We start from the raw sequence: 56377 nt of genomic DNA, 5'->3' as shown, positions 1-56377 counted from the left end.
ACGAGCGTGTCCCAGCCTTCCCGGGAGTCCTGCCACACCACCTCCCCGGTCCGCAGGTCCACGGCCACGGAGAAGACGAGGACGGAGGTCTCGTCCGGCACGCCGCGCATCGTGACGAGCGCGTGCCGCCCGTCGGTGAACGCCTGCTCGATGGTGGGCGCCCAGGCGGTGAGGTCCAGCCCGGCGACCGCCTCGAGCCGGGTGCTGGCCCACAGCTCCTCCCCGGTGCCGACGTCGAGCGCGGTGACGTTGCCGGCGCCGTCGTCCACGAGCACGACGCCGCCCGCGAGCGCCGGGACCCGGTCCACGACCATCTCGGTGCTCCAGAGCTCCTCGCCGTCGTCGTCCTCGGCGCGCACCTCGCTCCCGAGGTCCAGGAACCGCACGCCCGTCACGGAGCCGTCGGACGCCAGCGGCACCATGAGACGGCCCGGCAGCTCCCGTCGCGACCCGTCCGGCCCCACGACGACGTCGCGCAGGACGCCGCGCACCAGGTACCCCTCGCCCAGCGGCTCCACGCCGCGCCACTCGTCGGTGTCGAGGCGTTCTCCGTCGGCGGTGAACGCGGCGCGGACGCCGCACCCGACGATCGTCAGGGCAGCCCCCTCCGCCCACGCGGACACGATCCCCGGATCGGCTTCCATCCCGGTCTCCGTGAGCTCGAGACAGGCGCCCAGGTCGGTCTCGGCCGGGTCGAACGGGACCACCTCCGTCCAGCGCGGCTCGCCGGTCACCGAGTCCTCCGCACGGACCTCGAGGTCGCGGCCCCTGACGACCAGGTCGGCGTCCACGCACCCGTCCTCGGCGCAGCCCGGCCCGGCAGGCACGGAGCCGACGCGGGCGAGCCGCACGACAGTGCCCTCCGGGCCGACGGCGACCCGCTCGTCCGCGGCCACCTCGGACGTCCCGAGCACCTCGCCGTGGGACGTCACGGTCGAGAGAGCCGCCGGGCCCACCCCGCCGCCGAACCCACCCTCCGCCGCGTCCCGCTCCGGCGTGAGGCAGACGAGCACCTCCACGGCCGCGGACTGCTCGTACGCGGACGGCCCGCACCATGAGCCGGCCCCCAGGGGCACCGACCACACGGACGCGCCCGTCAGGGGATCGACCGCGACCAGGTCGCCGTCGTCCACCACCGCGACGGTCTGCGCCAGGCGCACCACCTCGCCCGGCGCCACGTCGCGCGACCAGGTCTCGGCCAGAGGCGCGGCGAGGCTCAGGACGCCACCGGCGGCGGCCCGGAGCCGGGCCTCGTGGGCCCGGTCGCGCAGGGCGTCGACACCGAGTGCCGCCGCGACGACGAGGACCAGCCCACCGGCCGCGACAGCCAGCCGGCGCGGCGACAGCCAGGCTCGGGTGCCCGACGCCGGGCCCTCGCCCGGGCGCACCGGCCCTCCCTCACCTGGGGCCGGGCCGGGCAGGGGAGGGGTCCCGTCACCGGGGTCGGCGTCGAGATCGATCCGGAGCGGCTCGTCGCCGGGTGCCGGTCTCATCCCAACCCGACAAGTCCCAGCGTCTCGACCCCGACGAGCCGCCCGGCCACCGCCCGGAGCTCGCGCAGGTCCGGGTAGACCTGGGACCAGAGGAGGTCGCCGGTGCGGAGGTCGAGACCGTGGGCCACCACGCCGAGCCCGCCCGTCCCGCCCGCGTCCAGGCTGTTGACCACCATCAGGACCCGGCCGTCGGTGAACACCGACGAGACGTACGGTTCGCCGAGGTAGCGCGTGGACCCGTCGGGGTGGTCCACCTCCCGGGGCGCCACCCAGCGCCACAGGTCTTCGCCCGTCTCGAGGTCCAGCGCGGTGAGGGCCTCCTGCTGCCCGTGGACCACCGCCACGCCGCCTGCTTGGGCGAGCACCTGCCAGACCTGGACCGGCGACGACCACAGCTCCTCCCAGCCCGGCCCGAACGCCCGCACGTCCGACCCGTCACCGCCGCCGGTCAGGGTGACCTCCGGCGCGGCGCTGTCGGACGCGGCCGGGACCAGGGGGAAGCCGTCCACCTCGGCGAGGACCGTCCCGTCGGGCGACCGGACCGTGCTCGTCACGGACACCGGGCCGTCCACGTCTGTCTGGTCCACCGCGACGTCGGCCATCTCCCCGCCGGGCAGAGGGACGACGTGTGAGCTCAGCCCTGGAGCGGCCTGCTGGAGCGCGCCGTCGGCCGTGATCAGCCCGTTGACGCCGCAGCCCTGGACCTGCACGGACTCGGCGATGGGAGAGACCCAGAACCCGTCGGGGCTGTACTCCGCCTCGTCGGACGAGAAGTAGGAGAAGCAGCTCGAGTCAGCGATGCCGGGGTCGTCGCTCAGCTCGAAGGGGATGGTGACCTCCCACACCTGCTCGCCCGTCGGGCCGGTCAGGCCGACTACGAGGTCTCGGCCCTCCAGCGCCGTCCCCGGCTGCACCGTGCAGGCCCCGGTCCCGGTCGTGTCGCAGTCGAGCTCGACGTCGACAGGCTCGAGGTCGGGCCCCACCCGCTGCGCCCGGACCACACCGTGCTCCTGCCACAGCTGCGGCTCGGGCCCGCCGCCCGGGCCGAACCGGGAGTCCGACTCGGTATCTGGATCGACGGCGCCGAGCGGTGCCCGGGAGGTGATGTCACCGTCAGGACCCACGACCACGAGCTCGCGCTCGTCGGACCTGCCGGCCAGGCACAGCAGCTCGTCCACCTCGGGGAGGAGGACCTCACCGAACACGCCCCAGGCCTGCGAGCTGCCACACTCCGCATACTGGAGCTCCGTACGCCACCGCACCTCGCCGGTACCCGGCTCGACCGCCACGAGCTCGTCGTAGCCCTGCAGCACGAGGGCGCCGTCCAGGACCGCCGCGGCGGTACGCGTCTCGTCCAGCTCCCAGACCTGCTCGGGCGCCTCGAGCAGCGACACCACCCCACCGGCCGCGGCAGCCAGCCGCTCGACCCGTGAACGCTCCTGAGCTGCGCCGATGCCGCCGCCCACCAGTGCGGCCACGGCCACGGCGGCGGCGACGGGAACCACGACACGACGGTTCCGGCCGGCCCAGGAACCGAGGTCACGGGCCGCGAGGCGCACCGGCTCGGTCAGGGTGCCCCACCGGGTCGCCCGCGCGCTGCCTGGTCCCTCCGGTGCCGGCGCTCCCGCGACGACCTCGCCCTCGCCGTCCGCGTCGAAGACCAGATCGAAGGTGAGCACGCCGCCGTCACGGCCAGGCTCGGCCTGCCCCGCCCGCTCCACCGGCGGAGCGGCCGGCGTGGTGCTCGCGGGCGGGTCGACGTCGTCGGGCGCTGCGCCCTCCGGGAGGGCGTCACGGACCGCCGCCGGCGCGAGGGCCTGCGGGGCCGCGACGGAGTCCGCGTCGTCGTCGACCAGCTCGAACGTGTACGCGGCGTCGTCGCTCCGCTTGCGGCCCATGCGGGGAGCCTAACCACGGGAACCCGCGGGGAGAACAGGGAGACGCGAAGCGGGTCAGCGTAGGCCGACGAGGTCGAGGCCGAGCCGGTCGAACGAGGAGCCGGCGTCGTCCACCAGCCGCAGCCCGGCCGGGCACACCCGGCCGGGCGCACTCCGCCCGGCTCACTCCGCCGGCGGCGCGAGCCCGGCGACGCCCTGCTGCGTGACCTGCACCAGGTTTCCGTCCACCGCCAGCAGCTGGGTGTACGGCGTCTCCTGCTCCAGCTCCCAGCGGACGTCGCCCGAGTCGAGGTCGAGAGCGATCAGGCGCAGACCCGAGTCCCCCGCGGCGGGCGGCGTGGCCAGGAGGAGGGTGCCGCCGTCCGTGAACGCCTCCGTGACGACCTGCTCCACGGCCGTCCACTCGCCCTTGGCGAGCAGCTCGGGCTCGGTGGCCCAGAGCTCTTCACCGGATCTCAGGTCCACGCCGACGAGCCGCCCGTGGAAGTCAACGACGACCGCGAGGTCCTCGGTCCGCGCGAGGAGGTGGTTCCCGGGGAGCTCGGTGGACCAGCGCACGGCGCCGTCGTCGTCCACCGCCACGAGACCGCTGGGCCGGTCGAGCAGCCTGACCCGCGGCTCGGAACCGTCTGTGGTGAAGGGGTCGAGGAGCATGCCGTCCGGCGTGCTGACCACGCCGTCCTCGTCGACGACGGTGCCGTCGACCCGCAGGAAGCCGCCGTCCACGAGCGGCATGCGCGTCCCCGCAAGGCTCGCCCCGGCGGCCGACAGGTACGGGAGACCCCCCTCCGAGTAGAGGCTCCAGCCCGCTGGCAGCCGGGTCCCGGAGGCGGCGTGGTCCGGGACAGGCTCGCCCTCGGGCGTGAAGACCCCCACGGTGCCGCACCCGGCGACGGCCACGACGGTGGGCGACGAGAAGGTCGCGAGCGGAGCGTCGGGGGCGTAGGCGGGCGCGCCTGTCGTGCCGTCGTACTGGACGCACGCTCCACCGGCGCCGAGACTGACCGGCGAGAACGGCACGTCATGCTCCCAGCGGACCTCTCCGCTCGCCGCGTCCTCCAGGCGCACGGACAGGTCCCAGCCGTCCTCGACGGTGCCGGCCAGGCTCACAACCTTGCCCTCGGCGTCCGTCACGCTCTCGACGGTCGCCGCGTCCGGGTCGGGCGGCGAGCCGGTGCGCTCGGCCACGAGCAGCCCGCCGTCGGCCGACGGGACGACGGCGGTGGCCGCCGCGACCTCTCGCGTGTCCTCGACGCCGTCCGGGCCGATCACGGTGACGGTCCGAGGGCCGCCCGCGTCTTCCGTGCTCACGCAGACCAGGCGCTCCGCCTCCGCCGCGCGCTCGGCCCGAGCGACCGGCAGGGGGCCACACTCGCCGGACGCGCGGTCCACGGTCCACAGCGTGGTGCCGGTGGCGGCGTCCAGCCCCAGCACCACGTCCCGGCCGACGGCGGCCACGACGCCCCCCGGCATCCGGACGAGCCGGGTCTCGATCGCGCCCTCGACGGGCACCGACCACGTCTCCCGCAGCTCACGGTCCAGAGCCGCCACCCCGCCTGGGGCGGCGGCCAGGTGCTGCCGGTCGATCGCGGCCTCCAGAGCCACGCCGCCCGCGACGGCCGCGGCAACCACCACCGCGGTCCCGCCCGCGAGCAGCGCGCGGCCCCTGCGCGACGTCGGGATCCGGGACCGGACGGCGGCGACGCCGGTGCGCGCGGCGCCTGCTGTGGCTCGGGCCGCGGCTCGGGCCGTCCGCGACGTGGCGGCGGCCGTGGCTGAACCGGCACGGCGGAACGGGGTGGTGGCCTTGCCGATCGAGCCTGCGACCTTGCGGCGCATCGCGGCAGCACGGCCGACTGGTTCCGGCGCCGCGTCAGCCGTCCGGGCTCGTTCGAGCGTGTCCGGGTCGGTCAGCGACGTCGGTACGCCGGTGATCATCTCCGGGCTCGCGGGGGCCTTCGCCGGGGACGGGGCGTCATCCTGCGGAGGCGCCGCAGGGGGGTCCGGCACCAGGTCGAAGGTGTGGGATTCGTCGTCACCGCGCCGCGAGCTCACGAGGAGAGGCTAGCGGCGACCCTCCGTCCGGTGTCGTATCGACGGTGGTGTGAGGGTGGGAGGCCGACCACAGGTCGTGGTTTCGGGGTTCTGTGCACAGATTGGCTGGTCAGCGGGCCGTCAGAACGCGTGTTCGATAGGATGGGGAGGGTCAGGAACGGCCGGATCATGCGGGTTTCGAGGAGGTGCGGGGATGGTGATCGAAGCGATCGATACGCGTGTCTCTGTGCCCGGGACAGGCCTGGCAGGGACTGACGCTGGGTCCGGCACGGACGCCACGGTGCCCCGTGCGACGCCCGCACCCGCGGGACTGTCCTCTGCCGGGCCTGCCGCCCGCCGCCCGTTGGAGGTCGTGCTCGCGGACCTGGAAGCGGTCGCGGATGAGCTGGTCGCGGTGGCCGGGCCGGGGGCGCTGGACGCCCTGGAGGTGGCGGGCGGGTTGGTGGTCGCGCGGCTGGTCGAGGCCGGGACCCGGGTCCGGACCCTGACGAGCCGGTTGGACGCGTTGCGCCTGTCGTTCCTGCCCCGGGTCGAGGCCGACGGCCGGTGGGGCACCGGGTCGGGGGCCGGGGCGAGGTCGTTCGCGACCTGGCACGCCGCGACGAGCAACATCTCCGTGCCCAGCGCCCGGCGTGAGGTCCGTGCCGCCCGGGTCCTGGACCAGGACCTGCCCGCGACCAGGGCCGCGGCCCTGGCCGGGACCCTCGGCCCCGACCACCTGACCATCCTGGTCAACACCGCCCCCACCAGCCCGGCCCGCAAGGCGGCACTGGCAGCCCCCCTGCCCGGCACCGGGCCCGTGCCCGGCCCCGACGGCCCCTTCGGCCCGGACGGTCCGGCGGACGGCCCCGACGGCCCGGCGGGCGGTCCGGCGGGCGGTCCGGGCGCGGACGGTGTGGAGGCGGTCTCGGGTGAGGTGTTCCTCCTGGCCCAGGCCCGCGCGCACCGCCCGGCAGCGTTCCGGCGGCTGGTGGCCCGGTTCGCGACCGTGGCCGACCCGGACGCGGACGAACGCGGTCACACCCACGCGCGCGACCGTGAGCACCTGGAGCTGTCCAAGACGTTCGGCGGGTACCACCTGAACGGGTTCCTGACCGACGAGCACGGCCTGACCCTGACAACAGCCCTGAACTCCGTCATCCGACCCCCGACCCCCGACACCGCACGCACCACGACCCAGCGACGCGCCCAAGCCCTGGCCGACCTGGCCCGCATCGTCCTGGACAACGGCCACACCGGCACCGGCGCCGCAGTCCGCCCCCACCTGACCGTCACCGTCTCCTGGACCGAGCTGCAGACCCTGGCCGCCCGCACCGGCGTCACCCTCACCACAACCACACCCACCACAACCGGGACCACAGCAACCGGGACCCCCGCCACCACAGCGACCGGGACCACAGCGACCGGGACCGCCGCCACCCCGGGCGGGCTCACCCCCACGGGCGGGGCGGTGTTCACCGAGACCGGCACCCCCGTCCCCCCAGCCCTGCTCGCCAAGATCGCCTGCGACAGTCAGGTCACCCGGGTCGTGTTCGGCCCCGAGTCACAGGTCCTGGACGTGGGCCGCACCCGCAGAACCATCACCGGCGAGCTCCGCCGCGCCGTCATCGCCCGCGACCGGCACTGCACCTGGCCCGGCTGTGACGAACCACCCTCCCGCTGCGAAGTCCACCACGCCACCCACCACTGGGCCGCCGGCGGCCACACCAGCGTCCCCAACAGCGCCCTGCTCTGCTGGCACCACCACAACCACGTCGACACCAACCACATCACCATGACCCACACCAACGGCACCTGGACCTTCACCGACCATCACGGCAAACCCATCACCGAGCCCCGACCCTCGCAGTAGCGGTGGCACGCCCGCCCACGCAGTCGCGCGCGCTTCCCGGGCTCCCACCCGGCGCTCCCACCCACGTGGCCGCCGCGAGCGCCGTCCGTCGGGGGCCGTCCGTCGGGGACCGTCCGTCGGGGGACGAGGGTTCCGCAGTGCCGTGGGGCCGGAGCTTGTGTCAGCCGGCGCCCGTGTCAGTGCACGTGCTTGCTCGCCAGGTCGCGCAGCGTGGCGATCTCGGCGGGGATGTCTTCTGCCCCGTACACGGCGGAGCCGGCGACGAAGACGTTGGCGCCCGCGTCGGCGGCGCGCTCGATCGTGTCGCGGGATACTCCCCCGTCCACCTGGATCCAGACGTCCAGCCCGGACTCGCTGACCGCCTCGCGCGCGCGGCGGATCTTGGGCAGCGTGCCCTCGATGAAGGACTGGCCGCCGAACCCGGGCTCGACCGTCATGACGAGGATCATGTCCACCTCGGTCAGGAGGTCGAGGAACGGCTCGACGGGGGTGGCGGGCCGCAGTGCGACGCCCGCCCGCGACCCGAGGCGGCGCAGCTCGCGAGCCAGGCGGACGGGTGCGGTGGCGGCCTCGGCGTGGAAGGTGACCGACGCCGCCCCGGCCTCCGCGTAGGCGGGCGCCCACCGGTCGGGGTCGGCGATCATGAGGTGCGCGTCGAGCGGGATCGGGGACACCTTGGCAAGTCGCTCGAACACCGGCAGGCCGAGCGTCAGGTTCGGGACGAAGTGATAGTCCATGACGTCGACGTGCGCGTAGTCCGCGTCGGAGATCGCGTTGAGGTCGCGCTCGAGGTTCGCGAAGTCTGCCGACAGGATGCTCGGGGCGATGAGGGCTGCCATGCTGCCAGCGTAGAGCCACCTTCCGCCGTCCCGACGCTCGAGGAGCACTGATGGTCCCCGACATCAACTACTGGGCAGTGATCGTCGCGACCCTCTCCACGATGGTGGTGGGGTCGGTCTGGTACACGCCGAAGGTGTTCGGCGGCCGCTGGATGCGGCTCGCGAAGGTCGACCCGGACAAGGCTGCCGCGGCGGGCCCGTGGCCCATCGTGGTCACGGTGCTCGTCAGCTTCGTCTCGGCCTGGGTGCTCGCCGGTGCCACCTACATCGCCTGGACGTTCTACGACGACGGCTTCCTGACCGCCGCCGTCGTGACCGGCCTCCTCCTGTGGGCAGGTTTCACCGCCGCGCGGATGATCACCCACGACGCGTTCGAGGGACGCCCGGCGGAGCTGACCACCCTGAACCTCGCCCACGAGCTCGTGACCGTGCTTGTCATGGCGGTGATCCTGGGCGTCTGGCCCCCGGCCGGGGTCTGAGCCCCCGGGCTCCAGCCCGAGCGCAGCCACAGCCGAGCCGTCAGCCCCGCTTGCGCAGCAGGGTCAGGTGCATCGCGTCGGTGCCGTGGACGTGCGGCCAGAGCTGGACGTCGTCGCGGTCGGCGAGGGGGAGGTCGGCGCCGGGGCGCAGCACGGAGCGCAGGACGGCGGCCGCGTCGACCCGCTCGACGTCGTCCCGCTTGCGCAGCACGTCCGTGACCACGAGCTGCGTCTCGGCGAGGTGCGGCGAGCAGGTCACGTAGCCCACCACTCCCCCGGGGCGCACGGCGTCGAGCGCCGAGCCGAGCAGGTCCCGCTGCAGCGACGTGAGCACCGCGAGGTCGGCGGGCGTGCGGCGCCAGCGTGACTCCGGCCGACGGCGGAGCGCCCCCAGGCCGGTGCACGGCGCGTCGACCAGCACCCTGTCGTACGCCCCGGGCTCCTGCCGCCCCACGTCTCGGCCGTCACCGGTGCGGACGTCCTCCACCGCGTCGTAGGGCACGGCGCGGAGGGCCTTCTCGACCAGGCGGGTGCGGTGCGGCTGCACCTCGTTGGCGACGATCCGCGCGCCACGGGTGCCCGCGAGGGCCGCGAGGAGGGCGGCCTTGCCGCCCGGGCCGGCGCACAGGTCCAGCCAGCGCTCGTCCGGGCCCTCGATCGGGGCCGCCACGAGGGCGAGGGTGACGAGCTGGGAACCCTCGTCCTGGACGCCTGCCAGGCCCTCCCGGACGGCGGGCACGCCGGTGGGGTCGCTGCCCGCGAGGACGAGCGCCGTGGGCGACCAGCGCCCCGGTAGCAGGTCGGCGTCGCCCCACGCCTCGTCGTCGCCGGCGTCGACCAGGCCGGGGCGCGCCACGAGGGTGACGCGGGGCGCGGTGTTGTCGGCCTCGAGCAGGTCGCCGATCTCGTCGACCGCGCGGCCGTTGCCCGCGAGCGCCTCGCGGAGGGCCCGGGTGATCCAGGCGGGGTGGGATCCGGTGTCGGCGAGGGCGGTGACGGGGTCGGGGGCTTCGTCGGTGAGGCGCTGGAGCCAGTCGTCGAGGGGCGTGCGGGCGACGGCTCGGAGGACGGCGTTGACGAGCTGGGCGGAGCCGGCGCCGGCGCGTGCGCGGGCGAGGCCGACGGTCTCGGACACGGCGGCGTGCTGGGGGACGCGCATGCCGAGGAGCTGGTGGGCGCCGAGGCGGAGGATGTCGAGGACCTCGGGGTCGAGGCGGTCGAGGGGGCGGTCGACGCAGCGGGTGAGGATGGCGTCGTAGCGGCCGCGGAGGCGCAGGGTGCCGTAGGCCAGCTCGGTGGCGAAGCCGGCGTCGCGTCCGTGGAGGCGGCGTTCGCGGAGCAGGGGCGGGAGGACGAGGTTCGCGTACGCGTCGGAGCCGTCGACGGCGCGGAGGACGTCGAACGCGGCGGTGCGGGCTGGGTCGGTGCCCTTGCGGCGCTCGGACGGGGCGAGGGAGGTCTGGGAGCGTTCGCCGCGGGAGCGGGCGGCGGAGCGCTGGCGGCCCTGGGCGTCGCGTCGGTCGTCGGGACGGGGGCGGCTGCCGCGGGGGTCGCGTGCGCTGCGGTCGTGGTCGGCGGTCACGCCGTCACCGAGGTCTGGGGGGTCTTCGCGCTGGGCACCGCCTGAGTCTACCGAGCGGTGGTGCTGCGCCTCCCCGTGAGGCCGGCGGGCGCCGGCGGCCTCACGCGGGGGCGGGGTTCAGCCCAGGACGACGTCGCCGGCGTCGAAGAGGGAGCGGGCGCCTCGGGCCCAGTCGGCGGCGGGCATGGCGCGCTTGCCCACGGGGGTGACGTCGCCGAGCCGGACGGCGTGCGTGGCGGTCCCGACGAGGACCTCCTTCTTGAGGGGCCGCACCGTCCCGGGAGCGAGGTCGGTCACGTCGGGGGCCAGGGTGACGGGGCCGAGGCCGAGGCGCGTCTCGTCGGGCAGGACGGTCCAGGCCCCGGGCGCGGGCGTGCAGCCGCGGACCAGCCGGTCGACGGCGAGGGCGGGGACGTCCCACCGCACGCGGGCGTCCTGGGGCGTGAGCTTGGGTGCGACGGAGACGCCGTCGGCGGGCTGGGGCTGGGGGCGCAGGGTGCCGTCCTCGAGGGCGTCGAGCGTGGCCACGAGGAGGTCGGCGCCCGAGACGGCGAGGCGGGAGAGGAGGTCGCCTGCGGTGTCGCGGGGTCGGATGGTCTCGGTGGCGGTGCCGAGCACCGGTCCGGTGTCCATCCCTTCGTCGAGGAGGAAGGTGGTGGCGCCGGTGACCTCGTCGCCCGCGATGACGGCGCGCTGGACGGGTGCGGCGCCGCGCCAGGCGGGCAGCACCGAGAAGTGGAGGTTGACCCAGCCGAGGCGGGGGACGGCGAGCACGTCGGGGCGCAGCAGGTGGCCGTAGGCGACCACGGGGGCGGCGTCGACGTCGAGCTCCCGGAGCCGGGCGAGGAACTCCTCGCCGCGGGGCACGTCGGTGAGGACGGGGATCCCCGCCTCCTCGGCCCGGGCCCGGACGGGGCTGGGGGTGAGGCGGCGTCCGCGGCCCGACGGCGCGTCGGCCCGGGTGAGCACCGCGACGACCTCGTGACGGGACGCGAGGAGCGCCTCCAGGGACGGGACGGCGGGCTCGGGGGTTCCGGCGAAGAGGAGGCGCACCGGGACAGTCTAGGAGCGGTCGCCGGACGGTGCGGCGGCGCGGACGGGCACCCCGAGGGCGGCCAGGTCTCGGCGGAGCGCGGCGGTGCTGGTGAAGCGCACGGCGTGGAAGCCGGCCTCTCGCCCGGCGACGACGTTGGGCTCGGTGTCGTCCGTGAACACGGCGTGCGCGGGGTCCACGCCGTAGTCGTCGGCGAGGAGGCGGAAGATCCGGGGGTCGGGCTTGGCGATGCCGACCCGGCCGGACACCAGGATGTCGTCGAGGAGCTGTACCGCCGGGTTGTCGTCGGCCAGGTGGAAGGTCTCCGCCGACCAGTTGGTCAGCCCCACGAGGCGCAGGCCCAGGTCCTTGAGCTCCCGCACGAGCTCCTCAGACCCCTCGACCGGCCCCGGGAGCGCGAGCGCGTACCCGTCGACGTACCGGCGCAGGTCCTCGACGCGGTGCGGGTGGGTACGGGCCACCTCCTCGAGCAGCACCGGCCACGGTTCGCCCGCGTCCTGGCGGTGGTTGAGCGCGTAGAAGCCGATCTCGTCGAACAGCCGGTCCACCTCCTGCCGCGTGAGGTGTCCCTCGAACGGCAGGTACGGGTCCCAGCGGATCAGGACGTTGCCGAGGTCGTAGACGACCGTGTCGATCGTCGGGGTGGTCTCGCGAGAGGTCACAGCATCTCCTTGGGGTCGAGCTGAACGCGGACAGTGCCGCCCTCACGCCGCGCGGAGCGCACGGCGAGGGAGTCGCGCAGGCGCCGGGCGAGCTCGACGCCCTCGGTGAGGGGCACGCGGAGCAGAGCGCGCACCGGCGGGTCCAGCGTGGCGGGCCGTCCGGGAGCGCCCGGCCGTGGCGGCTGCGGCACCTCCACCGGTCCCAGGACCGTGCCGAGGCCGACGCGCGCGACGAGGGCGTCGACGGCGTCCCGGTCACCCGTCACGGCCGCCACCCGCACGGCGGGCGGGAGGTCGAGCTCCACCCGCTCGGCGAGCTCGCGGTCCGCGAAGCCTGCCGGGTCCCAGCGGACGAGGGCCTGCGTGGGCGCGGGCGCGGCGTCACCGACGAGGAGCACCTGACCGTCAGGGGCCGAGCGGACCAGGGACGCCGCGGCGAGCCACCGGTGGACGGCCTCCGTGCCCGTCGCGAGGCCGGTTCCTCCCGTCAGGACCGCGGCGTCGAGCAGGAGGGCGGCCGCGTACCCGCCGTCGGCCACGGGTTCCGCGCCGGGGGTGGCCACGACGAGGGCGGGCCTTCCGGGCACCTCGTCCACCACCCCGCCCGGCGCGGACGCCGCCGAGAGGCGGACCGGCACGCCCGGGAAGGCGCGCCCGAGCTCCTCCGCGGTGCGGTCGGACCCGACCCGGACGGAGCGGAGGCCGGTGAACCCGCACTCGTCGCACGACCAGCCGCCCGCCAGACGACCGCACCATGTGCACTGGGGAGCGCCGCCGGCGCTCGGGAGGCCCAGCGGCCCGTGGCACGTGGCACACCGGGCCGCCGTCCGGCACCGGGCGCACGCGACGACCGGCAGGTAGCCCGCACGCGGCACCTGGACCAGGACGGGGCCGTGCGCCAGGGCCTCGCGGGCCGCCCGCCAGGCCGCGGACGGGAGCCGGGCCGCAGCCGCTGCGCCCTCGCGCGCGAGCTCCACGGACGTGAGGGCACGCACCCGGGGCGCCAGGGCCCGCAGTACGTCGCGCGGTACGCCCAGTTCCCGGGCCCAGCCCGACGCCAGCAGCGCCTGCGCCTGGACCGTGCGGCCCGGCGAGCCCAGCAGGTACGCCGCGCCCTCCTGCTCCGCCCGCAGCGCGAGCACGTCACGCGGGTGGGCGTACGGGGCGTGCGGCTCGGCCAGGGTGTCCTCGCCGTCGCCCCAGAGCACCACGAGCCCCAGGTCGGCGACCGGCGCGAACATCGCCGCCCGCGTGCCGACCACCACCCGGGCCCGGCCGTGCAGGGCCGCGAGGAAGGACCGGTAGCGGGGCGCGGGGCCGTCGTCGGCCAGGAGCCGGACGTGGTCCTCCACCCCCGCGGCCTGCAGCGCGGCCTGCAGCCGGGCGACGTCCCGGGCGTCGGGCGCGACGACGAGCGCGCCCCTCCCGCCGGCGACGCAGGAGCGGACCGCCTCCGCGACGGCGAGGGCCCAGTGCGGGTGCGGCCCTTCCACCCCGGGGAGTGCGGACCACACAGCTCGGGGAGCCTCCCCCGCGCCGACGCGCCGGAGGAAGGCCTCCCCGCCGCGGTACGGCGTCCAGGCGGACGACGACGGCGCGGCGGGCGGCGGGACGTCCGCCGTGCGCGGCGCGCCCTGCGCCGGCTCGGGCCCGGCCGCATCGCCGCCCGCGGGCTCACCGGCCCCGGACTCGGCGTCCCCGTCGCCGGCCGCGTCACCGGCGGCGTCGCCGCCCAGGGCCGCCTCCGCCTTCTCCACGCGCGCATGGCGCGGCGGGACCGCGAGGCGCAGCACGTCGGCGAGGGTGCCCGCGAACCGGTCGGCCACGGCCCGGCACAACGCCAGGACCTGGGGCGTCAGCACCTGCTCGGGAGACACGACCCGGCGCAACGGCACCAGCCGACCGTCGTGGTCGGACGTCTCCTGCCGCGCCACGACGAACCCGTCCACGTCCTGCCGGCCGAACCGCGCCTTGATGCGCACGCCCGGCTGGGCGTGGGCCGACAGCGCCGCGGGCACGAGGTAGTCGTACGGCTGGTCCAGGTGCGCCGGCTGCAGGTCCAGGACCACCCGGGCGACGGGCAGCTCCGTCGCGATGGGCACGCCGGAGGTCTCCACGACCGCTCGGGCCCGGGGCGCCCGCCCGCGGGCGGCGCGGGACGACGCGCCCACGTCGTCGAGCCCGAGCAGCGCGGGCTGCTCGGGCTCGGCGGGGTCACGAGTCACGGTCACGGCCCCATCCCATCACGAGCCGCCGACACCGCCGGCGCGGACCGGGGCCGGCCGCCTCACCGTGGCGGCACGGCGTCCAGGGATCAGAACAGCGACGTCAGCGCCTCGACGCGGTCGGTCCGCTCCCAGGTGAACTCCGGCAGCTCGCGCCCGAAGTGCCCGTACGCGGCGGTGCGGCGGTAGATCGGGCGCAGGAGGTCCAGGTCGCGCACGATCGCGGCGGGGCGCAGGTCGAAGACCTCCTTGATCGCCGCAGTGATGCGCTCGACGGGCACCTGCTCCGTGCCGAACGTCTCGACGTACAGGCCCACGGGCTGCGCCTTGCCGATCGCGTAGGCCACCTGGACCTCGCACCGGCGCGCCAGCCCCGCCGCGACCACGTTCTTGGCCACCCAGCGCATCGCGTACGCGGCCGACCGGTCCACCTTCGACGGGTCCTTGCCCGAGAACGCGCCACCGCCGTGGCGGGCCATGCCGCCGTACGTGTCGACGATGATCTTGCGGCCCGTGAGGCCGGCGTCACCCTGCGGGCCACCGACGACGAACTTGCCGGTCGGGTTCACGATCATGCGGAAGCCTGCCACGTCCAGGCCCGCCGCCTCGCCCAGCCCCTGCACCACCGGGGTGATGACCTGTTCCGCGACCTGCCGGTGCAGCTTCTCCTGGACCACGTCGGCGTCGTGCTGGGTGGAGAGCACCACCGTGTCGAGGCGGACCGCGCGATCGCCGTCGTACCCGATGGTCACCTGCGTCTTGCCGTCCGGGCGCAGCCCCGGCACGTCGCCCGTGCGGCGCACCTCGGCCAGCCGCTCCGCGAGGCGGTGCGCGAGCCAGATGGGCAGCGGCATGAGGCTGGGTGTCTCGTCCGACGCGTAGCCGAACATCAGGCCCTGGTCACCGGCACCCTGGGCGTCGAGCGGGTCGTGGTCGGACGAGTCCTCACGCTGCTCGAGCGCCTTGTCGACGCCCTGCGCGATGTCGGGCGACTGCTGCCCGATCGACACGGAGACACCGCACGAGTCGCCGTCGAACCCGATCGCCGAGGACGTGTAGCCGATGCCCCGGACCACCTCACGGACGATCTGCGGGATCTCGACGTACGCGTTGGTCGTCACCTCTCCGGCCACATGGACCAGGCCGGTCGTGACCATCGTCTCGACGGCGACCCTCGACGTGGGGTCCTGCTCGAGGAGCGCGTCGAGGATCGAGTCGGAGATCTGGTCGCACACCTTGTCGGGATGTCCCTCGGTCACCGACTCGGAGGTGAACAGCCGCAGCGCATCTGTCATGCCGGACATGCTACGTGCCGAAGTGCCGCCAAGCGCTACCGAAACGGGGTTCCCCGTCTCACATGATGGGAGAATCTCACATCATGGACGCGCGGACGTTCCGACGTGCGAGACGTCAGGGAAGCAGCTTGGCGACAGCGTCCCAGATCGCGTCCGCCACCTCGCGCTTGGTGCCGGCGGCTCGCGACACGACCTCGCCCGTCGCGTCCAGCAGGGTGACGTCGTTCACTGCCTCGCCGAACCCCCGGCCCGACCCGACCTCGTTCACCGCGAGAAGGTCGGCGCCCTTGCGCCGCGCCTTGGCCTGCCCGTGCTCCAGCACGCCGGCCGACGCGTCCCCCGTCTCGGCCGCGAAACCGACCACGAGCTGGCCCGCCCGCAGCCGGTCCCGCGCCAGCTCCGCGAGCACGTCCGGGTTCTCGACGAGCTGGATGGGCGCGGGCGGCTCGCCCGGCACCTTCTTGATCTTGGCGTCCGGGGCGCTCGCCGGCCGGAAGTCGGCGACTGCCGCGGCCATCACCACCACGTCGGCCTCGGCGGCGGCGGCACGCACGGCGTCGCGGAGCTCGGCGGTGGACTCCACCGCCACGACCTGGACATCCGCACCGGCACCTGACCCGACGCCGGAGCGCCCCTCGGGCGGCGGCGTCACCTCGGAGAGCACCTCCCGGGCGACGTTCGCCGCGACGAGCGTCACGCGCGCCCCGCGGGCGGCGGCCGCGGCGGCCAGCGCCACGCCCTGCAGGCCGCTGGACCGGTTGCCGATGAACCGCACGGGGTCGATGCGCTCACGCGTGCCGCCCGCGGAGACGACCACGCGGCGCCCGGCGAGGTCGCCACGGCCCGCCGGCGCCACGCCGGCACCGGGCGTGCCCACGACGGCCAGCGCGTGCGCAGCGATGTCCTCGGGCTCCGGCAGCCGGCCGGGTCCGGTGTCGGTCCCGGTCAGGCGGCCCGACGCCGGCTCGATCACGTGCACCCCCCGCTCGCGCAGGGTCGCCACGTTGGCGCGGGTGGCGGGGTGGTCCCACATCTCCGTGTGCATGGCCGGGGCCATCACCACAGGGCACCGCGCCGCGAGCAGGGTGGTGGTCAGCAGGTCGTCGGCCCGGCCGGTCGCGGCGCGCGACAGCAGGTCGGCCGTGGCGGGCGCGACGATCACGAGGTCGGCGCCCTGGCCGAGCGCCACGTGCTGGACGTGCTCGACGTCGTCGAAGACCTCCGTGCTGACGGGCTCGCCGGACAGCGCCTCGAAGGTGGGCGCCCCGACGAAGCGGAGGGCCGCGGCCGTGGGGATCACGCGCACGGCGTGCCCCTGCTCACGGAGGAGACGCAGCAGGAGCACCGCCTTGTACGCGGCGATGCCCCCGCTGACGCCCAGCAGGATCCTCATGCTCGGTCCCGGACCGTCTCGGTACCGGACCGGGTCAGGCGGGGTACTCCGGCGTGGACTGGCCCTTGACGGGCTCGGTCGGCTCGACGTGCTCGATGGTCAGGAGGCCCTGGTTGATCTCGCGCATGGCGATCGACAGCGGCTTCTCCTGGTTGCGCGTCTCGACGAGCGGGCCCACGTTCTCGAGGAGGCCCTCGTTGAGCTGCGAGTAGTACGCGTTGATCTGACGCGCGCGCTGGGCCGCGTACAGGACGAGGCCGTACTTCGAGTCGGTGCGCTCGAGCAGCTCGTCGATCGGCGGGTCGGTGATGCCCTCGGGCTGGGCGACGGTTCCGGCCATGGTGATGCTCCAGAGGCTAGAGAGGGGAAAGGGAAGTCCGAGGAGCAAGTCTACCCGGCGACGGGCGCGGACCTGCCGACACCCATCACCGAGACCAGCTCGTCGGTGGCCCGGCGCACGTCGTCGTTCACGATCGTGACGTCGAACTCGCCCTCGCAGGCGAGCTCCACCCGCGCTGTCTCCAGGCGGCGGGTGCGCTCCTCCTCGTCCTCCGTGCCGCGCCCCACGAGGCGCCGGACGAGCTCGTCGAAGCTCGGAGGGGCGAGGAACACGAACAGGGCCTCCAGGCCGGCAGCCCGCGTCGCCTCACGCACCTGGCGAGCGCCCTGGAGGTCGATCTCCAGGAGCACCGGCACCCCGGCGGCGAGCTTCTCCTCGACGGGCCGGCGCGGGGTGCCGTAGCGGTTGCGGCCGTGCACCACGGCCCACTCGAGCATCTCCCCCGCCTCGACCATGCGGTCGAACTCCTCGGGGGTGACGAACAGGTAGTGCACGCCGTCGACCTCGCCGGGGCGAGGCGCCCTCGTGGTCGCGGACACCGAGAGCCACACCTGCGGGTAGCGCGTGCGGACGTCGGCGGAGACCGTGCCCTTGCCGACCGCCGTGGGGCCGGCGAGGACGGTCAGACGTGCGGGAGCCGTGGAACTGGAAATGTCAGCCGAACCTCTCGATGAGTGCCGCGGTCTGGTGCGGCCCGAGGCCACGGACGCGACGCGTCTCGGCGATCCCGATCTCCTCCATGATCGCCCTGGCCTTCACCTTACCTACGCCAGGGAGCGACTCCAGCAACGAGACCACCTTGAGGTTGCCGACGACCTTGTCGGTGCGGCCCTGCTCGATGACCTCCTTGATGGAGCCCTGGGAGTACTTCAGCCGATTCTTGATCTCTGCCCGGGCGCGCCGGGCCTCGGCCGCCTTCTCGAGCGCCGCTGCACGCTGCTCGGGAGTGAGGGGAGGAAGTGCCACGCAAGTCACCTACTCGGGTCTCGACCGACGTCACCGCCGGTCTGGGTGTGGACTGCTGCATCGAAAGTAGCCATCCCCCACCTCCTCGGCAATCGCTGGGCGCGCGTTTCTTCCAACACTCTGGTCGCGCTAAACAGCGCTTTCAGGACATTGACAGATAAACCCGAACGCGTGAATGGCCTTCGCGAACCTCACGGGCAAAAATGTCGTCAGCCGCGGAGCGCCGACGCGGCCTCCGCAGCGGCCGCCCGCGCAGCGCTCACCAGCGCACCTGCGTCCGGCCCGGCGGCCAGGACCCCGCGCGACGACGACGCGAGAACCGTCCGCCGGGCGTCGCCGAAGACGTCCGCGAGCTCACGCGCACCCGCCCCCTGGGCACCCACTCCTGGGGCCAGCAGAGGCCCGTTGACGGCCACGAGGTCGGTACCCGTCTCCCGGGCCGCCGCGCCCACGGTGGCGCCCACCACGAGGCCCACCGAGCCGAACGGCTCGGCCCCCGCGTTGAGCACCGCCGCCTGGGCGGCCATGACGGAGGCGACGGACCCGCCCGGGCGACCCGAGCCGTCGTCCTGCAGCGTCCTCGCGTGCTGCACCTCGAAGCCCTCCTTGTTGGAGGTGAGGCACAGCACGAACAGGCCCCGGCCCGTGGCCGCGGCGGCCTCGACCGCCGGGGCCAGCGAGCCGAACCCGAGGTACGGCGACACGGTGAGGGCGTCGCCCGCGAGGGGTGAGCCGTCGCGCAGGAACGCGTCGGCGTACGCGGCCATCGTGGAGCCGATGTCGCCACGCTTGGCGTCCACGACCGTCAGGGTGCCCGCGGCCCGCGAGGCGGCGATCACGTCCTCGAGGGCCGCCACGCCGGCGGAGCCGTGGCGCTCGAAGAACGCGGCCTGCGGCTTGAACGCCGCCACCTTGCCACCCAGGGCGTCGACCACGCGGAGGCTGAACTCACGGACGCCGTCCGCCGTGTCGGGCAGGCCCCAGTCCGCGAGGAGCGAGGCGTGGGGGTCGATGCCGACGCACAGCGGGCCGTGCTCGTCCATCGCCGCCGCGAGGCGCGCGCCGAACGGCGCCACGCGCGCGCCCGACGGCGCCGCCGTCACGCGGGCACCCCTTCGGCGCCCGCGGCGACGGCCGCCAGGGCCGCGTCGTCGACCGCCAGGCGGGCGCGCATCGCCGTGTTGTGCTCCTGCAGGCTGGCGACCTGGAACGGGCCGGCCAGGACCGCCTCGATGCCCTGCACCGCGGCGGCGAGCTGGTCCACCGTGGTGACGATCGGCTTGTCGGCGGCCGTCGTGGCGGCACGGATCTCGTAGCCGTCCGCGCGGGCGCCCTGGCCCGACGGCGAGTTGACCACCAGGTCCACCTTGCCCTCGGTGATGAGGTCCACGATCGTGGGCTCCCTGGCCTCGCCCCGGCCCGCCGAGTACTTCCGGACGACGCTCGCCGCGATGCCGTTGCGGCGCAGCACCGTGGCGGTGCCGGTGGTCGCGAGGATCTCGAACCCCAGCTCGGCCAGGCGCTTCACCGGGAACACGATCGAGCGCTTGTCCCGGTCGGCGACCGAGACGAACACGGTGCCCGACGTCGGCAGGCCGCCGAACGCCGCCGCCTGGGACTTGGCGAACGCGTGCGGGAAGTCCTTGTCGAAGCCCATGACCTCACCCGTGGACCGCATCTCCGGGCCGAGCACCGAGTCCACGACCAGACCCTCGCGGGTGCGGAACCGCTTGAAGGGCAGCACCGCCTCCTTCACCGCGATCGGGGCGCCGAGGTCCAGCGTGCCGCCGTCGCCCTCGGCGGGCAGGATGCCCGCCGCACGCAGGTCGGCGATGCTGTCGCCCACCATCACGAGGGCCGCCGCCTTGGCCAGCGACGTGCCCGTCGCCTTCGAGACGAACGGGACCGTGCGCGAGGCGCGCGGGTTGGCCTCCAGGACGTAGAGCACGTCGCTCACGAGCGCGTACTGCACGTTCAGCAGGCCCCGCACCCCGACCCCGCGGGCGATCGCCTCCGTCGAGCGGCGGATGCGCTCGATCTCGGCCTCGCTCAGCGACACGGGCGGCAGCACGCACGCCGAGTCACCGGAGTGGATGCCGGCCTCCTCGATGTGCTCCATGACGCCGCCCAGGAAGAGCTCCGTGCCGTCGTACAGCGCGTCGACGTCGATCTCCATCGCGTCGTCGAGGAACCGGTCGATCAGGAGGGGCGCCGGCAGGGTGGTGCCGCCCGCCGAGGCGGCGTCAGCGGCGCTCGCGGTGAGCGCGCGCTCCACGTAGCCCGTGAGCTGCTCCTCGCTGTAGACGATCTCCATGCCGCGGCCGCCCAGCACGTACGACGGGCGCACCAGCACCGGGTAGCCGATGCCCGCCGCGATCTCGCGTGCCTGGGCGAGCGAGCGGGCGGTACCGAACGCCGGGGCCGGGAGGCCCGCGTCCATGAGGACCTGGCCGAACTGGCCGCGGTCCTCCGCGGCGTCGATGGCCGCGGGGCTGGTGCCCAGGATCGGCAGCCCGGCGTCCGCGAGGCGCTGCGCCAGGGACAGCGGCGTCTGGCCGCCGAGCTGGACGATGATGCCCTTGACCGGTCCCGCGGCGAGCTCGGCGTGGTAGACCTCGAGGACGTCCTCGAAGGTGAGGGGCTCGAAGTACAGGCGGTCGGACGTGTCGTAGTCCGTCGACACCGTCTCCGGGTTGCAGTTGACCATGACCGTCTCGTACCGGTCCCGCAGGGCGAGCGTGGCGTGGACGCACGAGTAGTCGAACTCGATGCCCTGACCGATGCGGTTGGGGCCGCTGCCCAGGATGATGACGGCCTCGCGCTCGCGCGGCCGCACCTCGGTCTCCTGGTCGTAGCTCGAGTAGTGGTACGGCGTGGTGGCCTGGAACTCGGCCGCGCAGGTGTCCACGGTCTTGTAGACCGGGCGGACGCCGAGGGCGTAGCGGACCTCACGCACCGTCGCCTCGCCACCCGGGCCCATGCCGCGCAGGCGCGCGACCTGGACGTCGGACAGGCCGTGCCGCTTGGCGTGCCGCAGCACCTCGGCGGTCAGCGTCGGGGCGGCGGCCACCTCGGCGGCGATCTCGTTGACGAGCTGGATCTGGTCGAGGAACCACGGGTCGATCTTGGTGGCCTCGAAGACCTGCTCGACCGTGGCGCCGGCCCGCAGGGCCTGCTGCACGCCCACCAGGCGGTGCTCGGTGGGCCGGGCGATGTCGGCGAGGAGCGCGTCCAGCGCGTCGCCGGCCGGGGCCTCGCCGTCCCAGTGGAACGACACGCCGCCCTTGTCGATCGAGCGGAGCGCCTTGCCGAGCGCCTCCGTGAAGTTGCGGCCCAGGGCCATGGCCTCGCCCACCGACTTCATGGTGGTGGTGAGGGTGTCGTCGGCCGCCGGGAACTTCTCGAACGCGAACCGCGGGACCTTGACCACCACATAGTCGAGTGTTGGCTCGAAGCTGGCCGGGGTGACCTTGGTGATGTCGTTCGGGATCTCGTCGAGCGTGTAGCCCACGGCGAGCTTCGCGGCGATCTTGGCGATCGGGAAGCCGGTCGCCTTCGAGGCGAGCGCGGAGGACCGCGACACGCGCGGGTTCATCTCGATCACGATGATGCGGCCGGTCGACGGCTCGACGGCGTACTGGATGTTGCAGCCACCGGTGTCGACGCCGACCTCGCGGATGACCGAGATGCCGATGTCGCGCAGGCGCTGGTACTCCCGGTCGGTGAGCGTCATCGCGGGGGCCACGGTGACGCTGTCGCCCGTGTGCACGCCCACCGGGTCCACGTTCTCGATGGAGCACACGACCACGACGTTGTCGTTCTTGTCGCGCATCAGCTCCAGCTCGTACTCCTTCCAGCCGAGGATGGACTCCTCCAGGAGCACCTCGGTCGTGGGCGAGTAGTGCAGGCCCTGGCCCACGATGCGGCGCAGGTCGTCCTCGTCGTAGGCGATGCCGGAGCCCAGGCCGCCCATGGTGAACGACGGGCGCACGACCATCGGGTAGCCCAGGTCGGCGGCGGCGCCGAGCGCCTCGTCGACCGTGTGCACGATGAGCGAGCGGGCGGACTCGCCGCCGCACTTCTCGACGACCTGCTTGAACTGCTCGCGGTCCTCGCCCTTCTGGATCGCCTCGATGTTGGCGCCGATGAGCTCCACGCCGTACTGCTCGAGGACTCCGGCCTCGTCGAGGGCGATGGCCGCGTTGAGCGCGGTCTGGCCGCCGAGGGTGGGCAGGAGCGCGTCGGGGCGCTCCTTGGCGATGATCGTGGTGAGGACGTCGGTGGTGATGGGCTCCACGTAGGTGGCGTCCGCGAACTCGGGGTCGGTCATGATCGTGGCCGGGTTCGAGTTCACGAGGATGACCCGCAGGCCCTCCTCCTTGAGCACGCGGCACGCCTGGGTGCCGGAGTAGTCGAACTCGCAGGCCTGCCCGATGACGATGGGGCCGGACCCGATGACGAGGACCGAGGAGATGTCGGTACGGCGGGGCATTGCTCAGTTCTCCTTGGTGGTGGCGTCGAAGGTCGTGGCCGCGTCGAGGATCGCGGGGGGCCAGGCAGCGGCGTCGGTCATGAGACCGACGAACCGGTCGAACAGGTAGGCGGCGTCGTGCGGGCCGGCCGCCGCCTCCGGGTGGTACTGCACGGAGAAGGCGGGCAGGTCGAGGCAGGTCAGGCCCTCGACCACGCGGTCGTTCAGCCCCACGTGGGAGACGACGACGCGGCCGTAGCCGGCGTCGTGCGGGGCCTGCGACCCGGACGGGTCGAGGGGCGCGTCCACCGCGAAGCCGTGGTTGTGCGCCGTGACCTCCACCTTGCCGGTGGTGCGGTCCAGCACGGGCTGGTTGATGCCGCGGTGGCCGTAGCCCAGCTTGTAGGTGCCGTAGCCGAGGGCCCGGCCCAGGAGCTGGTTGCCGAAGCAGATGCCGAAGAACGGGATACGGCGGTCGAGGACCTCGCGCAGCAGCGCCACCTCGTGGCTCGCCGCCCCCGGGTCGCCCGGGCCGTTCGAGAAGAAGACGCCGCCCGGGGCGCCGTCGGGCAGCAGGGCCTCGATGTCGGCGACGGTCGAGGACTGCGGGACCACGTGCACGCGCACGCCGCGCTCGGCGAGCCGCACCGGCGTCATGGTCTTGATGCCCAGGTCGACGGCGACCACGGTCGCCACCGGGTCGAGGCCCTCGAACGCGCCGCGCGGCTCCACCACGTAGGGCTCGGCCGTGGTGACCTCGCCCGCCAGGTTGGCGCCCTTCATCTGCGGCGACACCTTGACCTCAGCCACGAGCTCCTCGACCGGGCGGGGGTAGCCGCCGCGCACCAGGTCGTCGGCGGAGAAGATCCCGGCGCGCATCACGCCGGTCTCGCGCAGGTGGCGCGTCAGCGCGCGGGTGTCCAGGTCGCTGATGCCGACCACGCCCTGCTCCGCGAGCTCCTCGCCGAGCGAGCGCTCCGCGCGCCACGACGAGACCCGGCGGGCGGGGTCGCGCACGACGTACCCGCTGACCCAGATCTTGCCCGACTCCGGGTCCTCGGAGTTCACGCCGGTGTTGCCCACGTGCGGCGCCGTCATGACGACGATCTGCCGGTGGTACGACGGGTCGGTCAGGGTCTCCTGGTATCCCGTCATGCCGGTCGAGAAGACGATCTCGCCGAAGGTGGTGCCGGCCGCGCCGTACCGGCGTCCGGTGAAGGTGGTGCCGTCCTCGAGGACGAGGATCGCTTCGTGCTGTTCGGTGGTGGTGCTCATCGGGCTTCCTCGGGGTACGGGTGGTTCTGGGCGGCGACCAGGTGGCGCACGGCGTCGACGAGCGCGCCGCGGTCGGTGGCACGCCGGGTGCGCAGGCCGGTGTCGACCAGGGCGGCGGGCACGTCGGGCTCGGCCGGGTCGGCGGGGACCTCCCACGTGATCACGACGAGACCGTCGGTGCCCACGTACTTGCCGGCCATGCCGGGGGCGAGGCCGGCGGAGCGCACCGCCTCGACGGGGATGAAGATCTCGCCGGCGCCCTCACGCTCGATGAGGACCCCCGGCTCGTAGACGCTCACGCGGGCCGACGCGCGGTCACCGAGCCCGTGGGCGCCGATGCGCGCGAGCCAGTCGCCCGACAGCGTGCTCGACACGTAGACGGCGTCGATCGGCCCGACACGCACCAGGCCGAGGGTGCTCGGCACCGCGGGCGGCGCGGGGACCAGCGCGCGGGTGCGGCGCGCGAGGCGTCGTCGGCCCGTCAGCACCACGTAGACCAGGGCGATTCCGACCAGGGCGACGATCGCCATGGCGACGGGCTGGGTCATCGGGCGGCTCCTTCGAAGGTGTCGGACCCCAGGGCGGCTGGCTCGACCGGCACGCCGTCGAGGACGGTCGCACGGCCGCGCAGGAAGGTCGCGACCACACGACCCGGCAGCTCCATGCCCTGGAAGGGGGTGTTGGCGCTCGCGGTGACCTGCGCGGCGCCGTCGATCCGGCGCGTGGCGGCAGGGTCCACGAGCACGATGTTCGCGGGCTCGCCCGCCTCGAGCGGCCGGCCGTGCCGGTCCTCGATGCGGCCGATGCGGGCGGGGGCGGTGGAGAGCACGCGGGCGACGTCGGCCCACGTCATGCGGCCCGTGTCCACCATGGTGGACTGCACCACCGACAGGGCGGTCTCCAGGCCGGTCATGCCGAACGCCGCCGCGGCCCACTCGCAGTCCTTGTCCTCGACCGGGTGCGGCGCGTGGTCGGTGGCCACGATGTCGATCGTGCCGTCGGCGAGCCCCGCCCGGACCGCCTCGACGTCCTCGGCGGTGCGCAGCGGCGGGTTGACCTTGAACACCGGGTCGTAGCCGCGGGCCAGCTCGTCCGTGAGGACCAGGTGGTGCGGCGTCACCTCGGCGGTGACGTCCACGCCGCGGGACTTGGCCCAGCGGATGATCTCCACCGAGCGGGCGGTCGAGAGGTGGCAGACGTGCAGCCGGGAGCCCACGTGCTCGGCGAGCAGCACGTCGCGCGCGATGATGGCCTCCTCCGCGGCGGCCGGCCAGCCGGTCAGGCCGATCTCCGCCGAGACGACGCCCTCGTTCATCTGCGCGCCCTCGGTGAGACGCGGCTCCTGCGCGTGCTGCGCCACGACGCCGTCGAACGCCTTGACGTACTCGAGGGCGCGGCGCATCAGGACCGGGTCGTGCACGCACTTGCCGTCGTCCGAGAAGACGCGGACCCGGGCGCGGGAGTCTGCCATGGCGCCGAGCTCGGCGAGCCGCTCCCCCTCCAGGCCGATCGTCACCGCACCCACCGGGTGCACGTCGGCCCACCCGGCCTCCTGGCCGAGCCGCCACACCTGCTCGACCACGCCCGCCGTGTCCTGCGTGGGGGTCGTGTTCGCCATGGCGTGCACGGCGGTGAAGCCGCCCGCGGCGGCGGCCCGGGTACCGGACCAGACGGTCTCGGCGTCCTCGCGGCCCGGCTCGCGCAGGTGCGTGTGCAGGTCCACGAGCCCCGGCAGGGCCACCAGGCCCGCGGCCTCGATCTCCACCACGTCCGGCCCGACGGCGTCGCCGTCGCCCCCGGCGGCGGCGTCACCCGCGCGGGCATCGCCCGAGGCGACGACCGACTCGATCACGCCGCCCGCCAGGACCAGGTCGACCGGGTCGCCGCCGTAGGGGCGCACCCCTCGGAGGATGTAGGTGGTGCTCACAGCGCGTTCCTCTCGCTCGACTCGTTCCCCGCCAGCAGCAGGTACAGCGCGGCCATCCGTACAGCGACACCGTTCGCGACCTGCTCCACGATCACGGAGCGAACATGGTCGGCGGCGTCCGCGGAGATCTCCAGGCCGCGGTTCATCGGCCCGGGGTGCATCACGATCGTGTGGTCCGGCAGCAGCGCCAGGCGGCGCGCGTTCAGGCCGAACGTGCGGCTGTACTCCTGCGGGCTCGGGAAGAACGCGCCGGAACCACCGCCCATCCGCTCCCGCTGCACCCGCAGCATCATGACGGCGTCGGGCTGCCACTGCAGGAGCGTCTCGTCCAGGTGGTACGACACCCGGCACGGCCACGCCTCGACGCCCACCGGGAGCAGCGTCGGCGGGGACACCAGGGTCACCTCGGCGCCGAGCGTGTGCAGCAGGTGCACGTTCGACCGGGCCACGCGGGAGTGCAGCACGTCGCCGACGATCGCGACGCGCAGGCCGGCAAGGTCGGCGCCCACGGGGTCGCCCGCCGAGCCCGCACCCCGGCCGCCGCCCACCAGGTGGCGGCGGATCGTGTAGGCGTCGAGGAGCGCCTGCGTGGGGTGCTGGTGCGTGCCGTCGCCCGCGTTGAGCACGCCGGCGTCGAGCCAGCCCGCGTGCGCGAGCATGTGGGGGGCGCCGGACGCGTGGTGGCGCACGACGACGGCGTCGGCCCCCATCGCGTGCAGCGTCAGGGCCGTGTCCTTCAGCGACTCGCCCTTGGACACGCTCGACCCCTTGGCCGAGAAGTTGATCACGTCGGCGCTGAGCCGCTTCGCCGCGGTCTCGAACGAGATGCGGGTACGGGTCGAGTCCTCGAAGAAGAGGTTGACCACCGTGCGGCCGCGCAGCGTGGGCAGCTTCTTGATCTCGCGGGACTGGGTGGCGGCCATCTGCGCGGCCGTGTCCAGCAGCAGGATCGCGTCGTCCTTGGACAGGTCGGCGGTGGAGAGCAGGTGCTTCATGCGGACGGCCTCCCCGCGATCAGGACGGCGTCGGCCACGTCGTCGATCTCCCGCAGCCGGACGCCCACGCGCTCGGAGCGCGAGGTGGGGAGGTTCTTGCCGACGAAGTCGGCGCGGATCGGCAGCTCGCGGTGGCCCCGGTCCACGAGGGCGGCGAGCTGGACCACCCGGGGGCGGCCCAGGTCGTTCAGGGCGTCGAGGGCGGCACGGATCGTGCGGCCCGAGAAGAGCACGTCGTCCACCAGGACGACCGTCCGGTCGTCGATGCTCACCGGGACGCGCGTCACGCCGACCGAGCGGGTGGGCTGACGCTGCAGGTCGTCGCGGTACATCGTGACGTCCAGCTCGCCCACGGCGTCGGGGCTGAAGGACGGCTCGATCTCGGCGAGGAGCTTCGCGAGGCGCGCCGCGAGGGTGACGCCACGGGTCGGGATGCCGAGGAGGACGACGTCGTGCGCGCCCTTGTTGCGCTCGGTGATCTCGTGCGCGATGCGGGTCAGCGCCCGGGCGATCTCCGCCTCACCGAGGACGGTGACGGGCGCGGTGCTGCTGGTGCCGGATCCGGGCACAGCGGTGCCAGGGTTCATCTGGCGACCTCCTTCCCCGCCTCACCGGACGGGCTTTAAAGGGAGTCTGACAGCCACCACCCTAACGCGCCGGGTCCGCAGCACCGCCCGGCGCCCGGACTGCGGACGAGCGGCGTTGCTCACACCCCCGCCCCCACCCCTTCTAGCGGTCCAGGTCCTGCGCCACCCGGGACAGCCGCGACAGGCGGGCGTCCCAGGCCTTCCCGATGCCCTCGAGCCGCCGGCCCAGCGCCGCCAGCTCCGCGCCCAGCGCGCGGTACCGGCGCTCGCGGCCGACGGTGTACGAGTCCACCAGGCCCGCCCCCTCCAGCACCGCCAGGTGCTTGGCGACCGCCTGCCGCGTCACGGGGAGCCGGTCCGCCAGCGCCGACGCCGACAGGTCCTCCGTACCCAACGCCTGCAGCACGGTCCAGCGGGTCTCGTCGGCCAAGGCGGCGAAGGCCGGGACAGGGCTCGCCGTGCGGCTCGCCGTGCGGCTCACCATTCGCGCGACCCCACGTAGGCGACCAGCTCGTCCAGCTCCGAGTCCCACCCCTCGCGGTTGCCGTCGAGCGCGGCCCGGACCGCGTCGTCGTCGGCGCCGGTGAAGCCGGTCTCCAGGACCGTGACGACCGTCGCGTCGCCGTCGGGCACGAGGGTGAAGGTGGCCTCCGTGCACTGACCGGGGTCGTCGACCGACTGGCCCCAGCGGAACGCGAGCACCTCGCCCGGGTCCACGCGCGTGACCTCGAACGGGAACCAGCCGTAGCCCTCGAAGTGCAGGCGGCCGCGGCCTCCGGCCACGAAGGGGCCCCCGTCGTCGGTCTCGCAGGCGTCCCCGAACCAGCCGGCCACGTGCTCGGGCTCCGTGAGGGCGCGCCAGACAGCCTCGGGGCGCGCCGGGACGCGGACGGTGCGGGTGACGCTGCGCGCGTCGAGGTCGATCGACGCGGCGGTGGTCTGCGTGCTCATGACATCCTCCTCGCTCGCGAGACGACGCGAGCCTTGGTTGTGCAATGGAACGGTTGCACAACCAAGGCTCGCACGCGCGGGACCTCATCGCAACCCGAAGGTTGCACTCTGTTCAGGCGGCGGACTCAGGCCAGCAGACTCGGCTTGAGGTCCACGATCCGGCCGAGGAGGCCGTTGACGAACGTCGGGGAGTCGTCGGTCGACAGGTCGCCGGCGAGGCTCACCGCCTCGTCCACGGCCACCGCGTCCGGCACGTCGTCGTTGAAGAGCACCTCCCAGGTGCCCACGCGCAGCAGCGCGCGGTCCACCGCGGGCATGCGCTCGAGCGTCCACCCGTGGGAGTACGTCTCCAGCAGCTCGTCGATGCGGTCGCGGTGCGCCATGACGCCCTCCACCAGGTCGACCGTGTACTGCGGCACGGACGCCTCGGTGTGCGGCTTCACCACGCGGTCGGCGACGAGCCGGACCGGGTCGATGCCGCGCTGCTCCGCCTCGAAGAGGATGTCGACGGCGCGCTTGCGTGCCTTGGTACGAGCAGACACGTCAGTCGTTCACACGGCCGAGGTACGACCCGTCGCGCGTGTCCACCTTGACCTTGGTGCCCTGCTCGAGGAACAGCGGCACCTGGATCTGCGCGCCGGTCTCGAGGGTGGCCGGCTTGGTGCCGCCGGTGGAGCGGTCGCCCTGGAGGCCCGGCTCCGTGTACGTGATCTCGAGCACCACGGAGGCGGGGAGCTCCACGTACAGCGGCGTGCCGTCGTTCGACGCCACCATGACGTTCATGCCCTCGAGCAGGTAGTCCTTGGCGTCACCCACCGTGGCCGCGGAGACCATGATCTGGTCGTACGTGTCGTTGTCCATGAACACGTAGTCGGCGCCGTCCATGTACAGGTACTGGAAGTCGCGGCGGTCCACGTTGGCCGTCTCGATCTTGATACCCGCGTTGAACGTCTTGTCGACGACCTTGCCGGAGAGCACGTTCTTCATCTTGGTGCGGACGAACGCGCCACCCTTGCCCGGCTTGACGTGCTGGAACTCGATGATCGTCCAGAGCTGACCGTCGATGCGGAGCACGGTGCCGTTCTTGATGTCGTTGCTGGTTGCCACGTTCGTCTTCCTGTGTCGGTCGATTGCGCAGGGCCACGCCACAGGGGCGCGGCACTCACCGCGGATGTCAAGGAGCAGCGGCCCAGTCTACTCCAGCCGCTACAGGATGGCCGCGATGACGATCAGCCCGCCCAGACCGCAGCCCACGGCCCAGATGAGCGACGCGAGCGTGCCCACCACGAACCGCTCGGAGGCGACGGGGTGCTCCCGCAACTCCGCGTAGCGGCCCAGGCCCTTGATCGCCACGACGATCGCGATCCCGTACGGGTAGCCCGCCAGCAGGGCGGACGTGATGGCGAGTCGCTCGAGCACCCCGAGCCAGGCGCCGCCGCGCAGCACGTCCATGGCCTGCGGGCTCATGGTGCCCGACGGCGGCTCACCCGCCTCTCCCCCGGCCGCACCCGGCGCGGGGGTCGCGCCGGGCATCCGGCCCGCGGGATCCGTCGGGTCCGCCGTCTGCGGTGTCACGGCCGGAGGCGCGGGCGGCGCCGGGGGCGGCGCCCAGGGCATCCACGGCAGGTTGCCGGAGGACGCGTGCCGCAGCACCCAGGGCACCACCCACGAACCCACCACGACGCTCAGCCCGAGCGTCACCACCCACACGCCCGCGATCGCGAACCACTGCCCGACGTTCAGGTCCCCCGCGATGTCCCAGGTCACCGACTGCTCTCCTCAATGCTCGGTTCGTCCACGCTCAGATCGCCCAGCAGCCTGCCCACCACCGGCCGCACCGCCTCCTCCTCGTGCCACAGCGCCGCGCGCAGCCGCTGGCTCACCGCCTGCTCGCTGATCCCCAGCGTGGCGGCGACCCGCTTCTGCCGGCCGGGCTGTCCGGCGCCGGGCAGCGAGGCGAGCGTATCGACCGTCTCCCACCCTGCCGGTGACCGCCGCGCACCGACCGCGCCCAGGAGGCGCAGCAGCGCCTCCACCTCGGCGGCGCGCCCGGCGTCGGCGCTCTCCACCGCGACCGTCCCGCCGGGCGGCCGGGTCTTGGCGCGCTCGACCGCCTCGCGGGCGAGGACGAAGGCCGGGCCCCGGGCCTCGCGGGAGACGGAGGGCAGCGGCTCCTCGACCGGTCCCACACCCAGGCCGACGCTCCAGCCCTGGTCCCGGAGGAGGGCGAGCGTCAGGTCGACCGTGAGCGTCGCGTCGTCGAGCACGCCCTGGACCTCGTCGCCCACGGTGCGCTCGAAGGCGACGACGAGCCCGTCCCTCCCGTCCGCGAGGCGCGCGAGCGTCTCCAGCACCTCCGGGACGAGGTCGGGCCCCCGGGTGCTGCCGCGCTGGTCTGCGGTCAGGACGATCACCCGTTAAGCCTAGCGCCTTGATATCCGCCCATCAAGGCCAAAGCCTTAAGTTGACAGCATCAAGCCTGCAGCCTTGCCGCGATCGCGCTCAGCGCCAGCCGGTACGAGTCGAAGCCGAATCCGGCGATCGTCCCCGTCGCGATACCGGCCACCACGGACAGGTGGCGGAACGACTCCCGGCTCGCCGGGTTCGACAGGTGCACCTCCACCAGCAGCAGCCCCGCCGAGGTGACCTGGGCGGCCGCGTCACGCAGCGCGTAGCTGTAGTGGGTGAAGGCCGCGGGGTTGAGCACCACGTGGGAGCCCGTGTCGACCGCCTCGTGGAGCCAGCCCACGATCTCCGACTCGTCGTCGGTCTGCCGCACCTCGGCGACGAGGCCCAGCTCACCGTCCCACTTCGCGGCGGAGACCTGAAGGTCGGCCATGGTGGCGTGCCCGTAGATCTCCGGCTCGCGGACGCCGAGCCGGCCCAGGTTGGGGCCGTTGAGCACGAGGACGTGAGGCTGCGCGGTGGTCACACGGTGAGCCTAGGCCGGGTCGAGGTCGTCCACCAGGAGCGTCCGCGGCCCGGGACCGGCGGTGCCGAGCTCGTCGAACGGGTTGGTCAGCCGGCACTTGCGCAGCGAGAGGCAGCCGCACCCGATGCAGTCCGTCAGGTGGTCGCGCAGGCGCTGGAGCTGCTCGATCCGCGCGTCCAGGTCGGCGTGCCAGGCCTGCGAGATCCGGCGCCAGTCCTTCGCCGTGGGCGTGCGGTCGCCCGGCAGCGTGGCGAGGGCAGCGCCGATGTCGGCCAGCGGGATGCCCACCCGCTGCGACACCCGGATGAACGCGACCCGCCGCAGCGTCTCGCGCGGATAGCGCCGCTGGTTGCCCGGCGTCCGGCGGCTCAAGATCAGCCCCCGCTTCTCGTAGAAGTGCAGGGCGGACACCCGCACGCCGCTGCGCGCCGCCAGCTCGCCGACGGTGAGCTCGTCGTGGTCCCAGGGGACCTCCGGACGCTCTGCCACGGCTACCTCCGCACGCTCGACCTCCATGCGCTTGACCTTAACAAAGGTTGAGGTTCGAGGATGTCTGCATGGACGCGATCAGGATCCACGCCTTCGGGCCGCCCGAGAACCTCGTGCTCGACCACCTGCCCGACCCCGAACCAGGCCCCGGGCAGGTGCTCGTCGCCGCCGTCGCGCACGGGGTGCACCTCCTCGACACCACCCTCCGGCGCGGCGAGCAGGGCGGGCCCCTCCCCCTCCCCCACCTCCCGACGGTCCCCGGGCGAGAGGTCGCGGGCACGGTCGCCGCCGTCGGCCCGGACGTGGACCCCGCCTGGGTCGGACGGCGCGTCGCCGCACACCTGGGCGCCACGCCCGACGGCGGCGGGTACGCCCGCCTGGCGCTCGCCCCGGCCGCCAACCTCCACCCCGTGCCCGACGGGCTCGACGAGGCCCAGGCCATCGCCATGATCGGCACCGGACGCATGGCGGCCTACACGCTGGAGGTCGCCGGGCTACCGGCACCGGCCGACCCCGCCAGGCCGTGGCCGGGCGCGCCCTGGCGCGACGAGGTGGTCGTGGTGACCGCCGCCGCGGGCGGGCTTGGCACACTTTTCGTGCAGTCCGGCCTCGCGGCCGGCGCACGGGTGCTGGCGCTGGCCAGCGGCGACAAGGTGGCGGCGGTGGCCGACCTCGCCGGCCCCTCGGACCGCCTCGCCGTGGTCGACTACGCCGCACCCGGCTGGACGGCGGACGCCCGCGCCGCCCTCGCCACCCTCGGGTCCGACGGCGCCACGCTCCTCCTCGACGGCGTCGGCGGTGCGGCCGGGACCGCCGCCGCCGACCTCCTGCTCGACGGCGGACGGGTCGTCGTCAACGGCTGGTCGTCGGGCACAGCCAACCGCTACGCCACCCAGGAGGCTCCGCGACCGCTCGAGGTGCGCGCCGCCGTCGGCCCGGGCGCTCCCGCCCCCGGCGACATGCGACGCTTCCAGGAGCGGGCGCTGGCGCTCGCCGCCGCGGGGTCGTGGCGGGTCCTGACCCACCGTGTGCCCTTCGCGGAGGCCGCGCGGGCGCACCGCGAGCTCGAGGAGCGACGCACCGTCGGAAAGGTGGTCCTGGTATGACAGCCCCGGAGACCGGGACGACGGCGCCCGTCGACGCGCCCGTGGAGGCGTCTCGCGACGCGGCGTCCGAGGCCCACGGCGAGGCCGCCGGGTCGCCGCCCGTGGTACCGCTGAGCCCCGGCGTGCAGCGCACGGTACTCGTCGGCATGGTCGCGCTGTGCGCGCTCGGAGCGTTCGAGGCGATGGCGGTCGCCACCGCGATGCCGACGGTCGCCGTCGAGCTGGGCGGCCTGCGCCACTACACGCTGGCGTTCTCGGTGACGTTCGCGGCGAGCGTCGTCGGCCTGCTGACGGCGGGCTGGTGGAACGACCGGAGCGGCCCCGCCCCCGCGATGTGGACCGGGATGGCGCTGTTCTCCGGCGGGCTCGTCCTCGCCGGGACGGCGACGGGCATGGGCACCCTCATCGCGGGCCGTGCCCTGCAGGGCGTCGGCAGCGGGCTGTTCTCCGTGGCGCTGTACGTGCTCGTCGCGCGCGTCTTCGCGCCCGAGCGGCGCGCCCGCGTGTTCTCCGCGTTCGCCGCGGCGTGGGTGCTGCCGGCGATCGTGGGCCCGGCGCTGACCGGGCTCATCGTCACCCACCTCGGGTGGCGGTGGGTCTTCCTCGGCGTGCCCGCGCTGGCGGTGGTCGCCGGGATCCTGCTGGCACCGGGCCTCGCCGCGGCGCAGGGGCACGCGGGCGGGGCGCCGGCGCGGGATGGCCGTGGCGTGGGTCCGCACGACCCGGGCGAGGCGGGCCCGCAGGACCGGCGCGGGACGGGCCCGGCGGCCCGGGGCGAGGCGGGCCCGGCAGCCCCGGGCGAGGCGGGCCCGCAGGACCGGCGCCGGACGCGGGCGCTCGGCCTCGCCCTCGGGACCCTGCGGGCCGCGCGCGGGCTGCCGGCGGTCATCACCGTGCGCGCGCTGGCTTCGGCGGCCTTCACGGGTGCGGAGGTGCTCCTCCCGCTCGTGCTCGTCCACGAGCGGCGCCTCACGCTGGCGTCCGCCGGGCTGATCCTCACGGTGGGCGCGCTCGGCTGGTCCGGCGCCTCGTGGCTGCGCGGCCGCGAGGCGCTGCACCTCACCCACACGGGATACCTCCGGCTCGGGGGCGGTCTCCTCGCGGCGGGCACGCTCGCCGCCGGGGTGCTGGCGGTGCCCGGGGTCCCGGTGGCCGTCGGGATGGTCGCCTGGGTCATGTCGGGCCTGGGCATGGGGTTCGCGTTCCCCACGCTCTCCGTCCTGACGCTCGACCTCGCCGAGCCGCACGAGCAGGGCCTCGCCTCCTCCGGGCTCCAGGTGGCCGACGCCGTCGCGGGCGCAACCGCCTCCGCCGCCACCGGCGCGCTGCTCTGGACCCTGCACGACCTCGTGGGGCTCCCCGCGTACGCAGCGTGCTTCGCGCTGACGGCGGCGCTGGCGGCGGGCGTGGCGGTGCTGGCGGGCAGGACGCGGGTAGCGGGCAGGACGCGGGTAGCGGGCGGGTAGCGGGCGCAGGCAAGGCGGCCACTCCACGCGTCCCCGCGCACATTGCTTCGGCACTTTGTCGGGGGGGGGGGGGGGGGGGGTGGGCGCCCGGCCCCCCCCCCCCCCCCCCCCCCCCCCCCCGACAAAGTGCCGAAGCAATGTGCGCGCGTTATCCACAGATGTGGCGACGACCGCCTACGGGGCCCGGGAAGCAGGCAGTCTCGTCGCATGACCATTGGGACGGACGTCGTGATCGCACGCGAGACGAACCGCGACGCGCTCGTGCGCGCCCTGAACGCGGGCGAGCTCGAGCGCGTCCGGCGTGGGGTGTACCGGGCTCCGATCGGCCCAGGTGCTGATCGGTCCGCGAAGGCCCGCGACGCCTACGACCGCGCTGTCGACCGGGCGCGCGGGCTGCACCGGCAGCTCCGCGCCGATCACCGGTTCAGTCACGAGACGGCCGCCCTGCTCCTCGGGTCGCCGCTCTGGCGACCACCGGTGCGCACCCACGTGATCCAGGGCTACCGGCCTTCCTCGCGCGCGGCCCGCGATGTCGCGCGGCATGTCACAGACGTCCCGCCGGCCGACCGGGCGGAGGCGGGCGGGCTGCCCGTGACGTCGCTTGCCCGCACGGTCGTCGACTGCGCCATGACCATGCACCCGCTCGAGGCGCTCGTCGTCGCCGACTGGGCCATGTCGAACGGCCTCGACCGGGACCGCACCCGGGAACTGCTCGCCCAGCACGGCGAGGCGAACGGCATCCGCAGGGCGGCGCTGGTCCTCGACCTGACCACGTGCGGTGCTCAATCCGTCTGGGAGACGTGGCTGCGTTACATCCTTGCGCGAGCAGGCCTTCCTCGCCCGCAGACACAGGCGCCGGTCCCGACGCGTCTCGGGCTCTTCCATGTCGACGTGGGCTGGACAGAATGGCGCGTCGGTGTCGAGTTCGACGGGCAGATCAAGTACGCGGACGGCGCCTTCGGCTCGGGCTACGACGGCAGGCTGGCACTGATCGACGAGAAGCGGCGGGGCGACGCCATGCGCGAGCAGTGGACGATCGAGAGAGCCACCGCTCGTGACCGGCCCGACGACGTCGTGGAACGCGTCGCGCGTCACCTTCCCGCTGCCGTTCGCGCAGGCCTGCGAGTGAACCCGTTGCTCCCGCCGCCGAGCTGAGCACTGGAGCACCCGGTCGGTGAAGCGCTCGCCCCTGGGACGATGAGCGTGTGCCGCACCTGCTCGAGACGCTCGCCCGGGACGTACCCAGCCTTGGACGGCGGGTGCTCGTCGCCGTCGACGGGGTGGACGGGAGCGGCAAGACCCGGTTCGCGGCCGGGCTCGAGCGGCGGCTGACCGACCGTGACCGGCAGGTCGTCGTGGTGCACGCCGACGACTTCCTCAACCCACGTGCCGTGCGGTACCGGCTCGGCCGCGAGTCACCGGAAGGGTTCTACCGGGACTCCGTCGACCTTGCCTCGCTCATCCGCCTCGTCCTCGACCCGCTCGGGCCGGACGGCGACGGGCACTTTCGTCGGCGAGCGTTCGACCACGTGCGGGACGAGCCCACCGACGACGCGGAGGAGCTCGCCCCCGAGCGGGCTGTCGTGATCGTCGAAGGGATGTTCCTCCACCGTGACGAGCTCCGTGACCGCTGGGACTGGTCGGTGTTTCTCGACGTACCGTTCGCGGAGACCGCCCGCCGCATGGCCGTGCGGGACGGTTCGCCGCCCGACCCGGCCCATCCGTCGATGCGGCGCTACGTGGAGGGCCAGCGCCTGTACCTCGCGGAGTGCGCGCCCCGGCTGCGCGCGAAGCACGTGGTCGACAACACCGACGTCGACTCGCCCGCGCTCCTCCCGCCCGGCACACGCTGACGCGCACATTGCTTCGGCACTTTGTCGGGGGGGGGGGGGGGGGCGCGCCCCCCGCCCCCCCCCCCCCCCCACGACAAAGTGCCGAAGTGATGTGCGCGGAAGGGCGCGGGCGGGGCGCCGGGCCGCAGCGGTAAGCGCAGTCCAACGTCTCCGTCGAACCCCTTGTGCGGGAACCCTCCTCTGTGCTTGGGTGTGAGAAACCGGTTTCCCAGCCGGTGGTTCAACGGTGAGCCGACCCGGAGGTCGCAATGCACGTTCCACGCTCCACCCCTTCGTCCCCCTCCGTCCCACCCCCTGGGGCCGAGCCGGGCGCCCGCTCCACGGCCAAGCTGCGGACCGGCCGCTGGACCAGCCGGCGCGCCGTGCACGGAGCGGCCGTCGCCGCGGCCGCCGCGGGCCTGACGATCGCCGCCCTCGCCGTCCCCCCGGCTGCCGCCGGAGACGCCCACGACGGCCACGGCCACGCCGAGAACGACCACCACGGCCGTGCCCTCGAACGCCTCGCACGGCAGACCCTCCCCACCGGCGACGGCTGGGCCTCCGCAGGCGCCGGCACCACCGGCGGCTCGGCCGCGAGCGCCGTCGTGACGGTGCGGACGTGGCCGGAGCTGAAGGCTGCGGTGGCTGGGAACGACCCGAAGATCGTGGTGGTGGACGGGCAGATCGACGCGAACACGGACGCGGAGGGCAACCCGGTGGGGTGCGAGGCGTTCGCGCAGCCGGGGTACTCGCTGGAGCAGTACCTGGCGACGTACGACACGGCGGTGTGGGGTATGGACGTGGTGCCGACCGGTCCGGTGGAGGATGCGCGGAAGGCGTCGCAGCGGGCGCACGCGGCGCACGTGACGGCGAAGCTGGGGTCGAACACGACGCTGATCGGTGCGCCGGGGGCGGAGATCAACGGTGCCGCGCTGCAGATCATCGGTGTGCAGAACGTGATCGTGCGTGGTCTGACGCTGGTGGACGCGCACGACTGCTTCCCGGCGTGGGACCCGACGGACGGTGACGCGGGGGCGTGGAACTCGGAGTACGACCTGGTGACGGTCCGGGAGAGCACGAACCTGTGGATCGATCACAACGACCTGGGTGACGGGGACAACCTGGACTCGGCGCAGCCGCTGTACTTCGGGCGTCCGTACCAGGTGCACGACGGCCTGCTGGACATCACGAACGCGTCGGACCTGGTGACGGTGTCGTACAACCGGCTGCACGACCACGACAAGTCGATGCTGGTGGGGTCGAGCGACTCGCGGACCACGGACCGGGGGAAGCTGCGGATCACGATGCACCACAACCTGTTCCAGAACCTGGGGCAGCGGGTGCCGCGGGTGCGGTTCGGTCAGGTGGACGTCTACAACAACCACTACGTGCAGGATGCGGGGACGGGTATCCCGTACGCGTACTCGTGGGGGGTGGGCAAGGAGTCGCACCTGCTGGCGGAGGCGAACGCGTTCACGCTGCCGGAGGGCTTCGAGGTGGGCGGCGTGATCGGCCGGTACAACGGCACGTCGATGACGGAGGGTGGCAACACGGTCAACGGTGAGCCCGTCGACCTGCTGGCGGCGCACAACGCGACGCACGACCCGGACATCACGGAGGTGCCGGCGTGGGAGGGCGTGCTGCGGCGGACGGTGCACCCGGTGCAGTCGGTCCCGCGGGTGGTGGGGCAGCTCGCGGGCCCGGAGAACCTGGGCGGGCACGAGCACATCGTGGTCGCGGCGGACGGCTCGGGTGACGCGACGACGGCGCAGGGTGCTGTGGACCTGGCGCCGACGGGCACCGTGGAGCGGGTGGAGATCATGTTCCGGCCGGGGACGTACCAGGGGCGGGTCGTGGTGGACCGGGCACGGACGGACCTGTCGTTCCTGGGGGTCACAGGTGACCCCGCGGACGTGGTCATCACGGACGACCGGGCGGCGGGTACCCCGCGTCCGGAGGGCGGCACGTGGGGCACCACGGGTAGTGCGAGCGTGACGGTGGCGGGTGCGGGCTTCGAGGCGCGGGCCGTGACGTTCGAGAACGCGTTCGACGAGGCGGCCCACCCGGAGATCACGAGCAGGCAGGCGGTGGCGGTGAAGACGACGGCGGACCGGGTCGTGTTCGACAAGGTCCGGTTCCTCGGCAACCAGGACACGCTGTACCTGGACTCGGCGTCGGCGACCACCCCGGCGCGGGTGTACGTGCACGACAGCTGGATCGAGGGTGACGTGGACTTCGTCTTCGGCCGGGCGACGGCGGTGATCGAGGGCTCGACGATCAAGGCGCTGCGCCGGGGAAGCGACCCGTCGGGCTACGTGTTCGCGCCGAGCACGTCGCGGGAGTTCTCGCGCGGGTTCCTGGTCACGGGCTCGCGCCTGATCTCGAACGCGGGCCGGGGCAGCTACTACCTGGGGCGGCCGTGGCACCCGAGCAGCGCGCCGGACAACGACCCGCGCGTGGTGGTGCGGGACTCGTGGCTGGGGAACCACCTCAAGGCGGACCCGTGGACGACGATGTCGGGCTACGACTGGTCCGAGGGCAGCAACGCGGAGTACCGGAACTGGGGTCCGGGGGCGTTCGTGAACGAGCACCGGCCGCAGCTGACGCGGGCCCAGGCCGCTGACCACGAGGTGGCGGACTACCTGGCCGGCGACGACGGCTGGTCTCCGCAGGATCACGGCTGAGACGTCCCGGGCGTCAGCGCCCGACGGCGAGCCCCCGTCGCACGTCTCTGACGAGCACGGGGGTCCGCCGTCGGGCGACCCGTCTGGCCCACTCCCGGGCAGGGTACGAGAGCCGGACCACGAAGTAGTTGACGTGCTCGACCACGCCGAACGCCCACACGAACAGGACGAACACGGCAACGGACACGTCGTCGGGCCACCACCGGACCACGCCGGCGAGCCCGGCGGCGAGCAGGAGCGGGTTGGCGAGGCGGAGGGCGTCGAAGAACCTCGCGAGCGACCACGGCATCGCCGCGCGGCCGACCCAGCGCCGCGCCGCGAGCCAGTACGCGCCGCCCTCGACGAGGACGACGAGGAGCGGGACGAGGGCGCACCACAGCGCTGCCGCCGCCCGTGCGCCGAGCTGCTGGGACAGCAGGAGACCGGCGGCCGCGAAGACGACGGCGCTCGCCAGCTCGCCGGTGCCGAGGGACAGGTAGCGCCGGCGCACCGGCTCGAAGCGGTCGGTCATCCCCCGGACGGTACCGGAGGGCCGGGACCCGGCCCCGTCGCGCCGTCGGCCCGGGCGGCGCACCATGGCCCCATGGGTGACTTCACCGACTACATCGCGACGCTCGACGGCCCGGTGCGCGACGCCGTGGACCACGTCCGCGCCCGCGCCGTCGAGCTGGTGCCGGAGGCGGAGGAGGGCATGAGCTACGGCATGGCGGCGCTGCGCTACCGGGGCAGCCCGCTGGTGTCGGCGCGCGCGACCGCGAAGCACATCGGGCTCTACCCCTTCAGCCCGCCGGCCGTCGAGGCGGTGGCCCCGGACCTGGAGGGCTGGTCGCTGGCCAAGGGAACGGTCCGTTTCACCCCCGACCGTCCGCTGCCCGACGACGTCCTGGACCGCCTGATCCTCCTGCGCCGTGACGAGATCGACGCGATGAGGTCGCGGTAGCCCGCCGGTTCCCCTGCCGGGGCGGTGAGCAGGGGCGATATCGTCCAGGCATGTCGACGCCCTCCCGCCCCGGCTCCCCGGTCCACGTCCGCTTCACCAAGTGGGACGGGTCACCGCACTGGGAGAGCGAGTCCGTCTACCTCGGCACGGACGAGCACGGCATCTGGCTGGGCCAGCCGGCGGGCACCCGCTCGACGCGGCCGGGGGCGTCGTTCACCGGCGTGTGGGACAGCGTCGCCCTGTTCCCGGAGGCGGGCTGGACCGCGACGTTCAACGCGTGGCACCCCACCGGCACCCACATCTACGTGGACCTCTCGGGCACACCCCGCTGGTCGGCCACGGAGGCCGGGCACGAGGTCACCATGCCCGACCTCGACCTGGACGTGATCGGCAAGACCACCCTGCCCGCGTTCATCGACGACGAGGACGAGTTCGCCGAGCACCAGGTCCGGTACGGGTACCCGCCCGAGGTGGTGGCCCAGGTGCGGCACGACGCCGACGCCCTCCTCGAGCAGGTGCGCGACGGCAAGGCCCCGTTCGACGGCGCGACCGCCCGCGGCTGGCTCGACCGGCTCGCGGCCCTCGGCCATCCCGTCCCCGGCCTGGACGAGGCGCAGCGCCGCGCCGGCGGCCTCGTGCTGCGCGAGCTCACCGTCACCGACGAGGACGCCGCCCGGGCGGCGCACGCCGAGCTCGGCGGCTGGCCGTTCCTGTTCCTGCGCGACGACGAGACGTGGGCCGGGCACGTGGCACGCCTCGCCCGCGAGCGCCGTGGCGCCGAGCTCCCCCGGGTGCCGCACGCGTTCCTCGTCGCGGAGGCCGACGGCGAGCTCGTGGGACGTCTGTCGGTGCGGTTCGCGCTGACCGGGGAGCTGGCCGTGGTGGGCGGGCACGTCGGGTACGGGGTGCGCCCGGGCTTCCGTGGCCGCGGGTACGGGACGGCGCTGCTGCGGGCGGGTCTGGCGGTGCTCGCGGCGCTGCGGGTCGACCGGGCGCTGGTGACGTGCGACGACGACAACCTCGCCTCGGCGACGGTGATCGAGCGGTGCGGCGGCGAGCTGGAGTCGGTGGTCACCCACGGTGGGAAGAGCAAGCGTCGCTACTGGGTCCCGACGGCGTAGTCACGACGCGAGGTTCTGCCGCCCGATCTCCGCGACGGTCCGCACGCCCGCGAGCGCCATGGTGACGTCGAGCTCTGCGAGGACGTGCTCGGTGACCTCGCGGACGCCGTCCGCCCCAGCGAGGGTGAGGCCGTAGACCCAGGGGCGGCCGAGGAGGACGGCGTCGGCGCCGAGGGCGAGGGCGGTGAAGACGTCGGCGCCGGACCGGACGCCGGAGTCGAAGAGGACGGGGCCCCGCCCGCCGACGGCGTCGGCCACGGGTGCGAGGGCGTCGAGGGAGGCGATGGCGTTGTCGATCTGGCGTCCCCCGTGGTTGGAGACGATGACTCCGGTGGCGCCGTGGTCGAGGGCGGCACGGGCGTCGTCGGCGGTCTGGACGCCCTTGACGAGGATGGGGAGCGTGGTGCGCTCGCGCAGCCACGCGAGGTTCGCCCAGGTGAGGGTCGACCGGGAGAACACGTCGAGGAACGTCTCGACGGCGGCGCGCGGCAGCGGGGAGCGCAGGTTCGCCCAGGTGGAGCCGGGGTGGTGGCGGGCCATGGAGATCAGCGCACGGACGGCAGCCAGGGTGGGCCTGCTGCCCGACGACGTCACGGCCGGGCCCGAGGGGGGCGTCGCGACCCGCTCCTCCACCAGGGTGCGGAACGCCGGGTCGGCCAGGTACTGGGCGAGGCCCTCCGCCCTGGCGAACGGCAGGTAGCCGAGGTCGAGGTCGCCGGTGCGCCAGCCGAGCACGTGGGTGTCGACCGTGACGACGATCGCCTCGCAGCCGGACGCCTCGGCGCGAGCCACGAACGACGCGACCACGGCGTCGGACGACGACCAGTAGAGCTGGAACCAGCGGGGCGACTCGCCGAGCGCGGTGGCGGTGTCCTCCATGGGGGTGGAGGCCTGCGACGAGATGATGACGGGCAGGCCGAGCGCCCGGGCCGCGCGGGCCAGCTCCGGCTCGGCGGCGCGCGGGCCGCCGCGGACCGCGAGCTCGAGGGCACCGACCGGCGCGAACAGCAGGGGGGCGGGCAGCTCCCGCCCGAGGAGGGTCGTCGACAGGGACCGCTGTCCCACGTCGACGAGCTGGCGGGGCACGATCCGGTACCGGCCGAACGCCTCCGTGTTGGCCCGGACGGTGCGCTGCTGCCCGGCGCCCCCGGCCACGTACGACCAGGCGACGTCGGACATGCGCCGCTGGGCGGCGGCCTCGAGGCGGGCGGGCGTCGTGGGCACCACGGGACGGCGCCCGTACACGCCGCGGGAGTAGATCCGGGACTGCACCGCCCTGCCGAAGTTGCGCATGGCGCGCATCCTGCCACGCGGCCCTCAGGTCACAGTTCATCTTCTGTTCGTCCGTGGTCCGTCGTGGGACGCTCCGCCGGGTCTACTATCCCGACGTGCCTGCACCGACACCGACCGGCCCCGACGACGCGACCGCTCCGAGGAACGACCCGTCCGCCCTGCCGTCCACACCCACGCCCGAGCCCGCGCTGAACGCCGCCCTGGGGGTCGCCGCCGCCGCACCGAGCCAGGCGAGCGGCCCGGGGACACCCCGCCAGGTCGTGGCCTGGTCGCTGTGGGACTGGGGGTCGGCGTCGTTCAACGCCGTGGTCACCACGTTCGTCTTCACCACCTGGCTGACCAGCGGCGTCTTCGTCGAGGAGGGGCAGGACGCGACCGAGATCGTGGCGCGCAACTCCACCTGGATCGCCGCAGGCCTCGCCGTCGCCGGCCTCGCCGTCGCGCTCCTCGCCCCGGCGCTGGGGGCGCTCGCCGACTCGCAGGGCCGCCGCAAGCCGTGGCTCGCCGTCAACACCATGGCGGTCATCGCGGCCATGGTCGCCATGTTCTGGGTCCAGCCGACGCCCGGCTCCAAGGCCGACGCCGTCATCCTCGGCGTGGTGCTGCTCTCCGTGGGCAACGTGTTCTTCGAGCTCGCGGGCGTGGCGTACAACGCGCTCCTGCTGCAGATCTCGACGCCCGGCACGATCGGGCGGGTCTCCGGCTGGGGCTGGGGCGCCGGGTACGTGGGCGGCATCGTCCTGCTCCTGATCCTGTTCGTGGGCTTCATCAACCCCGACGTGGGCTGGTTCGGCGTCACGAGCGAGATGGGCATGAACATCCGGGTGTCGGTGCTCCTGTCGGCCATCTGGTACCTGGTGTTCGCGCTTCCCGTCCTGCTCTGGGTCCCGGACGCACCGCGCAAGCCCGCGGGCAGCGGCGTGAGCCTCGTCGGCGCGTACGCCAAGCTCGGCCGCGACATCGCGGGCCTGTGGCGGGGCCGACGCTCGACCCTCTGGTACCTGCTGGCGAGCGCCGTGTATCGCGACGGCCTCGCGGGCGTCTTCACGTTCGGCGGCATCCTCGCTGTCGGCACGTTCGGCTTCGACGACAGCCAGGTCATCGTGTTCGCCATCGTCGCGAACGTGGTGGCCGGGGCCGCGACGATCGCCGCCGGCTTCCTGGACGACATCATCGGCCCGCGCCTCGTGGTCATCGGCTCGCTCGTGGGCCTCGTCGTCGCCGGCGTGGTCCTGTTCTTCCAGCACGACGGCGGCCAGCAGATCTTCTGGGTCTGGGGCCTGGCGCTGTGCATCTTCGTGGGCCCGGCCCAGTCGGCCAGCCGCGCCCTGCTCGCGCGACTGACCGACGCCGGGCACGAGGCCGAGGCCTTCGGCCTCTACGCCACCACCGGCCGCGCGGCGAGCTTCCTCGCCCAGTCGGCCTTCGCCGTGTTCATCGCGATCTTCGGCGCCCAGTACTGGGGCATCCTCGGCATCATCCTGGTGGTGCTCCTCGGCCTGGGCCTCATGCTGCTCGTGCGGTTCCCGCACGGCAGCGGCGTCGACGGGCGCCGCGACCTCGAGGCCGCCACCGCCTGACCCGCCCCGCGCTCGCCCGGCGCCGGGCCACCTCGGCGCCGGGCCGCGGGCTACGATCCGGTCGTGGCCACCACCCTGCCGTCCGCCGCCGTCCCGCTCGCCGTGTCCGACGACGTCGCGGGCTGGCTCGACGTGGTCGGCCCGGTCGCGTTCTACCTCATCGTGTGGGGGCTCGTGTTCGCCGGCACGGCGCTGTTCGTCGGCGTGGTGGTCCCGTTCCTGACGGGCGACTCGCTCCTCTTCGGCGCCGGGCTCGTGGCCGGTTCCACCGACTCGGTCAACATCTGGGTGCTGGCGATCGGCGTGGGGGTCGCCGCGGTTGCCGGCGACCAGGTGGGCTTCCTGCTCGGCCGCCGGTACGGCCGGCCCTACCTCACCCGGCGCGGGGGCCGGTGGGTGCAGGGCGCCGTCGTCCGGACCGAGCGCTTCTACGAGCTGTTCGGCTGGTGGTCCGTGGTCATCGGCCGGTACGTGCCCTGGGCTCGGGTCTTCGTGCCGCCGATCGCCGGCGTCGCGGGCATGGAGTACCTCCGCTTCCTCACGGCGAACGTGTTCGGTGCCCTGAGCTGGGGCGTGCTCATCACCGTCATCGGCTACCTCGCGGCCTCCGACCCCGCGATCCGGCCCGTCGCCTACGCGGTCGCGCTGGTCGTCGTCGCCGCGTCCGTGGTGGCGGGGGTCCGCGCCTGGCGGCAGGACCGCGCGAGCACCGCGTAGGCCGTCGCGCGGGTGGTCCCGCCGGTGGTCCGGAGACCCCGGCGGGCGGCCGTATATTGACACGGCGCTCGCCCCGGGCAACCAGCCTGGCACGGTGGGCCCGGGCGACGTCGCGCCCACCACCTGCGAGAGGACCCCCTGTGACCGTTCCGCCCCCGGCCCTGGTGCGCCGTGCCGCGCTGCTGGCCGCGACCGTCTTCCTCGTCACCCTGTGCCTGAGGCCGGCGATCACCGCGGTGGGTCCCGTGCTCCCCCGCATCGGCGCCGACGAGGGCCTCGGTGAGGGAGCGCTCGGGCTCCTCGGGGCGCTGCCGCTCCTGGCTTTCGCCGTCATGTCGCCTCTGGTGCACCGGCTCTCGTCCCGGGTCGGCGCCGAGCGTGCGGTGCTGGGGGCGCTCGTGGTGCTGGCCGCCGCCACGCTGGCCCGCTCGTACACCGGGCCGGCGGGGCTCTGGATCGGCACCGCCGTGATCGGCTGCGCCATCGCCGTCGGGAACGTGCTCGTGCCCGCGATCGTCAAGCGCGACTACGCCGCCGACGTCTCCCGCGCCACCGGCGTGTACTCGGCGTTCCTCGCGGGTGCCGCGGGCATCGCCAGCGCCGTGTCGGTCCCGATCGCCGACCAGTCCGGCTGGCGCCCGGCGCTGGCCGTCTGGGCGGTCCTCGCGGTCGTGGTCGCCGCGGCGTGGCTCCCCCGCACCCTCGCCGCCGGGCCTGCGCCCACCGCCGTCGCCGCCGACTCCGGGCCGACCGTCTGGCGCCGCCCCATGGCGTGGTGGCTCACTGCCTTCATGGGCCTGCAGTCCACGACGTTCTACTTCATGGTGACGTGGCTGCCCTCGATCGAGGCCTCCGTGGGCGTGGACGACCGCGACGCCGGGCTCCACATGCTCCTCTACCAGGTGGTCAGCATCGGGTCGGGCTTGCTGGTCCCGCTCCTCATGCGAGGCCGCCACCAGATCGCCGCCGGTGTCGTCGCGAGCGTGCCCATGCTCGCCGCCGCCCTGGGCCTCCTGCTCGCCCCGGGGCCGGTGCTCGTCTGGGTCACGCTCGCGGGCCTCGGGTCGGGCGCGTCGCTCGTGGTGGCGCTGTCGCTCCTCAGCCTGCGCGGACGCTCCCAGGCGGAGACCACCCGTCTCTCCGGGATGGCGCAGTCCGTGGGGTACCTGGCCGCCGCCGTCGGGCCCGTCGTCGCCGGTCACCTCGTCGAGCGCACGGGAACCTGGTCGGCTGCCCTCGTCCTCCTCGCCGCGATCGCCGGGACGCAGGTGCTCGTCGCCGTCGTGGCCGGCCGCACGCCGGGTCAGCGCCCGGTCACCGGCCGGACTCCGGAGCCCGCCGCCCCATGAAGCCCTCGTTCAGCGGGGCGTCGTCGGGCAGCGAGGGGTCCACGGCCTCGGCCTTGACGCCCAGCTTGACCATCATCGTCCGAGCCCGCCGCAGGTGCCGCACGCGCACGTGAGTGATCACCGCCATGAGCGCCCACACCAGCACCGCCGCGTCGTCGACGAACCCGCCCGGCAGCGCGTCCGGGATCACGTCGATGGGCAGGCCCAGGTACGCGAGCGCACCGAGCAGCTTCAGCCGCACGCCCTGCGGCGTCTGCGGGTCGATGGCGAGGTAGTACGCCAGCAGGGCCTTCTCGAGCAGCTCCCGGCCGATCTTCCGCGACAGCGTCTTGATGACGCCCATCGCCCGCGTGGGCTCGATCGGCGGCGGAAGCGGGTGGGGTGAGGGAGAGGTGGGCACGTGGTGCTCCTTCGTCGCAGGTACGGGCCTCACCGTAGCGAGGATGACTGACACGACGGCGCGTCCGCGCCGCCTCACGCCGCCTTCAACGCATGGATCCGCTCGACGGTGCCCAGCTTGAGCCGCACCGACTCCACGACCTGGAGCCCGGCCTCCTCCACGAGCGGCAGCTGGCGACGCGTGAAGTACTCCCCCGCCGTCCGGACCGTGAACCGCTCGAACCACCGCTGCGCCGCGAGGAACCACCACCGGTCGCTGCCCACGTGGTCCAGGAGCAGCAGCCGCCCGCCGGGCACGAGCACACGCACCATCTCCCCGACGGCCACGTCCGGACGCGGGATGCTGCACAACGACAGCGCACAGACCACCGTGTCGAAGGTGGCGTCCGGGAACGGCAGCGCCTCGGCGTCAGCCACCCGCAGGTCCACCGGCCGGCCGAGGCCCGCCACCCGGCGCCGGGCCACCGCGAGCATCGCCGGGCTGAGGTCGATCCCCGTCACCTCCGCCACTGCCGGGTAGAAGGGCACGTTGCGGCCCGTGCCCACGGCCACCTCCAGGACCCGGCCCCGGGCCCGGGAACCGAGCCACTCCCGCCCGCCGGCGAACGCGACGCGCTCCAGCAGGCCCATCTGGCGGTCGTAGCTCTCGGCCACCGTGTCCCACACCTGGCGCTGCCGGGCTGTCGGGTCGCTCACGGGCGGTCCTCCTGGGTGTCGCGGATCCTCCGGACGAACATGGCTGCTGGCTGCGAAGAGCCCGGACCATGATCGCCTACCGTGTCCGGCATGACCACGATCGCCCGCACCGACCCGCCCCACGTCGCCGACGAGCTCACCATGCTCCGCTCCTTCGTGGACCACTACCGCGCGACGCTGCGCCGCCAGTGCGAGGGCCTCACGGGCGAGCAGCTCACCACCCCGCTGGCGCCGTCGTCCATGACGCTCGGCGGCCTCCTCACGCACCTCGCCTGGGTGGAGCAGTTCTGGTTCGGCGAGATCCTCCTCGGCAGGACCGCCGGGGAGCCCTGGGCGGACGCCCCGTGGTCCGACGACGCCGACTGGGACTGGCACCTCGCCCGCTCACTCACGCCCCAGGAGGCCGACGACCTGTTCGTCGCCGCGGTCGAGCAGTCGGACCGCGACCTCGAGACGGCGCTCGCGGGCGGCGGCGGGCTCGACACGACCTCGGTCCGGGAGCGGCACGGCTCGGTGGTGAGCCTCCGGTGGATCCTGGTGCACCTCGTCGAGGAGTACGCGCGGCACGCCGGCCACGCGGACCTCCTGCGCGAGGCGCTGGACGGCGCCACCGACCTCTGACGAGCGCCCGTGGTTCTCTAGCCGTGGAAAACGTTGCACGTCAAACGTTTTAGGCCGTGTCTCAAAGAGTGTCGCGTCAGTACGGTGGCGTGCGTCCCGCCCGATCAAAGGAGATCCCGTATGCGCACCCGACGTCGAACACGCTGGGCGGCCCTCGCCGCCGTCGCGTCCCTCGTCACGACCGCCACGGCGGCCGCCACCGTCATCGCTCCCTCCGCCACCGCCGCCACGGGCTGCGAGGTCACGTACCGCGTCGTGAACTCGTGGCAGGGCGGTTTCCAGGGCGACGTGAGCATCAAGAACCTCGGGGATCCCGTGTCCTCCTGGACCCTCGGCTGGCAGTTCACGAACGGGCAGACCGTCTCGCAGGCCTGGAACGCCCAGGTCACGCAGAGCGGGAGCCAGGTCTCGGCGACCAACGTGGCCTGGAACGCCGCCCTCGGCACCGGCGCCAGCGCCTCGTTCGGCTTCATCGGCAGCGGCTCCACGGCGACGCCGACGGGCTTCACGCTCAACGGCGTGGCCTGCACCGGGGCGATCGGCGGAAATCCGACACCCACCCCCACACCTACGCCCACGCCCACGCCCACCCCCACGCCGACCCCGACCCCGACCCCGACTCCCCCGCCGTCCGGCGGCGAGTTCGACGGGTCGCACTGCACCGTGTCCGGCACCGCCCCGGGGTCGAACTCCCGGCTGCCCGACCCGTTCCTGCGCCTGAACGGCACGCGGATCACGGCCAAGTCGGACTGGACCTGCCGTCGCGCCGAGATCAAGGAGCTCGCCGAGAACACCATCTACGGCGACAAGCCCGGCAAGCCGTCGAGCGTCACAGGGACGGTCAGCCGGACCGGCATCACCGTGAACGTCTCGCACAACGGCCGCAGCTCGAGCTTCTCGGCGAGCGTCGAGCTGCCGAGCACCGGCAGCGCCCCCTACCCGGCCGTCATCGTCCTGGGCGGTCTCGGCGCCGACACCACGACGATCAAGAACGCCGGGGTCGCCGTGATCAACCTCGACCCGATCGCCGTCGGTCGTGAGGGCACGGCCCGCAACAACAAGCAGGGCGCCTTCTACTCGATCTACGGCGCCACGAGCAGCACGGGCATCCTCACGGCCTGGTCGTGGGGCGTGAGCCGGGTCATCGACGTGGTCGAGGCCTCGGGCGGCAGCATCCTGCGGACCGACTCGTTCGGCGTCACCGGCTGCTCCCGCTACGGCAAGGGCGCGTTCGCGGCCGGTGCGTTCGACCAGCGGATCGACCTGACGATGCCCATCGAGTCGGGCGCCGGCGGCGTGCCGATCATGCGCGGCCTCGCCACGGAGTCGGGCGCTCAGTCGCCCGGCAGCGCCTACGGCGAGCAGCCGTGGCTCGGCGACGCGTTCTCGTCGTACCAGAACAACACGTCCGGCCTGCCGGTCGACATGCACTCCGTGATCGGCATGGTCGCCCCGCGCGGGCTCTACATCATGGAGAACCCGAGCGTGAACTGGCTGGGCGCCCGGTCCGGACACGTGTCGGCGCTCGCCGGCCGGGAGATCTACACCGCGCTCGGCGTGCAGTCGAACATCACCTACATCTCCGCGGTGGCCGACGGGACCCACTGCGCCACCCGCTCCGAGTGGCGCGGCCCGCTGACCGCCAACCTGCAGAAGTTCCTCCTCAACGGCAGCGGGTCCACCGGCGCCTTCCAGGCCGCGTCGTCCAAGACCGGCAACCTGTCGGAGTGGCGCACCTGGACCACACCGGCCCTCGGCTGAGCCTCGGCTGAGCCCGTCCCCCGCGGCCGGGCGAGCACCGACCTCCCGTCGGCGCTCGCCCGGCCGCGTCGTCGCCTAGGGTCGGAGCCATGTTCCCCTGGCTCGAGATCGCCGGCTGGGTGGGGTCGGCGCTCGTGGTGCTGTCCCTCACGCAGGCGCGCGTGCTGCGCTTCCGCTGGCTCAACCTGGTCGGCTCGGTCGTCGCCACCGTGTACAACACGATCGCCGGCATCTGGCCGTTCGTCGCGATGAACGCCGCGATCGCGGTGATCAACGTCTACTGGCTGTGGCGGCTGAACCGCGAGCGGCACGACGCATCGGTCTACGAGGTGGTCGAGGTGGCGCCCGACGACGCGTACCTGCTCCACGTGCTCCGGACGCACGCCGCCGACATCGAGCGGTTCGCGCCGGGGTTCGTCGCGGAGCCCGCGCCGGGGGAGGAACGGTCGGCGTTCCTGGTCCAGCGCGGCGACGAGACGGTCGGCGTCGTCGAGGTGCGCGACGCGGGTGACGGCGTCGGCGTCGTCGAGCTCGACTGGGTCACGCAGCGGTTCCGCGACTTCACGCCGGGCGAGTTCGTGCACCGGCGCAGCGGCATCTTCACGGCCAAGGGGTTCCGTCGCGTCGTCGTGCCCCACGTGGGGCGCAGCCAGGTCGCGTACCTGCGGAGCGTGGGCTTCCGGCCCGACGGCGATCGCGGGCCCTGGGTGCGCGACGTCGCCGCGGCGGCGGCCTGAGCTGCCGGGTTCAGCCCTTGTAGCTCTCGACGGTGCTCGGGGGACGCACGCTCGCCTGGTCCGGGTCTCCCCCGAACTCGCGGGCGGCGTCGCGCTGCCGCAGGAGGTCCCAGCACTGGTCGAGCTCCACCTCGATCGCGCGCAGCCGCTCCCGCTCGGTCTCCTGGCTCATCTTCCCGCTCCGGAACTGCTCCCGGAGGGCGCGTTCGTCCTCGACGAGCGAGCTGATCGTGTCGCGGATGCTCTGGTCGGACGTCATGGCGATCTCCCCAGTCGTTCGTGCGGGCCGCGGGGCGGCCCCGCCTCGATCGTCGCACGGGTGACGTCCGGAGGCACCGGCAGACAGCGGCCCAGGCCGACACCCCCCGCGGGTGAAAACCCGCTGTGACGTGCACGACACCGAGGCGCGCACAGGCCTTCACAACCGCCCCCGACCGGCGGAAAGACGCCGAACTGGACGCTCGTCCAGCTCGTACCATCGGGCCATCGCCTGGCATCCAGACGGTCGGCTACCCCAGACGTCGACACCGACCGCCCGGCACCCTTCTCTCTACCTGAAAGGTCTGCCATGCGTTACGCATCGGTGGCGGCGCTCGCGTCCGCCGCTGTCCTCCTCGCTCCTGCGGCCGCCGTCGCGGGCGGGTCCGACGCCCCGACCCCGTACCGGGTCACTCCCGACGGGCTCCACCTCCCCGCCGGCGAGACGTTCGACGACCACGGCCACGTCAACATCCGCTACACCGTCGGTGGCGTGGAGCGCGCCGCGGGCGTCCACTTCGAGTCGCTCAACAACCAGCCCTCAGGCCGGTTCATCGGCACGGCGTACCTGCCGTGGAGCTACCTGATCACGGCCGAGGACTACTGCATCACCTGGGTCCAGGTCAGCGAGTACGACGAGCACTTCGGCGAGGGCGGCCAGCAGCCCGTCTGCACCACCGGCGGGGGCACGACGCCGACCCCCGCGCCGACCCCCACCGTCGAACCGACGTCCAGCCCGTCGGCCGCGCCGACGACGCCCGCGCCGACGACGTCCGCGCCGACCCCGCAGCCGACCGCGCTGCCCACACCACTGCCCACGCCGGAGCCCGAGCCGACGCCCGAACCCGTCGGACCGGCCGGCCCGACGACGGAGCCCGCCGAGCCTCTGGTCGGCCCGAGCCCCACGCCTGCCGCCGGCGCCTCGTCGTCGGCGAGCCCTTCGCCCACGAAGGTGGTGACCAGCCAGGACGGGAGCGGCAGCGGCACGTCAGCCGGCGGGAACGCCGTCGGGACCACCGCCGCCGCGCCGGACGCCTTGCCGGTGACCGGAGCCACCGCAGGCTGGGTCACGACCGCCGCCATCACGTTCGTCGTCGCGGGAGCCGGTGCGCTGCTGGCCCGCTCCCGGTTCCGCCGCCAGCAGAGCGGCCTCTGACCGGCCAGGGCTGATCGACCGGTCCGATCCCCCTGGTCGCCGGTCACCCCGGTTCAGCCCTGACCCGAGTGACGCCGGAGCCCGCCATCCCCCCGGGGGCTGGCTCCGGCGTCACGCACCTCCGGGTACCGCACCCCGAATCGTTTAAGACTTGAACTAACCCGCTCGAGCGTCTTGATCCCACCCCGCACCCCCAGCACACTGGCTGCACAAGCAGCCGGCGCCGGGTCTCCTGGTGCCGGCCTCGCATGAACGTCGACCCCCGCGCACTGTCGCCCGGGTGCCGAGCGCATGCACCACCATCCCGAGGCCAGCAGCACGAAGGAGTGCACATGTCGAAATCGTTTACGACGGAGAGATCGTTGACCGCCCGACCAGTTCCCACGCGCCGCCGACGGGTGCTGGCAGCACTCGCCAGCCTCGGCACGGCCGTGGCGATGGTGGTGAGCGGCGTCGTCGTCGCCACCCCCGCGTCCGCGATCACGACCAACGGGGAGGGCACCCATGACGGGTACTTCTACTCGTTCTGGACCGACTCCCAGGGAACCGTCTCCATGGACCTCGGCTCCGGCGGCAACTACTCCACCCGCTGGTCCAACACGGGCAACTTCGTGGCCGGGAAGGGCTGGCAGACCGGGTCGAACAGCCGGGTGGTGACGTACTCCGCCCAGTTCAACCCCTCGGGCAACGCCTACCTCACGCTCTACGGGTGGACCCGCAACTCCCTCATCGAGTACTACGTCGTGGACTCCTGGGGCACCTACCGGCCCACCGGCACCCACATGGGCACCGTCACCAGCGACGGCGGCACCTACGACATCTACCGCACCCAGCGCGTCAACCAGCCCTCGATCGACGGCACCGCGACGTTCTACCAGTACTGGTCCGTGCGCCAGTCCAAGCGCACCAGCGGGACGATCACCTTCCAGAACCACGTCAACGCCTGGGCCTCCAAGGGCATGAACCTCGGGACCAACCACTACTACCAGATCATGGCCACCGAGGGTTACCAGTCCTCCGGCAGCTCCAACGTCACCCTCGGCACCAGCGGCGGGGGCGGTGGCACCACGCCCCCGCCCACCACCCCGCCGCCCAGCGGCGACGGCACCTGCACGGTCAGCGTGACCCGGGCCGACGACTGGTCCGACAGGTTCAACGTCAGCTTCGCCGTCTCGGGCACGTCCGCCTGGACGGTCCGCATCGGGCTCCAGGGCGGCCAGACCCTGCAGAACAGCTGGAACGCCAGCGTCTCCGGCACCTCCGGCACCCTCACCGCAACCCCGAACGGCAACGGCAACAGCTTCGGCATCACCGTCTACAAGAACGGCAGCACCACCCTGCCCACAGCCAGCTGCTCGTCCAGCGGGGGCGGGGGCACGCCGACCACCCCACCGCCGACGACGCCACCGCCCGCCTCCTGCTCGGCCGGGTACGTGGCGCTCACGTTCGACGACGGCCCCACGGCGAGCACGACCAACCAGCTCATCACCACGCTGCGGAACGCCGGCGCCACGGCAACCGTCTTCCCCACGGGCCAGAACGCCACGAACAACGCATCGCTCATGCAGGCGTACAAGAACGCGGGCCTGCAGATCGGGAACCACAGCTGGGACCACCCGCACATGCTGACGCTGAGCACCAGCGAGATGCAGTCGCAGCTGTCGCGCACGCAGACGGCCATCCAGAACACCGCCGGCTACACCGCCCGCGTGTTCCGCCCGCCGTACGGCGAGACCAACTCGACGCTGCAGTCGATCGCGTCGTCGCTCGGCCTGCGGACGGTCACCTGGGACGTCGACTCGCGTGACTGGGACAACGCCAGCGCCGCACAGATCCGCCAGGCGGCGAGCCAGCTCCAGGCCGGTGGCCTGATGCTCATGCACGACTGGCCCGCCAACACGATCTCGGCGCTGCCGGGCATCCTGTCGGACCTCCGGGCGCGCAACCTCTGCACGGGTCACATCTCGCCCGACACGGGCCGAGCCGTCGCTCCGTCCACGAGCGGTGGCGGCGGCACCACGCCCCCGCCCACCGGCGGCTCCTGCACCGTGAGCGTGACCCGGGCCGACGACTGGTCCGACCGGTTCAACGTGAACCTCTCGGTCAGCGGCACCAGCAGCTGGCGCGTGTCCATCAACCTCCAGGGCGGCCAGACCCTCCAGAGCAGCTGGAACGCCAGCGTCTCCGGCACCAGCGGCACCCTCACGGCGACACCGAACGGTAGCGGTAACAGCTTCGGCATCACCGTGTACAAGAACGGCAGCACCACGCTCCCGACGGCGAGCTGCTCGACCACCTGACGCAACCAGTCCCCCGAGTTGTCAGAAGCTCTCCGGAACATGTGCCGGGGAGCTTCTGACAGCTCGCGTCAGGAGTGCGCCAGCAGCCCCTCCGTGAGGAAGTCGAGCGTCGCCCGGATCCCGGGCAGCGCCGGGCGCGGCACCTGGTTCAGGTGCCCGTGCAGCATCCCCTCGGCCACGTGCACCCGGACCGGCACGCCCGCGGCCCGGAGCTGCACGGCCAGCAGGTCGCCCGACGGCCGCAGGGTGTCCACCTCGCTCAGCCCCAGCCAGGTGGGCGGCAGGCCCGCGAGCCGCGCATGCCCGGGCGAGACCTCGAGCGGGATGTCGTCGATGCGGCCCAGGTAGGTCGCGAGCGCCTCGAAGGACCGTGCGGGGGTGAAGCGCAGCACTGCCGGGACCTGCCGGAGGAGCTCGCCCAGGTCGTCGTCGGGCGCGGGGAACGGGACGTGCGCCACGGGGTAGGCGAGCACCAGTCCGGAGGGAGCGGCGCCGCCGCCGTCGCGCAGCCGGAGCGCGGCGCCGAGCGCGATGTTGCCGCCCGCGCTCGCGCCGCCGAGGGCGACGCGGGCGGGGTCCAGTCCGGTGACGCGCCCGGTGGTGACGTGCTCCCACACGGCGACGGTGTCGTCGACCGGGACGGGGTAGCGCACGGCGGGTCCGGCCAGGTGATAGTCCACGGAGACGACGACGGCGCGGGCCGCCGCGGCGATCTCGGACGCGACCACGTGGGCCTCGGGCATGTCGAGCCCGCCGTGCACCCAGGCACCGCCGTGCAGCCACACGAACCCGGGCAGCGGTCCGTCCGCGTCGCGCGGGCGGTAGACGCGGACGGGTACGCCGCCGTGCGGGCCGGGCACCGTCTCGTCGGTGACGTCGACGGCGGGCGGCTCCCAGGGGGCGGCGAGCGACGCGTAGTACTCGTCGATCAGGGCGCGGGCGGCGGGGCTGGCGGCGTCTGCCGGGTCGATGGCCAGGAGCGGCGCGAGCCGGGGCACCAGGTGGGGGTGGATCTGCACAGGCTGCAGTCTCGCGGGGCCGCGCACGGGTGTCGAGGCGGTCTCGTCGCCGCCCGCGGGTGGTGGGTCGGCGGACGCGTCTCGACACGCGTCCGCCCGACCGCCTACGGTGGCGCCCGATGACCTCTCCGACGACGCCGCGCGTCCTCAGCATCGCCGGCACCGACCCGACCGGCGGCGCCGGGATCCATGCCGACCTGAAGAGCATCGCCGCCGTGGGCGGCTACGGGATGGCGGTCGTCACCGCTCTCGTGGCACAGAACACGCGCGGGGTGCGGAGCGTGCACGTGCCGCCGGTCGCGTTCCTCACGGAGCAGCTCGACGCGGTGAGCGACGACGTGACGATCGACGCCGTGAAGATCGGCATGCTGGGCAACGCGGAGATCGTGGCCGCGGTCGGTGGGTGGCTGGCGCGGGTGCGGCCGCCCGTCGTGGTGCTCGACCCGGTCATGATCGCCACGAGCGGCGACCGGCTCCTCGACGCCGACGCGGAGTCCGCCCTGTGCGGCCTGCTGCCTCGGGCGCACCTCATCACCCCGAACCTGCCGGAGCTCGCGGTGCTCGTGGGGGCGCCCGTGGCCGGGAGCTGGGCGGAGGCGCTCGACCAGGCGCGTGCCGTCTCGGCGCGGTTCGGCGTGCGCGTCCTCGCCAAGGGCGGGCATCTCGCGGGTCCGGAGGCGCCGGACGCCCTGGTGGACGCCGCCGCAGGCACGACGACGGAGTTCCCCGGGGTGCGCATCGAGACGTCGAGCACGCACGGGACGGGGTGCTCGTACTCCTCGGCCGTCGCGACCCTCCGGGTGTCCACCGGTGACTGGGTCCGAGCCGTCGGGGAGGCGAAGCGGTGGCTGCACGAGTCCATCGCTCACGGCGCGTCGCTCCAGGTGGGCGGTGGCCACGGCCCGATCAGCCACTTCGCCGGGCTGTGGTCGCGCAGCGGGCTGCGCACGGCGGGGGTGCCCTCGGCCCAGGTGACCACCGGGTCGCCGTCGGGCACGCCCGCGAGCTGACGGCGCCGTCGTTACGATGCCCGGTATGGCATCTCTGCGGCTCTACGAAGTGGTCCTCGACTGTCCGGACCCGCGGGCGCTGGCCGAGTTCTACCGGCCGCTGCTCGGCTGGGAGTACGAGGCGGGTCACGAGGTCGACGACCCCGAGGGGAACGACTGGCTCCGGCTGGAGGCACCGCACGGCGGCCCGCGGATCGTCTTCCAGCGGTCCGACGCCCCTGTGACGCCGTGGCGCCGCGACGCGCGGATCCATCTCGACCTCGCCGTGGACGACCTCGCCGCCGGCCACGAGCATGCCCTCGCCCACGGGGCCACGTCCCTGACCGGCACGCCGGAGGAGGAGGGGCACCCTGCGGACCTGTTCCGGGTCTACGCCGACCCGGTGGGTCACGTGTTCTGCCTGGTGGAGCCCACGTCGCCGGTGCTCTGAACGTTCGGGGCGAGAGTGTCGGACCCGCCGGATAGCGTGCGGGAGTGACCACCGAACCCGCTGAGCTCACCGCCGACGCCGCACGCCGCCTCCGCCTGCACGCGCAGGGGCTCGCGGCCCCCGCCCCGGACGGCGGGCCCGC

Annotated in this window: 54 protein-coding genes (2 of these 54 cut by a window edge); 20 read left to right on the top strand and 34 right to left on the bottom strand. The window is 73.9% G+C overall.

Features of this window, described 5'->3' with window-relative positions:
* From AC060K_RS01065 to AC060K_RS01055, 3 genes are all read right to left on the bottom strand, one after another.
* Nucleotides 1-1493, bottom strand: partial view of an outer membrane protein assembly factor BamB family protein gene (locus AC060K_RS01065; protein WP_483763589.1) — the 5' portion only. It extends 58 nt beyond the left edge of the window; only the first 1493 of its 1551 coding nucleotides appear in the window; the start codon lies at nucleotides 1491-1493; its stop codon lies beyond the left edge, outside the window.
* The gene (locus tag AC060K_RS01060; RefSeq protein ID WP_483763588.1) at nucleotides 1490-3391 is read right to left on the bottom strand and encodes an outer membrane protein assembly factor BamB family protein; all 1902 of its coding nucleotides are present in this window, start codon (nucleotides 3389-3391) and stop codon (nucleotides 1490-1492) included. Before AC060K_RS01060 ends, AC060K_RS01065 begins: the two co-directional genes overlap by 4 nt.
* Nucleotides 3392-3553: 162 nt before the next feature.
* Nucleotides 3554-5446, bottom strand: coding sequence for an outer membrane protein assembly factor BamB family protein (locus AC060K_RS01055; RefSeq protein ID WP_483763587.1), 1893 nt, complete (start codon nucleotides 5444-5446; stop codon nucleotides 3554-3556).
* Between the two features lie 280 nt (nucleotides 5447-5726).
* Between AC060K_RS01055 and AC060K_RS01050 the strand changes: the two genes are divergently transcribed.
* Nucleotides 5727-7298 (top strand): HNH endonuclease signature motif containing protein, encoded by a 1572-nt coding sequence (locus AC060K_RS01050; RefSeq protein WP_483763586.1) that lies wholly within the window; start codon nucleotides 5727-5729, stop codon nucleotides 7296-7298.
* A 176-nt stretch (nucleotides 7299-7474) separates the two neighbouring features.
* On the opposite strand, the gene rpe is transcribed toward AC060K_RS01050, so the two are convergent.
* Complete coding sequence (gene rpe / locus AC060K_RS01045) at nucleotides 7475-8137, bottom strand: ribulose-phosphate 3-epimerase (protein WP_483763585.1); 663 nt, start codon at nucleotides 8135-8137, stop codon at nucleotides 7475-7477.
* Nucleotides 8138-8187: 50 nt separating this feature from the next.
* On the opposite strand from rpe, the gene AC060K_RS01040 reads away from it, so the two are divergent.
* Complete coding sequence (locus AC060K_RS01040) at nucleotides 8188-8616, top strand: DUF1761 domain-containing protein (protein ID WP_483763584.1); 429 nt, start codon at nucleotides 8188-8190, stop codon at nucleotides 8614-8616.
* Nucleotides 8617-8656: 40 nt separating this feature from the next.
* Here AC060K_RS01040 and AC060K_RS01035 read toward each other — a convergent pair whose 3' ends face one another.
* The 24 genes from AC060K_RS01035 to soxR form a co-directional block, all read right to left on the bottom strand.
* Nucleotides 8657-10198: an RsmB/NOP family class I SAM-dependent RNA methyltransferase gene (locus AC060K_RS01035; RefSeq protein WP_483763583.1), complete on the bottom strand. Its 1542-nt coding sequence runs from the start codon at nucleotides 10196-10198 to the stop codon at nucleotides 8657-8659.
* Nucleotides 10199-10315: 117 nt separating this feature from the next.
* Nucleotides 10316-11251: a methionyl-tRNA formyltransferase gene (gene fmt, locus AC060K_RS01030; RefSeq protein ID WP_483763582.1), complete on the bottom strand. Its 936-nt coding sequence runs from the start codon at nucleotides 11249-11251 to the stop codon at nucleotides 10316-10318.
* 9 nt (nucleotides 11252-11260) lie between these two features.
* Nucleotides 11261-11914, bottom strand: a complete 654-nt coding sequence (locus tag AC060K_RS01025; protein WP_483763581.1) for an HAD family hydrolase — start codon at nucleotides 11912-11914, stop codon at nucleotides 11261-11263.
* On the bottom strand, nucleotides 11911-14145 hold the full coding sequence (locus tag AC060K_RS01020) for a primosomal protein N' (protein WP_483763580.1): 2235 nt from the start codon (nucleotides 14143-14145) through the stop codon (nucleotides 11911-11913). The genes AC060K_RS01025 and AC060K_RS01020 overlap by 4 nt, the downstream gene beginning before the upstream one ends.
* A gap of 83 nt (nucleotides 14146-14228) precedes the next feature.
* Entirely contained in the window at nucleotides 14229-15434 is a 1206-nt protein-coding gene (gene metK, locus AC060K_RS01015) for a methionine adenosyltransferase (protein WP_483763579.1), read from the bottom strand.
* A gap of 115 nt (nucleotides 15435-15549) precedes the next feature.
* Complete coding sequence (gene coaBC, locus AC060K_RS01010; protein ID WP_483763578.1) at nucleotides 15550-16827, bottom strand: bifunctional phosphopantothenoylcysteine decarboxylase/phosphopantothenate--cysteine ligase CoaBC; 1278 nt, start codon at nucleotides 16825-16827, stop codon at nucleotides 15550-15552.
* 34 nt (nucleotides 16828-16861) lie between these two features.
* Nucleotides 16862-17167 carry a DNA-directed RNA polymerase subunit omega gene (rpoZ, locus tag AC060K_RS01005; RefSeq protein WP_483763577.1) on the bottom strand — a complete coding sequence of 102 codons (306 nt, stop codon included), beginning with the start codon at nucleotides 17165-17167 and terminating at the stop codon, nucleotides 16862-16864.
* A gap of 50 nt (nucleotides 17168-17217) precedes the next feature.
* The gene (gmk, locus tag AC060K_RS01000; RefSeq protein WP_483763722.1) at nucleotides 17218-17820 is read right to left on the bottom strand and encodes a guanylate kinase; all 603 of its coding nucleotides are present in this window, start codon (nucleotides 17818-17820) and stop codon (nucleotides 17218-17220) included.
* 1 nt (nucleotide 17821) lies between these two features.
* Nucleotides 17822-18133, bottom strand: coding sequence for an integration host factor, actinobacterial type (gene mihF, locus AC060K_RS00995; protein ID WP_125775875.1), 312 nt, complete (start codon nucleotides 18131-18133; stop codon nucleotides 17822-17824).
* Between the two features lie 209 nt (nucleotides 18134-18342).
* Nucleotides 18343-19176, bottom strand: coding sequence for an orotidine-5'-phosphate decarboxylase (gene pyrF / locus AC060K_RS00990; protein WP_483763721.1), 834 nt, complete (start codon nucleotides 19174-19176; stop codon nucleotides 18343-18345).
* A 56-nt stretch (nucleotides 19177-19232) separates the two neighbouring features.
* Nucleotides 19233-22625: a carbamoyl-phosphate synthase large subunit gene (carB, locus tag AC060K_RS00985; RefSeq protein WP_483763576.1), complete on the bottom strand. Its 3393-nt coding sequence runs from the start codon at nucleotides 22623-22625 to the stop codon at nucleotides 19233-19235.
* Nucleotides 22626-22628: 3 nt separating this feature from the next.
* Nucleotides 22629-23879, bottom strand: a complete 1251-nt coding sequence (gene carA, locus AC060K_RS00980; protein ID WP_483763575.1) for a glutamine-hydrolyzing carbamoyl-phosphate synthase small subunit — start codon at nucleotides 23877-23879, stop codon at nucleotides 22629-22631.
* On the bottom strand, nucleotides 23876-24427 hold the full coding sequence (locus AC060K_RS00975) for a PH-like domain-containing protein (RefSeq protein WP_483763574.1): 552 nt from the start codon (nucleotides 24425-24427) through the stop codon (nucleotides 23876-23878). The genes carA and AC060K_RS00975 overlap by 4 nt, the downstream gene beginning before the upstream one ends.
* A complete protein-coding gene (locus AC060K_RS00970; protein ID WP_483763573.1) occupies nucleotides 24424-25806 on the bottom strand; it encodes a dihydroorotase in 1383 nt (460 codons plus the stop codon). Before AC060K_RS00970 ends, AC060K_RS00975 begins: the two co-directional genes overlap by 4 nt.
* Nucleotides 25803-26801: an aspartate carbamoyltransferase catalytic subunit gene (locus AC060K_RS00965; RefSeq protein WP_483763572.1), complete on the bottom strand. Its 999-nt coding sequence runs from the start codon at nucleotides 26799-26801 to the stop codon at nucleotides 25803-25805. The genes AC060K_RS00970 and AC060K_RS00965 overlap by 4 nt, the downstream gene beginning before the upstream one ends.
* Nucleotides 26798-27388: a bifunctional pyr operon transcriptional regulator/uracil phosphoribosyltransferase PyrR gene (gene pyrR, locus AC060K_RS00960; protein WP_483763571.1), complete on the bottom strand. Its 591-nt coding sequence runs from the start codon at nucleotides 27386-27388 to the stop codon at nucleotides 26798-26800. Before pyrR ends, AC060K_RS00965 begins: the two co-directional genes overlap by 4 nt.
* A 142-nt stretch (nucleotides 27389-27530) precedes the next feature.
* Complete coding sequence (locus AC060K_RS00955; protein WP_483763570.1) at nucleotides 27531-27872, bottom strand: ArsR/SmtB family transcription factor; 342 nt, start codon at nucleotides 27870-27872, stop codon at nucleotides 27531-27533.
* A complete protein-coding gene (locus tag AC060K_RS00950) occupies nucleotides 27866-28339 on the bottom strand; it encodes an SRPBCC domain-containing protein (RefSeq protein WP_483763569.1) in 474 nt (157 codons plus the stop codon). The genes AC060K_RS00955 and AC060K_RS00950 overlap by 7 nt, the downstream gene beginning before the upstream one ends.
* Before the next feature lie 125 nt (nucleotides 28340-28464).
* A complete protein-coding gene (gene nusB / locus AC060K_RS00945) occupies nucleotides 28465-28881 on the bottom strand; it encodes a transcription antitermination factor NusB (RefSeq protein ID WP_483763568.1) in 417 nt (138 codons plus the stop codon).
* A gap of 1 nt (nucleotide 28882) precedes the next feature.
* Nucleotides 28883-29446: an elongation factor P gene (gene efp / locus AC060K_RS00940; RefSeq protein ID WP_483763567.1), complete on the bottom strand. Its 564-nt coding sequence runs from the start codon at nucleotides 29444-29446 to the stop codon at nucleotides 28883-28885.
* Nucleotides 29447-29545: 99 nt separating this feature from the next.
* On the bottom strand, nucleotides 29546-30106 hold the full coding sequence (locus tag AC060K_RS00935) for a hypothetical protein (protein ID WP_483763566.1): 561 nt from the start codon (nucleotides 30104-30106) through the stop codon (nucleotides 29546-29548).
* Complete coding sequence (locus AC060K_RS00930) at nucleotides 30103-30753, bottom strand: hypothetical protein (RefSeq protein WP_483763565.1); 651 nt, start codon at nucleotides 30751-30753, stop codon at nucleotides 30103-30105. Before AC060K_RS00930 ends, AC060K_RS00935 begins: the two co-directional genes overlap by 4 nt.
* A gap of 59 nt (nucleotides 30754-30812) precedes the next feature.
* Nucleotides 30813-31271: a type II 3-dehydroquinate dehydratase gene (locus AC060K_RS00925; RefSeq protein ID WP_483763564.1), complete on the bottom strand. Its 459-nt coding sequence runs from the start codon at nucleotides 31269-31271 to the stop codon at nucleotides 30813-30815.
* A 9-nt stretch (nucleotides 31272-31280) separates the two neighbouring features.
* Nucleotides 31281-31787 carry a redox-sensitive transcriptional activator SoxR gene (gene soxR, locus AC060K_RS00920; protein WP_483763563.1) on the bottom strand — a complete coding sequence of 169 codons (507 nt, stop codon included), beginning with the start codon at nucleotides 31785-31787 and terminating at the stop codon, nucleotides 31281-31283.
* Nucleotides 31788-31828: 41 nt separating this feature from the next.
* Here soxR and AC060K_RS00915 point away from each other — a divergent pair, with 41 nt between their 5' ends.
* The 5 genes from AC060K_RS00915 (at nucleotide 31829) to AC060K_RS00895 (ending at nucleotide 38848) form a co-directional block, all read left to right on the top strand.
* Complete coding sequence (locus AC060K_RS00915; RefSeq protein ID WP_483763562.1) at nucleotides 31829-32866, top strand: alcohol dehydrogenase catalytic domain-containing protein; 1038 nt, start codon at nucleotides 31829-31831, stop codon at nucleotides 32864-32866.
* Entirely contained in the window at nucleotides 32863-34332 is a 1470-nt protein-coding gene (locus tag AC060K_RS00910) for an MFS transporter (RefSeq protein ID WP_483763561.1), read from the top strand. The genes AC060K_RS00915 and AC060K_RS00910 overlap by 4 nt, the downstream gene beginning before the upstream one ends.
* Nucleotides 34333-34539: 207 nt before the next feature.
* Nucleotides 34540-35487, top strand: coding sequence for a hypothetical protein (locus AC060K_RS00905; RefSeq protein WP_483763560.1), 948 nt, complete (start codon nucleotides 34540-34542; stop codon nucleotides 35485-35487).
* Between the two features lie 50 nt (nucleotides 35488-35537).
* Nucleotides 35538-36185: a nucleoside/nucleotide kinase family protein gene (locus tag AC060K_RS00900; RefSeq protein ID WP_483763559.1), complete on the top strand. Its 648-nt coding sequence runs from the start codon at nucleotides 35538-35540 to the stop codon at nucleotides 36183-36185.
* A gap of 248 nt (nucleotides 36186-36433) precedes the next feature.
* Entirely contained in the window at nucleotides 36434-38848 is a 2415-nt protein-coding gene (locus AC060K_RS00895; protein ID WP_483763558.1) for a pectinesterase family protein, read from the top strand.
* Nucleotides 38849-38861: 13 nt separating this feature from the next.
* Here AC060K_RS00895 and AC060K_RS00890 read toward each other — a convergent pair whose 3' ends face one another.
* Nucleotides 38862-39359: a hypothetical protein gene (locus tag AC060K_RS00890; RefSeq protein WP_483763557.1), complete on the bottom strand. Its 498-nt coding sequence runs from the start codon at nucleotides 39357-39359 to the stop codon at nucleotides 38862-38864.
* 72 nt (nucleotides 39360-39431) lie between these two features.
* Between AC060K_RS00890 and AC060K_RS00885 the strand changes: the two genes are divergently transcribed.
* Together AC060K_RS00885 and AC060K_RS00880 are read left to right on the top strand one after the other, a co-directional pair.
* Nucleotides 39432-39788 carry an iron chaperone gene (locus AC060K_RS00885; protein ID WP_483763556.1) on the top strand — a complete coding sequence of 119 codons (357 nt, stop codon included), beginning with the start codon at nucleotides 39432-39434 and terminating at the stop codon, nucleotides 39786-39788.
* A 50-nt stretch (nucleotides 39789-39838) separates the two neighbouring features.
* Nucleotides 39839-40909: a GNAT family N-acetyltransferase gene (locus AC060K_RS00880; protein ID WP_483763555.1), complete on the top strand. Its 1071-nt coding sequence runs from the start codon at nucleotides 39839-39841 to the stop codon at nucleotides 40907-40909.
* Here the strand turns inward: AC060K_RS00880 and AC060K_RS00875 are convergent, their stop codons facing one another.
* Entirely contained in the window at nucleotides 40910-42202 is a 1293-nt protein-coding gene (locus tag AC060K_RS00875; RefSeq protein WP_483763554.1) for an alpha-hydroxy-acid oxidizing protein, read from the bottom strand.
* 95 nt (nucleotides 42203-42297) lie between these two features.
* Here AC060K_RS00875 and AC060K_RS00870 point away from each other — a divergent pair, with 95 nt between their 5' ends.
* The 3 genes from AC060K_RS00870 to AC060K_RS00860 all read left to right on the top strand — a co-directional run bounded on the left by AC060K_RS00870 (nucleotide 42298) and on the right by AC060K_RS00860 (nucleotide 45848).
* Complete coding sequence (locus AC060K_RS00870) at nucleotides 42298-43782, top strand: MFS transporter (RefSeq protein ID WP_483763553.1); 1485 nt, start codon at nucleotides 42298-42300, stop codon at nucleotides 43780-43782.
* Nucleotides 43783-43845: 63 nt separating this feature from the next.
* Complete coding sequence (locus tag AC060K_RS00865; RefSeq protein WP_483763552.1) at nucleotides 43846-44499, top strand: DedA family protein; 654 nt, start codon at nucleotides 43846-43848, stop codon at nucleotides 44497-44499.
* A 140-nt stretch (nucleotides 44500-44639) separates the two neighbouring features.
* A complete protein-coding gene (locus tag AC060K_RS00860) occupies nucleotides 44640-45848 on the top strand; it encodes an MFS transporter (RefSeq protein ID WP_483763551.1) in 1209 nt (402 codons plus the stop codon).
* On the opposite strand, the gene AC060K_RS00855 is transcribed toward AC060K_RS00860, so the two are convergent.
* Complete coding sequence (locus tag AC060K_RS00855) at nucleotides 45814-46248, bottom strand: YkvA family protein (RefSeq protein WP_483763550.1); 435 nt, start codon at nucleotides 46246-46248, stop codon at nucleotides 45814-45816. The genes AC060K_RS00860 and AC060K_RS00855 overlap by 35 nt on opposite strands.
* A gap of 74 nt (nucleotides 46249-46322) precedes the next feature.
* Complete coding sequence (locus tag AC060K_RS00850; protein WP_483763549.1) at nucleotides 46323-46943, bottom strand: class I SAM-dependent methyltransferase; 621 nt, start codon at nucleotides 46941-46943, stop codon at nucleotides 46323-46325.
* A gap of 90 nt (nucleotides 46944-47033) precedes the next feature.
* On the opposite strand from AC060K_RS00850, the gene AC060K_RS00845 reads away from it, so the two are divergent.
* From AC060K_RS00845 to AC060K_RS00835, 3 genes are all read left to right on the top strand, one after another.
* On the top strand, nucleotides 47034-47564 hold the full coding sequence (locus AC060K_RS00845; RefSeq protein ID WP_483763548.1) for a DinB family protein: 531 nt from the start codon (nucleotides 47034-47036) through the stop codon (nucleotides 47562-47564).
* Between the two features lie 120 nt (nucleotides 47565-47684).
* Nucleotides 47685-49325, top strand: coding sequence for a cellulose-binding domain-containing protein (locus tag AC060K_RS00840; RefSeq protein ID WP_483763547.1), 1641 nt, complete (start codon nucleotides 47685-47687; stop codon nucleotides 49323-49325).
* 89 nt (nucleotides 49326-49414) lie between these two features.
* Nucleotides 49415-50062 (top strand): hypothetical protein, encoded by a 648-nt coding sequence (locus tag AC060K_RS00835; RefSeq protein ID WP_483763546.1) that lies wholly within the window; start codon nucleotides 49415-49417, stop codon nucleotides 50060-50062.
* Between the two features lie 10 nt (nucleotides 50063-50072).
* Here the strand turns inward: AC060K_RS00835 and AC060K_RS00830 are convergent, their stop codons facing one another.
* Nucleotides 50073-50321 carry a DUF2630 family protein gene (locus AC060K_RS00830; RefSeq protein WP_483763545.1) on the bottom strand — a complete coding sequence of 83 codons (249 nt, stop codon included), beginning with the start codon at nucleotides 50319-50321 and terminating at the stop codon, nucleotides 50073-50075.
* 309 nt (nucleotides 50322-50630) lie between these two features.
* Between AC060K_RS00830 and AC060K_RS00825 the strand changes: the two genes are divergently transcribed.
* Both AC060K_RS00825 and AC060K_RS00820 read left to right on the top strand, forming a co-directional pair.
* On the top strand, nucleotides 50631-51476 hold the full coding sequence (locus AC060K_RS00825; protein WP_483763544.1) for a hypothetical protein: 846 nt from the start codon (nucleotides 50631-50633) through the stop codon (nucleotides 51474-51476).
* Between the two features lie 332 nt (nucleotides 51477-51808).
* Nucleotides 51809-53776, top strand: a complete 1968-nt coding sequence (locus AC060K_RS00820) for a glycoside hydrolase family 11 protein (protein WP_483763543.1) — start codon at nucleotides 51809-51811, stop codon at nucleotides 53774-53776.
* Nucleotides 53777-53844: 68 nt separating this feature from the next.
* Here AC060K_RS00820 and AC060K_RS00815 read toward each other — a convergent pair whose 3' ends face one another.
* On the bottom strand, nucleotides 53845-54795 hold the full coding sequence (locus AC060K_RS00815) for an alpha/beta hydrolase (RefSeq protein WP_483763542.1): 951 nt from the start codon (nucleotides 54793-54795) through the stop codon (nucleotides 53845-53847).
* A gap of 119 nt (nucleotides 54796-54914) precedes the next feature.
* Between AC060K_RS00815 and thiD the strand changes: the two genes are divergently transcribed.
* The 3 genes in view from thiD to AC060K_RS00800 are tightly spaced (at most 44 nt apart) and all read left to right on the top strand, a layout consistent with a single transcriptional unit that may run on beyond the window.
* Entirely contained in the window at nucleotides 54915-55805 is an 891-nt protein-coding gene (thiD, locus tag AC060K_RS00810; protein ID WP_483763541.1) for a bifunctional hydroxymethylpyrimidine kinase/phosphomethylpyrimidine kinase, read from the top strand.
* A gap of 25 nt (nucleotides 55806-55830) precedes the next feature.
* A complete protein-coding gene (locus AC060K_RS00805) occupies nucleotides 55831-56235 on the top strand; it encodes a VOC family protein (protein WP_483763540.1) in 405 nt (134 codons plus the stop codon).
* Nucleotides 56236-56279: 44 nt separating this feature from the next.
* Nucleotides 56280-56377: the beginning of a winged helix DNA-binding domain-containing protein gene (locus tag AC060K_RS00800; protein ID WP_483763539.1), read on the top strand. It continues 982 nt past the right edge of the window; 98 of the gene's 1080 nt are visible here — the first part of the coding sequence; its start codon is at nucleotides 56280-56282; the stop codon falls past the right edge of the window.

Source organism: Antribacter sp. NEAU-D49 (genome assembly GCF_057158775.1).
Note: the sequence above shows the minus strand (reverse complement) of the source record. Positions and strands in the feature narration are given on the sequence as shown.

Bases quoted from the DNA above. Each gene is read 5' to 3' on its own strand.
- AC060K_RS01060 (WP_483763588.1), bottom strand. From the start codon at position 3,391: ATGGGCCGCAAGCGGAGCGACGACGCCGCGTACACGTTCGAGCTGGTC.
- rpe (WP_483763585.1), bottom strand. From the start codon at position 8,137: ATGGCAGCCCTCATCGCCCCGAGCATCCTGTCGGCAGACTTCGCGAAC.
- AC060K_RS01040 (WP_483763584.1), top strand. From the start codon at position 8,188: ATGGTCCCCGACATCAACTACTGGGCAGTGATCGTCGCGACCCTCTCC.
- metK (WP_483763579.1), bottom strand. From the start codon at position 15,434: ATGACAGATGCGCTGCGGCTGTTCACCTCCGAGTCGGTGACCGAGGGA.
- coaBC (WP_483763578.1), bottom strand. From the start codon at position 16,827: ATGAGGATCCTGCTGGGCGTCAGCGGGGGCATCGCCGCGTACAAGGCG.
- rpoZ (WP_483763577.1), bottom strand. From the start codon at position 17,167: ATGGCCGGAACCGTCGCCCAGCCCGAGGGCATCACCGACCCGCCGATC.
- pyrF (WP_483763721.1), bottom strand. From the start codon at position 19,176: ATGGACGAGCACGGCCCGCTGTGCGTCGGCATCGACCCCCACGCCTCG.
- carB (WP_483763576.1), bottom strand. From the start codon at position 22,625: ATGCCCCGCCGTACCGACATCTCCTCGGTCCTCGTCATCGGGTCCGGC.
- carA (WP_483763575.1), bottom strand. From the start codon at position 23,879: ATGAGCACCACCACCGAACAGCACGAAGCGATCCTCGTCCTCGAGGAC.
- AC060K_RS00975 (WP_483763574.1), bottom strand. From the start codon at position 24,427: ATGACCCAGCCCGTCGCCATGGCGATCGTCGCCCTGGTCGGAATCGCC.
- AC060K_RS00965 (WP_483763572.1), bottom strand. From the start codon at position 26,801: ATGAAGCACCTGCTCTCCACCGCCGACCTGTCCAAGGACGACGCGATC.
- pyrR (WP_483763571.1), bottom strand. From the start codon at position 27,388: ATGAACCCTGGCACCGCTGTGCCCGGATCCGGCACCAGCAGCACCGCG.
- AC060K_RS00955 (WP_483763570.1), bottom strand. From the start codon at position 27,872: ATGGTGAGCCGCACGGCGAGCCGCACGGCGAGCCCTGTCCCGGCCTTC.
- AC060K_RS00950 (WP_483763569.1), bottom strand. From the start codon at position 28,339: ATGAGCACGCAGACCACCGCCGCGTCGATCGACCTCGACGCGCGCAGC.
- soxR (WP_483763563.1), bottom strand. From the start codon at position 31,787: ATGGAGGTCGAGCGTGCGGAGGTAGCCGTGGCAGAGCGTCCGGAGGTC.
- AC060K_RS00915 (WP_483763562.1), top strand. From the start codon at position 31,829: ATGGACGCGATCAGGATCCACGCCTTCGGGCCGCCCGAGAACCTCGTG.
- AC060K_RS00910 (WP_483763561.1), top strand. From the start codon at position 32,863: ATGACAGCCCCGGAGACCGGGACGACGGCGCCCGTCGACGCGCCCGTG.
- AC060K_RS00905 (WP_483763560.1), top strand. From the start codon at position 34,540: ATGACCATTGGGACGGACGTCGTGATCGCACGCGAGACGAACCGCGAC.
- AC060K_RS00895 (WP_483763558.1), top strand. From the start codon at position 36,434: ATGCACGTTCCACGCTCCACCCCTTCGTCCCCCTCCGTCCCACCCCCT.
- AC060K_RS00890 (WP_483763557.1), bottom strand. From the start codon at position 39,359: ATGACCGACCGCTTCGAGCCGGTGCGCCGGCGCTACCTGTCCCTCGGC.
- AC060K_RS00885 (WP_483763556.1), top strand. From the start codon at position 39,432: ATGGGTGACTTCACCGACTACATCGCGACGCTCGACGGCCCGGTGCGC.
- AC060K_RS00880 (WP_483763555.1), top strand. From the start codon at position 39,839: ATGTCGACGCCCTCCCGCCCCGGCTCCCCGGTCCACGTCCGCTTCACC.
- AC060K_RS00875 (WP_483763554.1), bottom strand. From the start codon at position 42,202: ATGCGCAACTTCGGCAGGGCGGTGCAGTCCCGGATCTACTCCCGCGGC.
- AC060K_RS00845 (WP_483763548.1), top strand. From the start codon at position 47,034: ATGACCACGATCGCCCGCACCGACCCGCCCCACGTCGCCGACGAGCTC.
- AC060K_RS00840 (WP_483763547.1), top strand. From the start codon at position 47,685: ATGCGCACCCGACGTCGAACACGCTGGGCGGCCCTCGCCGCCGTCGCG.
- AC060K_RS00835 (WP_483763546.1), top strand. From the start codon at position 49,415: ATGTTCCCCTGGCTCGAGATCGCCGGCTGGGTGGGGTCGGCGCTCGTG.
- AC060K_RS00830 (WP_483763545.1), bottom strand. From the start codon at position 50,321: ATGACGTCCGACCAGAGCATCCGCGACACGATCAGCTCGCTCGTCGAG.
- AC060K_RS00825 (WP_483763544.1), top strand. From the start codon at position 50,631: ATGCGTTACGCATCGGTGGCGGCGCTCGCGTCCGCCGCTGTCCTCCTC.
- AC060K_RS00820 (WP_483763543.1), top strand. From the start codon at position 51,809: ATGTCGAAATCGTTTACGACGGAGAGATCGTTGACCGCCCGACCAGTT.
- thiD (WP_483763541.1), top strand. From the start codon at position 54,915: ATGACCTCTCCGACGACGCCGCGCGTCCTCAGCATCGCCGGCACCGAC.
- AC060K_RS00805 (WP_483763540.1), top strand. From the start codon at position 55,831: ATGGCATCTCTGCGGCTCTACGAAGTGGTCCTCGACTGTCCGGACCCG.